We start from the raw sequence: 57,671 nt of genomic DNA, 5'->3' as shown, positions 1-57,671 counted from the left end.
CGGGCGGTCGGCGTGGACGTGCTGTCCGGCGGCACGGACGTGCACCTGGTCCTGGTCGACCTGCGTGACTCCGAGCTGGACGGTCAGCAGGCCGAGGACCGCCTCCACGAGATCGGGATCACCGTCAACCGCAACGCGATCCCGAACGACCCCCGCCCGCCGATGGTCACCTCGGGCCTCAGGATCGGCACGCCGGCCCTGGCCACCCGCGGTTTCACGACCGAGGACTTCACCGAGGTCGCGGACGTGATCGCCGAGGCGCTGAAGCCGTCCTACGACGCGGAGGCCCTCAAGGCCAGGGTGCGCACCCTGGCCGACAAGCACCCGCTGTACCCGGGTCTGAACAAGTAAGTCCCGTTCCGAGGAGTGCCGTGTGCGGGCCGGAGAACCCGGCCCGTGCGCGGCGCCCCGCCCCTGGCACCCCCAGCACCACCCCGTCTTGAGGAGTCACCGTGGCCATCTCGGTCTTCGACCTGTTCTCGATCGGCATAGGCCCGTCGAGCTCCCACACGGTCGGCCCGATGCGGGCGGCCCGCATGTTCGCCCGCCGGCTGCGCAACGAGGACCTGCTGGAGCGGGCCGCCTCGGTCCGCGCCGAGCTGTACGGGTCCCTCGGCGCGACGGGCCACGGCCACGGCACGCCGAAGGCGGTGCTGCTCGGCCTGGAGGGCGCCTCCCCGCGCACGGTGGACGTGGAGACGGCCGACGAGCGGGTCGAGACGATCAGGACCTCCGGCCGGCTGAGCCTGCTCGGCGAGCACGAGATCGCGTTCTCCTACGACGACGACATGGTCCTGCACCGCCGCAAGGCGCTCCCCTACCATGCCAACGGCATGACCCTGTGGGCGTACGACGCCTCCGGCGCCGAGCTGCTGGCCAAGACGTACTACTCGGTGGGCGGCGGCTTCGTCGTGGACGAGGAGGCGGTGGGCGCCGACCGCATCAAGCTCGACGACACGGTGCTGAAGTACCCCTTCCGCTCGGGCGACGAGCTGCTGCGCCTGACGAAGGAGACGGGCCTGTCGATCTCCTCCCTGATGCTGGAGAACGAGCGGGCCTGGCGCACCGAGGAGGAGATCCGCGAGGGCCTGCTGGAGATCTGGCGGGTGATGCAGGTGTGCGTGCGGCGCGGCCTGTCCCGCGAGGGCATCCTGCCGGGCGGTCTGAAGGTGCGCCGCCGCGCGGCCGTCACCGCCCGCCAGCTGCGCGCCGAGGGCGACGCGACGGCCCGCGCGATGGAGTGGATCACCCTCTACGCGATGGCGGTGAACGAGGAGAACGCGGCCGGCGGGCGGGTGGTCACCGCCCCGACCAACGGCGCGGCCGGCATCATCCCGGCCGTCCTGCACTACTACATCAACTTCATCCCCGGCGCGGACGAGGACGGCGTGGTCCGCTTCCTGCTCGCCGCCGGCGCGATCGGCATGCTCTTCAAGGAGAACGCCTCCATCTCCGGCGCCGAGGTCGGCTGCCAGGGCGAGGTCGGCTCCGCCTGCTCGATGGCGGCGGGCGCCCTCGCCGAGGTCCTGGGCGGCACGCCCGAGCAGGTCGAGAACGCCGCCGAGATCGGCATGGAGCACAACCTCGGCCTCACCTGCGACCCCGTGGGCGGCCTGGTCCAGATCCCCTGCATCGAACGCAACGGCATGGCCGCGGTCAAGGCCGTCACCGCCGCCCGTATGGCCATGCGGGGCGACGGCTCCCACAAGGTCTCCCTCGACAAGGTCATCAAGACCATGAAGGAGACCGGCGCGGACATGTCGGTGAAGTACAAGGAGACGGCCCGCGGCGGGCTCGCGGTGAACATCATCGAGTGCTGACGAGGTCCGGCCCGTGCCGCCGCGCGGGCCGCTACCTCCTGGCGATCAGCCAGACGGCCAGCGCGATCACCGCAAGCGCCACGAGCGAGGCGGCGACGATCTTGCCGGTGCTGTACGGGCGCTCGCCGACCACCTCGCCGGTGCGGGCGTTCACCGTGACCTGCCAGGTCCGCCCGGCGTGGAGGTAGGTGAGGAACCACACCGGGAGCAGCATCAGCTTGAAGGTGACGTCGGAGTAGCGGGTGTCGACCGATTCGACCCGCTGCTCGTCGCCCCCGATGTCCCTGCGGCAGTCGCCCTCGATGACCTCGGCCATCCGCTGCTTGGCCGTCTCCAGGCCGGCCTCGGGCTCGATGTCGTAGCGCACCGTCTGGAAGCCCGCCAGGTACTCCTCCTGGTAGGGCCTGGCCTCCTCCAGCGGCCAGGGCGTGAGCTTGTCCAGCTGCTTGGCGGTGACGTGGCCGGTGCCCGGCACCAGGACGTCGTCGAAGTCCCGGGAGACCGTTCCGGAGGCCGGGTACCAGCGGGTGTGCCGCACCTGCTCGGTCACGGTGCGGGTCTCGCCGTTCTCGGTGACGGTGCGCGTCACGGTCTCGTAGTAGTACTCACCGCGCCGGCCCCGGTAGCTGGAGTCGGTGGCCGCGTCGTACGTCCAGTGCGGCAGGTAGCTGCCCTTGAAGGACTCCGCCTCGGTGACCTTCTTCAGGTCCTTGGGGGCGAACCAGCGGGAGGACGTCCACGCGCGCAGCGCGTCCCGGGCCGCGTCCCGGTCCAGCCCGAAGGGGACGACGGCCTCGGGGACGACCCGCTCGGTGGCGTTGGCGTCGGCCACCAGGGGCGTGGCGCAGAACTGGCACCGCACGGAGAGCGTGTTGCTCTCCGTGCGGGCCCCGCAGCCCGGGCAGACGAAGGTGTTCACGGAGCCGGGCCCGGCCTGCGGTTTGGCGGGGAGGGCCGCCAGTTCCTGGATCGGATGCTCCCGCACCGCCCGCGGGACGGGCACGATGGCCTGCTGGTGCCGACAGTAGGGGCAGCGCAGCGCGTCGGTCCCCGGGGCGTACTCCACGGTGGCGCCGCAGGCCTCGCACGGGTACGAGCGGGCGGAGGCGGCGGTGGCCTGGTCCTCGGTCATGGTGGTCGTCCCCGCCCGCTCAGGCCTGGGGCGGCAGCGGCGGCGGGACGCTGCCGAAGAGCCGTTCGACCTCCGGGACCTGTTCGGCGGGGAGCCAGCCGGACATGCCGTTCTGCCAGACCAGGGTGGTCCGGGTGAGGGTGCCGGCGCCGATCAGGCCGGTCAGCGCGGCACTGTCGTACGGGCCCTGCTGGGCGCCGCCGACGCCGATGAACCACTGCTGCTGGGGCAGCGGCGGCGGGGTGGCGGCGGGCGCGGGGGCCGCGGCGGCGGGGGGCTGCTGCGGGGTGAGACCCTCCGCCATGCGCCGGCCGAGGGCCATGCCGACACCCAGTCCGACGCCCTCGCCCGCGGCGCCGGGGTTGCGCGCGGCGTCGCCGATCGCGTCGGCCGCCTGGAGCTGGGTGTACTGGTCGAGGTTGCCCACGATCCCCATCCGGGAGCGGGCGTCGACGGCGGCCTCGACCTCGGGCGGCAGCGAGATGTTCTCGATGATGAACTTGGGGACGGCGATGCCGACCGGGGCCAGCTCCTCGGTGAGGGCGCCCGCCAGCCTGGCGCCGAGCCCGTCCTGCCGGGTGGCCAGGTCCAGCATCGGCACCCCGGCCGTGGCCAGGGCGGTGGCCAGCCGGCCGACGATCAGCTGCCGCAGGTACTCCTGCACCTCCTCGGTGCGGAACTGCGGGTCGGTGCCGGCCAGTTCGCGCAGCAGCGCGGCCGCGTCCACGACACGGGCGGCGAAGGCGCCGAAGGCCCGCAGCCGGACCATGCCGAACTCGGGGTCGCGGACGATGACGGGGTTCTGGGTGCCCCACTTGAGGTCGGTGAACTGGCGGGTCGTGACGAAGTAGACCTCGGCCTTGAAGGGCGAGTGGAAGCCGTACTTCCAGCCCTTCAGGGTGGACAGCACCGGCAGGTTCTGCGTCTCCAGGGTGTAGGTGCCGGGCGTGAAGACGTCCGCGATCTGCCCCTCGTTGACGAAGACCGCCGTCTGCGACTCGCGGACGACGAGCTTGGCGCCCATCTTGATCTCGTTCTCGTAGCGCGGGAAGCGCCAGACGATGGTGTCGCGGCTGTCGTCGGTCCACTCGACGATGTCGATGAACTCACCACGTATACGGTCCATCAGCCCCATGGCCCGTCCCCCGTTTCCTCTGCGTACGGCTCACTCCGCGACCGCACGATAGCAATCGCCGCCGGTCCGGGGATCCGGCCCTCGTGCGAACCTGTTCCCCCGGGGGCTACCGCACGGTAACCGTCGTTCCCTACGCTTCCGCTCAACTCAACTACGAACAAAGGGAGTTGGCCATGCGTGGGACGAGAGGACTGGCAGCCTTACTGGGTGCCGTCGCGCTGCTGACGGCGGTTCCCGGCAACGCCCGTGCGGCGGAGCCGACGTTCTCGGGGACGACGGCGATCGGTACGCACAACGCGTACGAGAAGGCCAAGTACACCTACTTCGCGCAGGCGCTGGACTCCGGCGCCTCGCTGCTCGAAATCGACGTCTACACCGACCCGTTGACCCGGCGCTGGCGGGTCAGCCACAGCAATCCGCTGGGCAACGACAACAACTGCGAGGCCGCGAAGACCCCCGGCGAGCTGTACGGCAAGAGCCGCAACCAGGACCTCGGAAGCTGCCTGGACAACATCGCCGCCTGGCATCAGCTGCACCCCGACCACCGGCCGATCGTCTTCAAGATGGAGATGAAGAACGGCTTCAACAACACCCTCGGCCTCGGGCCCGCCGCGTTCGACACCCTGGTCCGGCAGAAGCTCGGCGACATGGTCTACAAGCCGTCCGACCTGCTGGGCGGGAAACACCCCTCGCTGGACGCGGCCGCGAAGGCCGACGCCTGGCCGTCCCGGGACGCCCTGACCGGCAAGGTCCTCTTCGAGCTGATCCCCGGCACGGTGGAGCAGGCCAACCCCTTCGACCACTACTGGACCGACCAGGAGTACGGCGACCACCTGCGCGACCTGTACGCGGCCGGGACCATCGCCTCCGCCCAGGCCTTCCCCGCCGTGCTCGGCGCCGCCGCCGGCGACCCGCGCGCGAGCCGTTACGACGCCTCGATCCGCCCCTGGTTCGTGTTCTTCGACGGCGACGCGGCGACCTACGTCGGCCAGGGCTACGACACGTCCTTCTACGCCCGGAACCACTACATCCTGATCACGACGGACGCGGCCGGCGTGGCCCCGGCGATCTCCTCGACCGCCCCCACGGACGCCGAGGTGGCCGCCCGCCTCTCCCTCCTGGCCGGGCACCACGCCAGCGTGATCACCTCGGACTGGTCGGCCAAGCCTGCCGCCGTACTGGGTTCGGTGGTCCCCCGGAGCTGATGTTCGAACGCCCTGAAGGGATCGTCCGTACCAGTTGCGGGGCAGAACCCAACCAATGACTCCTCCCCCCACGGCACCTTCAGGGAGTGTGCATGCTGCAGGGCATCGACGTGAGCGCCTACCAGTCCTCCGCCTACGGCACGAGCGGCCTCTCCTTCGTCTTCATCAAGGCGACGGAGGGCCGTTCGTACGTCAACTCCAAGCTCAGCGCCCAGACCAAGCACGGCCGCGACGCCGGTCTCGTGGTCGGCTTCTACCACTTCCTGTGGCCGGGCAACATCACCGCGCAGGCGGAGTACTTCGTCTCCCACGCACCCGAGAAGGCCGGCGACGTCCTCGCCGTCGACTGGGAGACGACGGGCGAGGGCACGCACGCGAGCAACGCGGAGAAGGACGCGTTCGTCCGCAAGGTCAAGGCCCTGCGCCCGCACAACCGGGTCGTGCTCTACACGAACAGGGACTTCTGGCTGAACATCGACACCACCTCCTACGCGGGCGACGGCCTGTGGATCGCCGACTACGTCGCCGCGGGGCAGCCCCGGATCAAGGCCAAGTGGCTCTTCCACCAGTACACCGACGACCCGGTGGACAAGGACGTGGCGAACTTCTCCGGCAAGGCGGCGCTCAACGAGTGGGCGCAGGGCGCTTGACCGGCTCTTCGCCACGGAGACGTCCTGACCGAGGCGATGAGCCGCCGATCGAGTGGCCTGCATCACTTGGCGATTTTCAGCGTGATCACACAACCGTTGACGGATCTTGCGGGTCTGCTGGGTGAGTCGTCCCGCCCTGGCGGTACGGCGTTTCCACCCCCCTCGCTCCTCACGAAGGACATCGCTGATCCGTTATGGGTAGACCTCGCTACATCTGGGGTACGGCTGCCGTGGCCACGGCAGGAATTGTCGGAGGGCTTTTACTGAGCACAGGCTCCGACCAGCCGGGCAAGGCCGCTGATGGTGACGGCAAGCCGGGTCCCGTCACAAGCCAGGCCCTCACCGCCGAGCTGCCGACGACCGAGCACGGCACCAAGGCCTCTCTGAAGCAGGAGCGGACCGAGCCGTTCAGCATGCTCGGCATCACCTGGAGCGACCCCTCGGCACGGGTCGAGGGCACGATCGAGGCCCGCACCCGTGCCGTGGGATCCGGTCAGTGGTCGGACTGGCTGCGGCTGGACGGTGGTGGCGGTCAGGGCGAGGCGGCCGCCCGGCGCGGCGGTACGGAACCGGCCTGGGTGGGGCCCTCCGACGGAGTGGAGGTGCGGGTCACCGCGGGCGGCCGTACGTCCGATCGTCTGCCTGCCGGGTTGCGTCTGGACATGGTCGATCCCGGCAAGGGCGCCACCGGCGCCGCGAACGGCACCGGAGCGATGGAGCCGGCGGCCTTCCAGGTCGACGCGCCCGACGATCCGTCCGAGTCGCCCGACCCCACGGAGGGGCAACCGGCCGACTCCCCGCCGGCCGAGACTCCGGCCGGCGACGATCCCACCACCGATCCGGCCGAGCCCGAGACCCCGGCCGAGTCCACCCCGCCGAGCCGGGCGCCGAGTTCTTCCGCACCGGCCTCCCAGCCCCCGTCCACACCCCCCAGCCCCAGTGCCACCGCGCCCGCGGGTCCCCCGTCGACCGCGCCGCGGCCGGCGATCGTGTCGCGGGCCGGGTGGGGCGCCGACGAGTCGATCAGCCCCGAGGCGCCCGACTACCTGCCCGGTGGCAAGATCAAGGCGGTGGTGGTCCACCACACCGCCGAGAGCAACACCTACACCTGCGCCGACGCCCCCGCGGTCGTCCGCGGCATCTACGCGTACCACGTCAAGCAGTTGGGCTGGAAAGACGTCGGCTACAACTTCCTGGTCGACAAGTGCGGCACGGTCTACGAGGGCCGCAAGGGCGGAGTGGACCGGCCGGTGATGGGCGCCCACGCCTACGGCTTCAACTCCGAGACCACCGGCATCTCCGTCCTGGGCACCTACACCGACGTCGCGCCGAGCGACGCCGCGCTGACCTCGGTCGCCCGAATAGCCGCCTGGAAGCTCGGGCAGTACGGCGTGGACCCGGCCGGCACCACCACCCTCACCGCGGGTGACAGCGGCCGCAGCTACGCCGGCAAGACCTGGGCCAAGGGCGGGAAGCTGAGCCTGCCGACCATTCACGGCCACCGCGACGGCTTCAACACCCAGTGCCCCGGCAACGCGTACTACGCCAAGCTGCCCACCGTCCGCGCCTGGGCGGCCGGTCCCGTCACCGGGCTGACGATCAAGTCCGTCACCGGAGCGGGGCTGTCCGGCACGACGTACTACACCAAGGCCGCGATCACCGTGAACTGGGCGGCCACCACACCGTCCGCGCTGATCGGCACGTACGAACTCCTGGTCGACGGACAGCCGGTGGCCACGGCCGCGGGGACCGCCACCTCGGCCAAGGCCACGCTGACGCCGGGCAGCCACCAGGTGCAGGTCCGCGCCACCCACCAGTCCGGCAGGACGGCCACCTCCACGGCGGCCACGGTCGTCGCGGAAACCACCGCCCCCACCTTCCCCACCAAGCCGGCCCTGGCGCTGCGCGCGGGAACGGTGAGCACCACCGCGGTCCCGGTCACCCTGAGCTGGAAGGCGGCCGACAACACCGCCCTCAAGGAGGTCAGGCTCACCGCCCCGGCCGCCGCCACGTACGGGCCGACCGCGACCGGTGCGAGCCTCACCGCCAAGCCGGGTGCGGCGACCACCTGGTCCCTGACCGCGTACGACCTGGCGGGCAACACCGGCACGGCCAGCGTGTCCGGCACCCCCGTCATCGTCCAGGAGACGGCCGCGACGAAGGCCGGCACCTGGACGAGCAAGTCCTCGACCAGCTACCTGGGCGGCGCCTCCTCCACCAGCTCGACCAAGAACGCCTCCCTGACCTGGACCTTCACCGGCCGCTCCGTGGCCTGGCTGGTCTCCCGGGCCGCCACCTCCGGGCAGGCGGACATCTACATCGACGGCACCAAGACCGCCACGGTCGACCTGAAGTCGGCGACGACCAAGTACCGTGACGCGATCTGGACCAAGACCTGGTCCAGCAGCGCGAAGCACACGATCAAGATCGTGGTCGTCGGCACCGCGGGCCGCCCCGCCGTCACCACGGACGGCATCGTCTACCTCAAGTAGCACCACCCCGTCGGGCCCGGCGACGCCCCACACCGTCGCCGGGCCCGCACGGCCCCCGCTGTCAGCCGTTCACGCGGGCGCGGAGTGCGGCGATCACCCAGGCGAACTCCGTCTCGTACGTCGGAACGGACGTGCCCTTCAGGGTCGCCAGCAGCTCGCGGTAGCGGGCGAGCCTGGTGTTGTGGGACGCCTCCATGCGTACGAGGACGGCCGCGTGGTCGGCGTTGCCGAGGAGGTCCTCCAGTACCTCGTCGGCTTCGGGTGCCTCCGGGGCCAGGCCGCGTTCCAGGGCCTGGCCGGCCAGCTGGACGAGCCGCTTGGCGAACCACATGGACGCCCCGGCGGGCGTCTCGTGGCCACGGTCGGCGGCGTTGAACTCGGCCGCGCTGCGCATCCGGGCCCGGAACTCCGGGTCCCGCACCAGCTCCGCCAGCTCCACCCAGGCGTCGACCTGCTCGGGTGTCGGGTCCTCGGGCAGGTCCATCGCGGTGCGCCGCATACGTTCCCGGATCTCGGGATCGGCGGTGTCGAGGCCGTGGAACATCTCCTCCACGAACTCCTCCATGATCCGCCTGCGTTCGGCCGCCGACAGCCGGGCCAGTTTGTTCATCAGGGTCATCTCCTCCGCACTCGAGCCGCGCCGGGCCACGGTCGACAGCACCGCCCGGGTCACCTTCAGGGAGCGGATCTGCGCGTCCAGCGCGGCCACGTGGGCTGCCGCGACCTCCGCGACCGTCCGCTCCCCCGCGAGCACCCTGCGCACGTCGGCCAGGCCGAGGCCCAGCTCGCGCAGGGTGCGGATCAGCTCCAGGCGGGCGACGGAGGCCGCGTCGTAGAGGCGGTAGCCGCCCGTGGAGCGGGCCACCGGGGGCAGGGCGCCCTCGTCCGACCAGTACCGGATGGTGCGTACGGTCAGTCCGGTGATCCGGGCCAGCTCGCCGATGGTGAGAAGGCCGGTGCCGTCTTCGGTCATGTCGGCGAGTGTGGACCCTCCAGCGGCTGGAGACTCAAGGCGAGTGGTGGGCGGTGGCGGGGATCAGTGCCACGGCCGGCAGTGCGGGTCGCTCTCGCAGCCGTTCGGGATCTCGGTCTTCGTCGTCCTGTCCACGGGCCACGCGCCGACGATGTACTGCCGGGCGACGTCGCGGTCGGCCGCGGCCTTGACCGGGTCGTCGGACCGGGGCAGGCGGGGGCCGCGGCCCGGGCCGGGTCCGCGCCCGTGGGGGCGGTCGCGGCCGTGGGGGCGAGGACGGCGGAGAGGGACAGCGGGGCGGCGGTGGTCCGCCGCCGCGGACGAGTGGTGATCATGCGCAGCACGATCCCGGTTCCGCGGCGGCGGACGGCGGATCGTCACCCGGTCCCGGCGTGTCCAGGCCAGGTCCGACCGGTGCCAACCCGCCGCGGGTCAGCGGAAGATGCCCGTGTGACCCAGGGAGTAGCGGCCCGGCTGGGGGTACACCGCGAGGCCGTGCGGACCGTTGCCGACCTTGATGCGGGCGAGCTGGGCGCCGGTCCGGGTGTCGATGGCGTACACCTCGGAGTTGTAACGGCCCGACAGCCACAGCACCTTGCCGTCGGTGGAGACGCCGCCCATGTCGGGGCTGCCGCCCTGCGGAAGGTGCCACTTCTTGGTCAACCTGCCCTGGGCGAAGTCGAAGACGGAGATGGTGCCCTCGCCGCGGTTGGAGATGTACATCTCGCGGGAGTCGCGGCTGACGTACAGGCCGTGGGCGCCCTTGCCGGTGGGCAGGAAGCCCGGCTTGCCGAAGGTGTCGCCGTTCAGGACCCACAGCCCGTTGGCCACCATGTCGGCGACGTAGAACTTCTTGCCGTCGGGCGACATCTTCACGTCCTGCGGCATGGCGCCGCGGAAGTCCAGCTTCTGCTGTCCGACGACCTCCATCTTCGCGGTGTCGACCTTGAGCAGTTCGGCGCTGAACTCGCAGGAGACGATGAAGTAGCGGCCGTCCAGGGAGAAGTCGGCGTGGTTGACGCCGGAGCAGGTGACCGGGACCGCCTTGACCGTCTTCATGGTGTGCGCGTCGCGGAAGACGAGCTGGTGGTCCTTGGAGGCCATGACGACGGCGTACTTTCCGTCGGGCGTGAAGTAGAGGTTGTACGGGTCGTGCACGTCGACCGGCTTGCCCGCCTTGCCGGTTCTCGGGTCGATGGGGGTCAGGGAGTTGCCGAGGTCGTTGTTGACCCACAGCGTCTTCAGGTCCCAGGACGGCACGACGTGCTGGGGCTGGCGGCCCACCGGGATGGTCTCGATGACCTCGTACGTCTCGGGGTCGATGACCGTGACGGTGTTGGAGTTGGTGTTGGGGACGTAGACGCGGGACGGGAAGTCCTTGACCACCGGGGAGAGTTTGCCCGGGCGGTCGGCGGAGTAGACGTCGGTCGGGTCGAGGACCGGCGGCATGCCGGGCAGCACGTCGGCGACCTGCTGCTGCGTGGGCCGGGCGGGCTCCTTGCTGCCGAGGGGTTCGTCGGCGTGGTTCTTCGAGCCCCCGCCGGTGCAGGCGGACAGCGCGGTGAGCGCGAGGCAGGCGGCGCCGGCGGTGAGGGCCCGGGCGATGGAAGTGGGTGGCATCAGCTCAGCAGCTCCGTGGTGGTGACCGCGTGGAGGCCGCGGCGGTCGAGTTCTGTGAGTACGTCGGGGAGGGCGGTGACCGTGTCCGGGTATCCGAAGTGCAGGCTCACCACGGATCCGTTGCGGACCTCCGCCAGGACCTTGCGGGTGACGGCCGGGGCGCCGGGCCGGGTGTAGTCGAGCGAGTCGACGTCGTAGGACAGCACGTGCGGGTACCCGGCTGCCCGGGCCAGCCGCTGGACCAGCGAGGAGGCGGTCGGGGCGCGCGAGGGGCGGAACCAGGTGCCGATCGAGCCGGTGAGCCGCTTCAGCCGGTCCGCGCAGCCGGTGATCTCCGCGCGGGCGCCGGCCTCCGCCATGGCGTTGACGGCCACATGGTGCTGGGTGTGGTTGCCGAGGTCGTGGCCGCCGTCGAGGATCCGGCGGGCCAGCTGCGGATACTGGTCGAGCCAGGTGCCGACGGCGAGCACGGTGAGGCGGGCGCCGTGTTTCTCGGCCTCGGTGAGCAGGCTGCGGGCGATCTCGGGGTCGCCCTGGCCGTGGAAGGTGAGGGCGACGCGGGGCCGGTCGCGCGGGCCGTGGGTGATCTGCGCGGGCTGCCGGGGAAAGGGGCGCGGCGCGGGCGCGGCCTGCGGGGTGCCGGCGGGCGGGGACTCGGCGGCGGAGGCCGAGGATGCGGTGGCGGACGGGGCGGCGCCGGTGGAGGAACAGCCGGCGGCGAGCGCGCCCCCGGCGACGAGCCCGGCACCGGCCCGCAGCACGCCGCGGCGATCGGTCGTGGTCACCCGCACCATTTAAGAGGGGAACGGTAAGAAAACGGGCGATTCACACGTATTGATACGAGATGAGCGTACGTCAGCCACGATGGTTCGGGCGGTCAGCGGTCGGCCACGCGCATCTCGAACCATGTCGTCTTGCCCCGCGGCAGCAGGTCGACCCCCCAGCGGTCGGACAGCTTGTCGACGAGGAACAGGCCGCGCCCGCTGATGTCCAGCTCCTGCACGGGCATCAGGCAGGGCAGCCCTCGGGAGGGATCGCGGACCTCGACGCGGAGCCAGCCGCGGCGGCGGCGCATCCGCAGGCCGAAGATGCGGGCGCCGGTGTGCCGCACGGCGTTCCCGACGAGTTCGGAGACGAGCAGAACGGTGTCCTCGGCCAGTTTCGGGGACAGTCCCCACTGACGCAGGACGACGACCTGGGCGAGCCTGCGGGCGGTTGCGGCGGATTCGGGGCGAGACGGGAGCGGAACCTCGGACTCCGTCGGATTGCCGTACAACTCCAGCGCCTTGAGCGCCCGTTCGTCCTCGACCGCGGGCGACCAGCGCGCCGCGGTCGCACGTGACTGTTCCCGCGGCTGTTCGATGCCTTCCAGCCCCGCCATGCCCCCATCATGGCCGTCCGCGTCATCCCGCGGGGGCGTTCCGGCGGAATACGCCCCTCGGGGGATCTCGGCGCTCGGGATGCGAACGGCATATGCCGGTGGCACGTCGGGTCCGTCGGCGGCCCCGTTGACCTGGGCGGACGGATCGGTTGGAGGCAATCGACCGGCTCCCTCGGCAAGGCAGGCTCAAGGCTGGCTCAAGGCTGCCACAAACCGCCCGCCGAGGGGCGCGAATCAGACGTCACGTCAATTGCAGGGCCACGGGCGAGGATTCACAGGAACTTCGCCTTGCCGGGGCCCTCCTCGACGAAGCTGCGCATGCCGCGCTCGCGGTCCTCCGTGGCGAACAGGCCGGCGAACCAGTTGCGCTCGATGGCGAGCCCGGTCTCGAGGTCCGTCTCCAGGCCGGCGTCGATCGACTCCTTGGCGGCGCGCAGCGCGATCGCGGGTCCCTGTGCGAGCCGGGCGGCCCAGGCGTGCGCGGCCTCGTACACCTCGGCGGCCGGGACCACGCGGTCCACCAGGCCGAGCGCGAGGGCTTCGTCGGCCTTGACCTGACGGCCCGTGAAGATGAGGTCCTTGGCCCGGGAGGGACCGATCAGCCGGGACAGCCGCTGGGTGCCGCCCGCGCCGGGGATGAGGCCGAGCAGGATCTCCGGCTGGCCGAACTTGGCGTTGTCGGCGGCGATGCGGTAGTCCGCGCAGAGCGCGAGCTCGCAGCCGCCGCCCAGCGCGTAGCCCGTGACCGCGGCGACCACCGGCTTGGGGATGCGGGCCACGGCGGTGAAGGAGTCCTGCAGGGCGCGGGCCCGCACGACCATCGCCGCGTGGTCCATCACCTGCATCTCCTTGATGTCCGCGCCGGCCGCGAACACCTTCTCGCCGCCGTAGATCACCACGGCGCGCACGTCCTCGCGGCGGGTGGCCTCCTCGGCGAGTTCTTTGATCCGGTCCTGCGTCGCGACGTCGAGCGCGTTCATGGGCGGGCGGTCCAGGCGCAGCGTGCCGACGCCCTCGGCGACTTCCAGAGATACGGTCATGAGTGCAGGTTAACCGGCGCTAACGGCAACCCGCCCGGTGCGGTCGATCACACCGGGCGGAGCCGTCTGCGGAGCCGTCGGGAAAGGGTCAGGCCTTCCAGTCCTCCCAGGACATGTTCCAGCCGTTCATCCCGTTGTCCGGGGCGACGGTCCGGTCCTGGGAGTTCTTCACGACGACCACGTCGCCGACCATCGAGCGGTTGAAGAACCAGGCGGCCGGCACCCCGCTGTCGTAGCCGCCGCGCACGTCGCGCAGGCCGATGCAGCCGTGGCTGGCGTTGTAGTTGCCGAAGGCGCCGCCGCCCCAGTAGTTGCCGTGGATGAAGGTGCCGGAGGTGGTCAGGCGCATGGCGTGCGGGACGTCCTTGATGTCGTACTCGCCGCCGAAGCCGACCGTCTCGCCGTTCATGCGGGTCACCGTGAGCTTCTCGGTGATGACCATCTGGCCGTTCCAGGTGGCGGTGCCCGGCGCTCCCGCGGTGATGGGGAGGGTCTTGACGACCTTGCCCTCCCGCATGACCTTCATCGTGTGCTTCTTGGCGTCGACCACGGAGACCTGGTTGCGGCCGATGGTGAAGGAGACGGTCTTGGTCTGCTTGCCGTAGACGCCGGAGCGGCCCTCGACGCCGTCGAAGTTGAGCTTGACGGTGACCTTGGTGCCGGCCTTCCAGTACTGCTCGGGCCGGAAGTCGAGGCGGTCGTTGCCGAACCAGTGGCCGGCGACCTCGACGGCCGGCTCGGTCTTGATCTCGATCGCCTTCTCGACGGCCTTCGGGGCCGTGATGCCCCGGGTGAAGCGGAGCGAGAACGGCATTCCGACGCCGACGGTGGAGCCGTCCTCGGGAGTGAAGTAGCCGACGAAGGTGTTCTGCGGCGTCAGTGTGGTGAAGCTGGAGTCCTCGGCCGCCTCACGGCCCTCGGAGTCCTTGGCGAGGGCGTGCACCGTGTACTTGGTCGAGGCGGCCAGGTGGATGTCCGGGGTCCACGCGGAGCCGTCGGCGGATATCCGCCCGGCTATCGCGGTGCCCTTGGTGTCCTTGACGACGACCTGGGTCAGCTTGCCCTTGGTCGCAGCGACCTTGAGGGCGCCGCTGGTGTCGACGGACTTGGCGCCGTTCTCGGGCGCGATGGTCACGACCGCCTGCGACTGCTCGCTGCGGGCCGTCTCGGACCCCTTGCCCTTCCCCTCACTGGACGCCGGCCCCTGGGCGCCCCCTCCGCCGCACGCGGTGACGGCGAGAAGCAGCACGCCGGAGGCCAGCGCCAGCAGCCCCTTGCTTCCCCGTCGTCCTCGCGCATCCACCGACGCCCCCGATATCGGCCGCACGTTCACTTGTATTCCCCTCCCCGGGCCGGCCCGACCCGTACCCCAGCGCGCCGTACGCGCCCTGGCGCATATTAACCACAAGGTCAGAGGCGAGTTGTCAGGCAATTGTCACTGTTCCGTCCCAAGTTCAACAGCTCCCGTCAACGCCGCTCGTGCCTCGACGCCGGCCCCCGCTTGCCTACTTGACCGCGCCGCCCGTCATTCATTCCCCCTCGACGTCCTTCAGGTGCGGTTCGGCGGTGACTTGGGGCATGGGTCCGGAACTGGCGTGGAGGGCAGTCGAGTCGGGCCTCGCCGAACCGGTGCCGCCCACGTCGGTACGGCGGTCGGCGCCGCCCCGTGCGCCGTGCGCGCCCGCTTACGTGCCTCATGGGCCGCCCGATGACCGGCCCGCCCCCGGGAAACGTGAGTGCGAGGCAAGCTCTGGGCAGAACAGTGGGGAGAACCGCGCGACGGGGAGCCGCGACCGGGGGTCAGCCGCAGGGGGCGGGCCGGAGGCGGACACGAGCCGGAAGAGCCGCACAGAGCCGCACAGCCGAAAAGAGGGGCCGCCCTGGTGTCCAGCGCAGCCGAGCAGGAGGCGGTGGCGGGCGGGCGCGCCACCGAGGAGGGGCGGCCGTCCGCCGCCGTGAACGGCGCGCACCGCGCGGCGCCGCCCCCCGTCGTGCCCGTGTGGCCGGGTGCGCCGACGCCGCTGGGCGCCCGTTTCCGGGCCGGCCCGGACGGGGCGGCGGGCACCGGCTTCGCGCTGTGGGCGGGCGGGGCGGAGGCGGTCGAACTGTGCCTGTTCGACGGGCCGGGCCCGGACGCGGAGGAGACGAGGGTCGCGCTGACCGAGCTGACGCACGAGACCTGGCACGGTTTCGTGCCCGGCGTCGTGCCGGGGCAGCGCTACGGCTACCGGGTGCACGGCCGCTGGGACCCGTGGACGGGCGCCCGCTGGAACCCGGCGAAGCTGCTGCTCGACCCGTACGCGCGCGCGGTGGACGGTGAGTTCCGGCTGCCGCCGGAGGTCTACGGGCACGTGCGCGACTGGCCGGACCAGCAGGTCGCGGACACCGTGCGCGACGAGCGGGACTCGGCGCCGTACGTGCCCAAGGGCGTCGTGGTCCACGATGACGACGACTGGTCCGACGACCGCCGCCCCAGGACGCCGTGGGCGGACTCGGTGATCTACGAACTGCATGTGCGCGGCTTCACCAAGCTGCACCCGGGGATCCCCGGGGAGCTGCGGGGGACGTACGCCGGTCTCGCCCACCCGGCGGCGATCGAGCACCTGGTGAAGCTGGGCGTGACGGCGGTGGAGCTGCTGCCGGTGCACCAGTTCGCGCACGAGGACCATCTGCTGCGCCGCGGCCTGCGCAACTACTGGGGCTACAACTCGATCGGCTACTTCGCCCCGCACGCCGGCTACGCCTCCTCCGGCACCGCGGGGGCCCAGGTGGGCGAGTTCAAGCGGATGGTGCGCGCGCTGCACGCGGCCGGGATCGAGGTGATCCTCGACGTGGTCTACAACCACACGGCGGAGGCCGGCGAGTACGGCCCGACACTGTCCCTGAAGGGCATCGACAACCAGCGTTACTACCGCCTCCAGCCGGACGCCCGCAGGTACGCCGACTACACCGGCTGCGGCAACACCCTGCACGTGGTCCAGCCGAACGTGCTGCGCCTGATCACCGACTCGCTGCGGTACTGGGTGACGGAGATGGGCGTGGACGGCTTCCGCTTCGACCTCGCCGCCGCGCTGGCCCGCGCCATGCACGACGTCGACATGCTCTCGCCGTTCCTCGCGGTCATCGCGCAGGACCCGGTGCTGCGCCGGGTCAAGCTGATCGCCGAGCCGTGGGACGTCGGCTCGGGCGGCTACCAGGTGGGCGCCTTCCCGCCGCTGTGGACGGAGTGGAACGACCGCTACCGCGACACGGTGCGGGACTTCTGGCGGCACGCGCTGCCGGACGTGCGGGAGATGGGCTACCGGCTGTCGGGTTCCAGCGACCTGTACGCCTGGGGCGGCCGCCGCCCCTACGCCTCCGTCAACTTCGTCACCTCGCACGACGGTTTCACCCTGCGCGACCTGGTGTCCTACGAGCGCAAGCACAACGAGGCCAACGGCGAGGGCAACCGGGACGGCACCGACGACAACCGCTCCTGGAACTGCGGGGCGGAGGGCGAGACGGACGACGAGCGGGTGCGGGCGCTGCGGCGCGGGCAGCTGCGCAACCTCATGACCACCCTGCTGCTGTCGACGGGTGTGCCGATGCTGGTCGCGGGCGACGAGCTGGGACACACCCAGGGCGGCAACAACAACGCCTACTGCCAGGACAACGAGACCGGCTGGCTGGACTGGAGCCTGCTGGAGGACCCCGGCTGGCGGGAACTGGCGGAGCTGACCGCCCGTCTGATCGCGCTGCGCCACCGGCATCCGGTACTGCGCCGCCGCGCGTTCTTCTCGGGGCGCGCGCACTCGGCGGACGGGCTGCGGGACCTGGCCTGGTTCACCCCGTGCGGCACGGAGATGACGGAAGGGGACTGGTACGCCCCCGCGGCCACCCTGGGGATGTACCTGTCCGGCCGGGACATCCCGGGCCGCGACGAGCGCGGTGACCCGATCGTCGACGACAGCTTCCTGGTGGTGCTGCACGCCGGGGACCGCCCGGTGGACTTCGTCCTGCCGGGACCGCCGTGGGCCCAGCGGTACGAGGTGATCGTGGACACCTCGTGCGAGGAGCAGGCTCGGGCGCCGGGCGTGGCGCACGCCTCGGGCGCCGCGATCACGGTGCCGGCGAGGTCCGTACTCCTGCTCAGGGTGGCGGAATAGAGAGGTCCCGGCCGAGGATGCCCCGGTCGTACGCGACCGCGACCGCCGCCGCGCGGTCCTTGACGCCGAGCTTGGCGTACAGGTGGGTGAGGTGGGTCTTCACGGTGGCCTCGCTGATGAACAGCTCGCGGGCGATCTCCCGGTTGGAGGTGCCCTTGGCGACCAGGGCCAGCACCTCGCGCTCGCGGGCGGACAGCGGCTCGTTGCCGGGGGCGGGCGCGCGGACCGCGGAGACCAGCCGGGAGGCGACGGCCGGGGAGAGGACCGTACGGCCCAGCGCGGCGGCGCGGACGGCGGTGAACAGCTCGTCGCGCGGGGCGTCCTTGAGCAGGTAGCCGGTCGCGCCCGCCTCGATCGCGGGCAGGGTGTCGGAGTCGGTGTCGTACGTCGTCAGGACCAGCACCTTGGCGCGGGCGGCGCGGCGGGTCAGCTCGCGGATGGCGTCCACGCCCGAGCCGCCCGGCATGCGCAGGTCCATCAGGATCACGTCCGGGTCGAGCGCCGCAGCCCGCTCCAGGGCCTCCACGCCGCCCGACGCCTCGCCGAGGACGGTGAATCCGGGCGCGGACTCGAACATGCCGCGCAGGCCGTCGCGCACGACGGGATGGTCGTCGACGATCAGCAGGGAGATCACGGCGTCATCGGTCATGGCGTACCAACGGTACGCGAGCGGAGACCGCGGTGCCGTGCCCCGGCTCCGACTCGACCGTGACGGAGCCCGCGATGCGCTCGGCGCGGGCGCGCATGCCGTCGAGGCCGAAGCCGCCGGCGCGGGTGCGTTCGGGCACGACGAGGGGGTCGAAGCCGTGGCCGTCGTCGCGGATGTCGAGCACGACCTCGTCGCCCATGAAGGACAGGGTGACGCCGACGCGGGAGGCGCCGGCGTGACGGGCGGCGTTGGACAGGGCCTCCTGGGTGATGCGCAGCAGGGTGGCCGCGACTTCGTCGTGCAGTTGCTCGGCGGTGCCGGTGACGGTGGAGTCGGCCCGCACGCCAACGCGTTCGCCCCAATCGGCGACGGTCCGCTTGAGCGCCTCGGGCAGGCCGTTGCCGTCGAGGGCCATGGGGGCGAGGTTGTGCACGGAGCGGCGGGCCTCGCCCAGGCTGTGCCGGGCGAGGCCGAGGGCGCGGTCGACGTGCTCGCGCGCCACGGCCTCGTCCGGTGTGCCGGCGACGACCTGGAGCTGGGCGATGATGCCGGTCAGGCCCTGGGCGAGGGTGTCGTGGATCTCGGCGGCCAGCCGCCGGCGCTCGTCGGCGACCCCGGCCTCGCGGGCCTGGACGAGGAGTTGGGCGTGCAGAGCGGCGTTCTCGTCGAGGACCTGCTGCAACGCCGTGTTGGTGCGCTCCAGTTCGGCGATGGTGTCAGCCTGGGCCCGGGCCCGGCCGTCCTCCAGCGCGGCAAGGTGGGCGAACAGCGTGAGCAGCATGATGTTCACCGCGAGGAGGACCCCGAAGAAGACCCAGCCCATCTGCCCGCGCGGGGGCAGTCCGCCCGACTGGGAGCCTGCGACGGTCACGGCCGTGGCGAACAGGCCTGCCTTGCACAGCCGTTGCGGCAGCAGCCGTTCGGCACCGAAGTAGCCCATGTAGGCGTAGAAGGCGAACAGCGGGTTCAGCCATGTGAGCGTGAAGGCGAGCGCCCAGCGCAGGACGTAGTAGGCGGCGCTCGCCTTCGACGGGCCGGGCCGGGCACGGGAGGCCCGCCCCCAGCACAGCTCCAGGGCGAAGGCCGCCACGACCACGCCGACGGCGGCGTACCGCTTCTCGCTCGTCATGCCGACCGCGTCGGCGGCCGCCGAGGCGACCAGGGTGCCGACGGTCAGCAACCCGGCCGGCCCCCAGCGGTGGAACATCGCCCACCGCTGTTCGACCGCCTCTTTGCCGTTCATCCGACAAGTGTCGGGCATGGCGGACACCATCCCGCTTACTTGCTCTCTTGCGAGGAGAGTCCGGCGTTCACGCCGAGTGGGAATCACATCCTGTGACAGCGGCGCGGAGCGCCCTGACGGCCTGCCCGGCGGAGCCGGGCGAACGCGAACACGTGTACTGGTGTTCGCCGATCGGGGTGATCGCATCGGGAGGGGGGTGCGGTTGTTCGGGTGTCGTGCGTACGGTCGCATGGTGGGTGCCGGGTGATCGGGACAAGGCCTGGGGGGAGGCATGGCGGCGGTGCGGGAGACCGACGGGGGCGGACACGCCCGGTACACGTACCTCGTTCGTCGTCCCCGCCCTGCTGGAGCCGCTCCCGTCGACCGGTGCGGTGATCGGAATCGACTGGGGCGTCAAGGAGACAGCCACCACCACCTCCTACGCCCACGACCTCCCCCACGCTCAGCTCGGCCCGAAGTCCCGGGCCGAGCTGGGCCGGTACGACCGGATGATGGCCCGCCGCAGGTCGAAGAAGGGGCAGGCCGCTTCGAAGGGCTACCGGGAGGCGAAGAGGGGGCGGGCCAAGACCTACGCGAAGATCGCCCGGCAGCGGCAGGACACCGCCCGTGAGTGGGCGAAGAAGGTCGTGCGCGACCACGACGCGATCGCGGTGGAGGACTTCCGGCCCAAGTTCCTCGCCCGGACGTCGATGGCCCGCAAGGCGGCCGACGCCGCGATCGGCGCCACCAAGCAGGCCCTGATCGAGATGGGCCGCAAACACGCGCGGGACGTACGCCTGGTGCATCCCGCGCACACCACCATGGACTGCGGAACGTGCGGAGCGAGAACCAAGCACGCACTGCCGCTGTCGGAACGCACCTACACCTGCACCGCGTGCGGAGCCGCCTGTCCCAGGGACAAGAACTCCGCCCGCGTGATGCTCGTCCGGGCAGGTCTGGACCCGGCTGGTGTCGAGGGCACAAGACCTCCTGGAGCGCTGCTCCAGGAGGCGGCCTGAGCCAGGAATCCCCTCCCTTCAGAGAGGGGAGCAGTCAATCCCAGCGGAACCAGCGGTTGGCCGCCGCGGTCAGCAGCGCCGCCCACGCTGCCGTCACCCCCAGGTGGGACCAGCCCGGCCAGTGGCCCTCCGCCGCCTGGTTCAGGGCCTGGGCGGCGGCGCCGAACGGGGTCCAGCCGACGATCCGGGCGAGCAGGTCCGGCATGGCCTGCACCGGCAGCCACACGCCCGCGCAGAACATCATCGGGAAGAGCGCCGCGGACCCGATCGCGCCCGCGATCCTCGTGGTGCGGGACAACGCCGAGATGACCGCGCCCAGGGCGAGCGCGGCGAACACCGCCAGCAGCAGGGCGACGACGTAGCCGAAGGGCTGCCTCGGCAGGGTCACGTCGAAGGCGAGCCGGCCGACGGTGAGCGAGAGCAGCGCCGAGGCCAGGGCCGCGCCCCCGAACACCACCATGTGCGCGGACAGCAGGGCGGCGGGCCGGACCGGGGTGGTGGACATCCGGCGCAGGATGCCGCGTTCACGGTAGCCGGTGAGGACCTGCGGCATGCCCTGGAGCCCGCCGAGGATCAGTCCGAGCAGCACCGCGACCGGCACGTAGGCGTCGATGGGGCGCAGGCCCGCGAAGGACGGGTCGGCCTCCCGGAAGGACGGGATGGAGCCGAGGATCACCAGGAGCAGGGTGGGGAACAGCAGGATCCAGAAGATCGCGCCGGGCTCGCGGCCGAACAGGCGGATCTCGGCGCGCAGTACGGCCGGGTTGACCAGGGTGTTGCTCATGCCTCGACCTCCGTCAGATCCAGGAAGGCGTCGTCGAGTGTGGCGTCGGTGACGCGGAGTTGATGGGCCGTGATGTGGTGGCGGGCGAGCAGCGTGATGACGGCGTTGACGGTCTCGTCGGTCCCGGAGAGGGTGATCCGGCCGTCCTTGCGGGCGATGGAGGCGAGTTCGGGCAGCGCGTTCAGATCACGGTCGTCCAGGGGCGCGGACGGGGTGAAGCTGATGACGGTGGCACCGGCCGAGCGCCGGATCAGGCCCTGCGGGGTGTCCAGGGCGGCGATCCGTCCCCGGTCGATCACGGCGATCCGGTCGCACAGCCGCTGCGCCTCCTCCATGAAGTGGGTGACCAGGAGGATGGTGACGCCGCGGGCCCGGACGTCCTCGATGAGCTGCCAGGTGTCGCGGCGGGCGCGCGGGTCGAGCCCGGTGGTCAGCTCGTCGAGCACGACGATCCGGGGGTTGCCGATGAGGGCGAGCGCGATGAACAGCCGCTGCTTCTGGCCGCCGGAGAGCTTGGCGAAGCGGGTGGTGAGCTTCTGCTCCAGGCCGAGGCGTTCGGCCAGCGGCCGCCAGTCGGCCGGATCGGGGTAGAAGGACGCGTACAGCTGAAGCGCCTCGCGGACGGTGAGCTTGGCCTGCAACTCGCTCTGCTGGAGCTGGGCCCCGAGCACACGGGCGACCTGTTCGTGGTCCGCGACGGGGTCGAGGCCGGTGACGCGGACGCGGCCCGCGTCGGGGACGCGCAGGCCCTCGACGCACTCGACGGTGGTGGTCTTGCCGGCGCCGTTCGGGCCGAGGACGCCGAAGATCTCGCCCTCCTCGACGGCGAAGGAGACGCCGTCGACGACGGTCCGGCCGCCGTAGGACTTGCGCAGTTCGCTGACTTCGATGACGGACATGGCTCGAGAATCCCGGCCGACGGGGCCCGCGCACATCGCCCGGCACGCTCGAAGCCGCATCAGCCGATCGGTTGATGCGGCGCTACGACCGGACCGGTCCCAGCGTGGGTCCCGCGGTCGAACACGCAGGTCGTAGGACCAGCGGCGGAGTCCGGTCCGGCCAAAACTCGCTGGGAGATGTCGGCGCCGGTCCGTAGGCTCGCCCGTGATGCCCACGACACCTGACACCCCCGAGGACCGCACCGGCTCCCCCGGTCCGACCGGCCGTTCGGCCGTCCGTGCGCTGCTGCGCCTGTGGCCGTATGTACGGCCGGTCCGCGTACGGCTGTTCACCGCCGCGTTCATCGCGGTCGTCGCCTCCTGCGTGGGGCTGGTGATCCCGCTCGTCCTGAAGTGGATGGTGGACGGGCCGATCGCCGACCGGGATCCGCGCGGCGTGTGGCTCGGGGCGCTGTACCTGCTGCTGCTCGGGGTGGGCGAGGCGCTGCTGTTCGGGCTGCGGCGGTGGCTGGTGGCGCGGCCGCTGTCGAACGTCGAGGCGGAGATGCGGGCGGACCTGTACCGGCATCTGCAACGGCTGCCGGTCGCCTTCCACGACCGGTGGGCGTCCGGGCAGTTGCTGTCCCGGGGTACGACGGACCTGATGCTGCTGCGCATGTTCCTCGCCTTCCCGTTGACGTTCCTGCTGGTCAACGGGGTGACGATCCTCGTGGGCGTGGTCATCATGCTGATGCAGGACTGGACGCTGGGGCTGGTGATGCTGGCGCCCGCCGTGCCGCTGATCGCGTTGAGCGCGGTCTTCGAGAAGCGGTACGCGCATGTGGCGCGGCTGGCGCAGGACCAGGTCGGGGACCTGACGACGGTGGTCGAGGAGAGCGTGCTCGGCATCCGCGTCATCAAGGGGTTCGGCAGGCACCGCAGTCAGGCGCGAGCCTTCCGCGACCTGTCGCGGACGCTGCGGGGCACGGAGCTGCACAAGGCCCGGCTGCTGGCGGCCATCTGGGCGGTCATCATGACCCTGCCGGAGGTGGCCATCGGGGCCACGCTGGTGGTGGGCGCGGTGCAGGTCGCCTCGGGCGGTCTCTCGGCGGGGACGCTGGTCGCCTTCCTGTCCACGGCGCTCGCCCTGCGCTGGCCGGTGGAGTCGATCGGCTTCCTGCTGGCGATGAGCCAGGAGGCGGCGACGGCGACCGAGCGGTACTTCGAAGTGATGGACGAGGAACCGGAGTCCGGGGAGCCGGCGGTGCGCGCGGCGCGTACGCCCGTGCCGGGCGGCGGCTCGCGCGGCCCGGCGTCGCCGGACCGGGCGCGCGAAGGGCTCCGCTTCGACAACGTCCGGTTCCGTTACCCCGACGCCCCGCCCGGCTCCCGGCCCCTCCTGGACCGTATCGACCTGCACATCCGCCCCGGTGAGTCGATGGCCCTGGTCGGGGCGACCGGAAGCGGCAAGACGACCCTGACGGCGCTCGTCCCCCGCCTCCACGAGGTGACCTCGGGCCGGATCACGCTGGACGGCGAGGACATCACCGCGATGTCCCGCGAGGAACTGCGCTCGATGGTCGCGGTGGCCTTCGAGGAGCCGACCCTGTTCTCGGCGAGCGTCGGCGACAACGTCCTGATGGGCACCGACGGCAGCGCCGGGGACGCCGAACTGGACCGCGCGCTGTCCGTCGCCCAGGCCGGCTTCGCGCACGCCCTCCCCCAGGGCACCGCGACCCAGGTGGGCGAGCAGGGCCTCAGCCTCTCCGGCGGCCAGCGGCAGCGCCTCGCGCTGGCCCGTGCCGTCGTCGGGCGGCCCCGGTTCCTGATCCTGGACGACCCGCTGTCCGCCCTGGACGTGCACACCGAGGCGGCCGTGGAGGCGGCCCTGCGCCAGGTCCTGTCCGACACCACCGCCCTGATCGTGGCGCACCGCCCCTCCACGGTCCTGCTCGCCGACCGGGTCGCCCTGCTCTCCGACGGCCGGATCACCGCCGTGGGCGCCCACCACGAACTGCTGCGCGCCAACGCCGAGTACGCCCACCTGATGTCGGGCGGACACGCGCCGGAAGAGCCACAAGGACCGGGAGAACCGGGAGAACCGCAAGAAGAAGAGGACGACGAGCGATGACGGCCGCCACGAAGCCCGTACCGGCCACCGGGGACGAGCAGGACCCGCCGCGCCCCGAGGACACCGGCGACCCCTTCGACCGCGACGTCCTGCCCACTCCCCCGGGCGCCACCTCCGCCCTGCTGCGCTCCCTGCTCGCGCCCATGAAGGCCCGGGTCGCCGGCACCACGCTCCTGCTGCTGCTCCAGCAGGCGGCCGTGCAGGCGGGCCCGCTGCTGGTGGCGTACGCGATCGACGCCGCCGTACCGGCGTTCCGCGACCACGACCGCGGCCCGCTGGTCGCGGTGGCGGTCGGCTATCTGCTGTGCGCGCTCGCCTCCGGCGCACTCCAGTGGGCGTTCGTCATCGCCTCGGCCCGGGTCAGCCAGGACGTGCTGCTGGATCTGCGGGGCCGGATCTTCCGCCATGGGCAAGCGCTCAGCGTGGACTTCCACGAGCGCTACACCTCGGGCCGGCTCATCTCCCGCTCCACCACGGACGTGGAGTCGCTGCGCGAACTGCTCGGCGAGGGGCTCGACGAACTCGTCTCGGTCGTGCTGTCCTTCGTCTGCATCTCGGCGATGCTGCTGTGGCTGGACCTGGGGCTCGGCGCGGTGGCGGTGGCGTCCTTCGTGCCGCTGTACCTGCTGATCCGGGCGTACCGGCGGCGGGCGGGGCGGGTGTTCCAGGAGCGGTCGACCGCGATCGCCGCGGTGATCGTGAAGTTCGTGGAGACGATGAACGGCATCCGGCCGGTGCGCGCGTTCCGCCGTGAGGCCGCCAACGACGTCGGTTTCCGCGTCCTGAACCGGCGCCATGAGCGCACCAACGGCGACGCCCTGCTGGAGATGGCCCGCTATGTCGTCGGCTCCCGGCTGGTGGCCAACACGACGGTCGCGGTGATCGTGCTGTGGGGCGCCTACCGGGTGGCGGACGGCTCGCTGGAGCTGGGGGTGCTGGCGGCGGCGGTGCTGTACCTGCGCCGGCTGTACGACCCGATCGACCGGCTCGGCATGTTCCTCAACTCCTACGAGTCGGCGGCCGCCTCGCTGGAGAAGATCGCGGGTTTGCTGGCGCAGACGCCGTCCGTGCCCGAGCCGCCGGCCCCCCGGCCGCTCCCGGCGCCGAGGTCGGAGCTGCCCGGCCGCGAGGTGGTCTTCGACGGGGTCGGCTTCGGCTACCGCACCGGCGGCGAGGTGCTGCCCCGCTTCGAGCTGGTCGTTCCGGCCGGGCAGACCGTCGCCGTGGTCGGCTCCACCGGCGCGGGCAAGTCCACCCTGGCCAAGCTGCTGGCCCGCTTCTACGACCCCTCAGCGGGGCGGGTGCTGCTCGACGGGGTGGACCTGCGTGAACTCGCCGTGTCCGAACTGCGGCGCGGGGTGGTCATGGTGACGCAGGAGGCCTTCCTGTTCTCCGGCACGGTCGCGGAGAACATCGCCATCGGCCGCCCGGAGGCCACCCGTGAGGAGATCGAGCAGGCGGCGAAGGCGATCGGCGCGCACGACTTCATCAGCGCCCTGCCCGACGGCTACGACACGGACGTACGCAAGCGGGGCGGCCGCATCTCCGCGGGCCAGCGTCAACTGGTCTCCTTCGCACGGGCGTTGCTCGCCGACCCGGCGGTGCTCATCCTCGACGAGGCGACCAGCTCCCTGGACATCCCGGGCGAGCGGGCGGTGCAGACGGCGATGACCACGGTGCTGCGGGGGCGTACGGCCGTGGTGATCGCCCACCGGCTGTCCACCGTGGAGATCGCCGACCGGGTGCTCGTGATGGAAAGCGGGCGCATCGTCGAGGACGGCAGCCCGGACCAACTGATCGCGGGCACCGGGCGGTTCTCGGATCTGCACCGAGCCTGGCGGGACAGCCTTGCGTGAGCGAACGGGGAATCGGGCAGGGATGATCGACTCATACGAGGACCCCGGCGAGCCCGACTGCCGCAGCGGCCCGCACTACCTCTGGTGGCTGGTGACCCGGCAGCCGGGGCGGTCCGTCGCCGGGGCGGTCCTTGGCAGCACATGGATGGTGCTGCTGGCGGCGACGCCCTATCTGATGGCCAAGGCGATCGACGAGGGTCTGGAGCCCGGCGACACAGGTGCGCTGGCCGGGTGGACGACGGTGCTGTTCCTGGTCGGCGCGTTCAACGCCTGGCTGAGCATCATGCGGCACCGCACGATGACCCGGGTGCGGATGGACGCCAACTTCCGCACGGTGAAGGTGGTCGTCCGGCAGGCGGTACGGCTGGGTGCCACGCTGCCCGCACAGGTCGGGGCCGGGGAGGTGGTCACGATCGGGGTGGGCGACGTGCAGACGATCAGCCAGTCCCTGACGGTCGTCGGGCCGGGCGTCGGCGCGGTCGTCGCCTATCTCGTGGTCGCCGGGCTGCTGCTCACGCTCTCGGTACCGCTGGCCGTGGTGGTGCTGCTCGGGGTGCCGCTGCTCGGCGTGATCGTCGGGCCGCTGCTCGGGCGGCTGCAGGGCACGGAGACGGACTACCGCGAGCAACAGGGCGTGCTGACCGCGCGGATCGGCGACCTGGCGGGCGGGCTGCGCGTCCTCAACGGCCTCGGCGGCAAGTCGCTGTTCGCCGACGCCTTCCGCCGGGACTCGCAGGGACTGCGCGCCCAGGGGTATCGGGTCGGGGCGGTGACCAGCTGGATCCAGGCGCTCGGGGTGGGGCTGCCGACGCTGTTCCTCGCCGTGGTGACCTGGCTGGCGGCCCGGATGGCGGCCCAAGGCACCATCAGCATCGGCGAGTTGGTGTCGGTGTACGGGTATGTCGCCGTGCTGGCCGGGTGGCCGGTGTCCTTCCTGATCGAGGGCAGCTACCAGCTCAGCCGGGGCGTGGTCGCCGCCCGCCGAGTCGTACGGCTGCTGCGGCTGGAGCCCGCGCCGGACCTCGGCACCGCGGACGCGCCGGCCGAGCCGTCGCTGTTGCACGATCCGGACTCGGGGGTGCGGGTGCTGCCCGGGCGGCTGACCGCGCTGGCCGCGGCGCGGCCCGCCGACGCCGCCGCCGTCGTCGACCGCCTGGGCCGGTACGCGCCCTCCGAGGCCACCTGGGGCGGCGTACGCCTGGACGGGATCGCCCTGCCGCAGGTCCGCGAGCGGATCCTGGTCGCCGACCACGAGGCGGACCTGTTCGCCGGGCCGCTGCGGCACCTGGTCGTCGGTGGCCGGGAGCCGGACGACATCGACGAGGCAGCGATCACGCGGGCCGTGCACACGGCGGCGGCCGAGGACATCGTGCAGGGCCTGCCGGAGGGGCTCGACTCGGCGATCGACGCGCAGGGACGCAACCTCTCCGGCGGCCAGCGCCAACGCGTACGGCTGGTGCGGGCGCTGCTGGCCGACCCGGAGGTGCTGCTCGCCGTGGAGCCCACCTCCGCGCTGGACGCGCACACCGAGGCGACGGTGGCGGACCGGCTGCGGGCGGCCCGCGAGGGCCGTACGACCGTGGTGACGACCACCTCCCCGCTCGTCCTGGACCGCGCGGACGTGGTGCACTTCCTGATCGACGGCAAGGTCACGGCCACCGGAAGCCACCGGCGGCTGCTGGAGGAGGAGGCCGGCTACCGGGCGCTGGTGGCACGGGACGCGGACGCGGCCGCGGCCGAGGAGGTCGTGCGATGACGAGCCGTCACCTTCCGGTCGCCGAATCCGCCGATGTGCGTCGCGCCGCCGTGCGGCTGGTGCGGGCCGACGCGCGGGCCTTCGCCGGTGTCCTGGCGCTGAACGCGGCGGCGGCCGCAGCGGGACTGGCCGGGCCGTGGCTGCTCGGGCGCATCGTGGACGCGGTGCGGGCCGGGGGTGGGGTCGGTGCCGTGGACCGGATGGCACTGGGCATCCTGCTGTGCTCGCTGGCGCAGCTTCTGCTGGTGCGCTGGGCGCGGTACGTGGGGCACCGGTTCGGGGAGCGGACGCTGGCCCGGGTGCGCGAGGAGTTCGTGGACCGGGCGCTGGCGCTGCCCGCGTCCGTGGTGGAGCGGGCCGGCATCGGCGACCTGACGGCGCGCGGCACGGCCGACGTGGCCACCGCCGGCACCACCCTGCGCGATGCCGGGCCCGAGTTGCTCATCAGCACCGTGCAGGCGCTGTTCGTGCTCGGCGCGGTCTTCGTGCTCGACCCGTTGCTCGGTGCTGTGGGCATCGTGGGCCTGGTGCCCATCTGGTTCGCCCTGCGCTGGTACCTGCGCAGGGCGCGGGCCGGCTACCTCGCCGAGGGCGCGGCCACCTCCGAGGTCGCCGAGATCCTCGCGGCGACGGCGGCGGGCTCGCGCACGGTCGAGGCGTTCCGGCTGGCAGGGGTGCGGACCGCCGCGAGCCGCGACGCGCTGGAGACGTCCCGGCGCACCCGGTTCTACACGCTGTACCTGCGCACGGTGTTCTTCCCTGTGGTGGAAGTGTTCTACGTGCTGCCCGTTGCGGGAGTGCTGCTGGTCGGCGGGGTGCTGCACGCGCACGGGACGGTGAGCCTGGGCGCGGTGGTGGCGGCCGCGCTGTATCTGCGCCAGTTCAGCCAGCCGCTCGACGAGATCCTGATGCGGGTCGAGCAACTGCAGAACAGCGGTGCCTCCTTCGCCCGGGTGGAGGGGCTCGCCCGGGCCCTGGGTTCCGTGCCGAAGGGCGACGGTCCGGCGCCGGCGGGCGACCGCATCGACGTGACCGGGGCGCGCTACGCCTACGAGCGCGGCGGCGAGGTGCTGCGCGGGGTCGACCTGACGGTGCGGCCCGGGGAGCGGCTCGCCGTGGTCGGCCCGTCCGGCGCCGGCAAGACCACGCTGAGCAGGCTGCTGGCCGGAGTCGACGCACCGACCGCGGGCTCGGTGACGGTGGGCGGGGTACCCGTGGCCGGCCTGGAACCGGAGCGGCTGCGCCGCCAGGTCGTCCTGGTCACCCAGGAGCACCACGTGTTCCTCGGCACGGTCCGGGACAACCTGCGCATCGCCGAACCGGCCGCCGGGGACGAGCAGTTGTGGTCGGCCCTCGCGGCCGTCGGCGCCGACACCTGGGTACGGGAACTGCCGGAGAGCCTGGACACCGAGCTGGGCACAGGCACGCACCGCACCGACGGCTCGCAGGCCCAGCAACTCGCCCTCGCCCGCGTGGTGCTGGCGGATCCGCACACCCTGATCCTGGACGAGGCCACGGCGTTGCTCGACCCGGCCACGGCCCGCCACACCGAACGGGCCCTCGCCGCAGTCCTCCGGGGCCGCACGGTCATCGCCATCGCCCACCGCCTCCACACCGCCCATGACGCCGACCGGGTCGCCGTCATGGAGGACGGCCGTCTGACCGAACTGGGCACCCACGACGCCCTGGTGGCGTCCGGCGGGGCGTACGCGGCCCTGTGGCACACCTGGCACGGGAACGGCGCGACACCGTCGGACGAGGGCGGCGACGCGGTCCCGTAGCGGCCACCGCGGGGTTGCCCGCGGTCGCGTGACGGGCCGTCGAACCCTCGGATTTCGGTCGACATCGCGCCCTCCTGCCGGGGTGACCTCTGTATCGATCCGGCCGCCCCGACGGCTGAAAATCGCCCCTCCCGCGGCCCACCCGGCGGCCGGGACCTCGGGCGCAGTCTCCGAGGTCCAAGGCGCATGCGGCGGCCCGTTCATGACGCTGCAACATTTACCGGACAGTCATTTTTCAGCCAACATCACTTCGGGGCGCTGACATGTACGCGTCCTTGGTGCCACTCTTCCTCCACCCGCCGCACGAGCACAGCACCCTCACCCCCCGATCCGGGCCGGCAGCCCCACGCCGTACTGGATCACCCCCACATAAGGAGCTTGTGTGACTCCCCGCTACGCGCGTCACAAGCGCATCACTCTGGCCGTCGCCACCGCCGTCGCCGCCGGAGCCCTCCTCAGCACCGGTCTGACCACCAGTGCCTCGGCCCAGACCACGGCCGAATCCACCGGTGCGGCCCACCTCGCCGCCGCCCCCACCTTCCTGACCAACGCCGCCCGCACCTCGCTGATCCAGCAGGCGCAGACCGACGCCTCCGGGACCGCCCAGGAGATAGGCCTCGGCGCCAAGGAGGAGCTGGTCGTCCGGGACGTCGTCCAGGACGCCGACGGCACGGTGCACACCCGGTACGAGCGCACCTACGCCGGTCTGCCCGTCCTCGGCGGCGACCTGATCGTCCACAGCTCCAAGGCCGGCAAGACCCAGGGCGTGACCAGAGCGAACAAGGCGGCCATCAAGGTCGCCACGCTCACCCCGAAGGTCGCCACCGCCAAGGCCGAGAAGCAGGCCGTGTCCCTGGCCCAGGCCGCCGGCTCGGAGAAGGCCACCGCCGACCAGGCCCCGCGCAAGGTCATCTGGGCGGGCGACGGCACGCCGGTCCTCGCCTACGAGACGGTCGTCGGCGGTCTCCAGGAGGACGGCACCCCGAACCAGCTCCACGTCATCACCGACGCGGCCACCGGCCAGAAGCTCTACGAGTACCAGGGCATCGAGACCGGCACCGGCAAGACCCTGTACTCGGGCACCGTCAGCCTGACCACCACCCTGTCGGGGTCGACGTACCAGCTCTACGACACCACCCGCGGCGGTCACAAGACGAACAACCTGGCCGGCGGCACCTCCGGCACCGGCACCCTGTTCACCAACACCACCGACGTGTGGGGCACCGGCACCGCGTCGAGCTCCGTCAACGACCAGACGGCGGCCGCGGACGCCGCCTACGGCGCCCAGACGACGTGGGACTTCTACAAGAACACCTTCGGCCGCAACGGCATCAAGAACAACGGCGTGGGCGCCTACTCCCGGGTCCACTACGGCAACAACTACGTCAACGCCTTCTGGGACGACAGCTGCTTCTGCATGACCTACGGCGACGGCTCGGGCAACACCCACCCGCTGACCTCGCTGGACGTCGCCGGCCACGAGATGAGCCACGGCGTCACCGCCGCCACCGCCAGGCTGAACTACTCCGGCGAGTCCGGCGGTCTGAACGAGGCCACCTCCGACATCTTCGGCACCGGTGTGGAGTTCTACGCCAACAACGCCTCGGACCCCGGTGACTACCTCATCGGCGAAAAGATCAACATCAACGGCAACGGCACCCCGCTGCGCTACATGGACAAGCCCAGCAAGGACGGCGGCTCCGCCGACTACTGGTCCTCCACCGTGGGCAGCAAGGACGTGCACTACTCGTCCGGCGTCGGGAACCACTTCTTCTACCTCCTCGCGGAGGGCAGCGGCGCGAAGACGATCAACGGCGTCAGCTACAACTCGCCGACGTACAACGGTGCCACGGTCACCGGCATCGGCCGCGCCAAGGCGCTGCAGATCTGGTACAAGGCGCTCACCACGTACATGACGTCGACCACCAACTACAAGGCCGCCCGCACGGCGACCCTGAACGCGGCGTCGGCGCTGTACGGCTCCGGCAGCACCGAGTACAACACGGTCGCGGCGGCCTGGACCGCGGTCAACGTGACCTGATCTCCGGCTCGTTGAACGACGGCGGCCCCCGGGAGGACAGCCCTCCCGGGGGCCGCCCTACGCTTGGGTCGCATGTCGACGGCACATTTCACCTACGAGGAGGTCGGCGCGACCCGCGAGCAGGGTCACTGCCCGCCCGGCTTCCAGCCTCTGCACGTGCGCACCCGCATAGGCGAGGGCGAGGAGGTGTTCCGCCGGGCCTCCGAGGCAGTGATGACGTGGGAGATGCACCGCGCCCTGGGCGTCGGCATCGAGGCGAGCGCCGACCGGGCCGCGCCCGGCGTCGACGTCACCGTCACCCTCGCCGGAGTCGTCAGGGCCCCCTGCCGCGTGGTCTGGACGGAGCAGGAGCCCCGCCGCGCCGGGTGGGCCTACGGCACCCTGCCCGGTCATCCGGAGTGCGGCGAGGAGGCCTTCCTGGTGGACCGCACGGGCGACGGCACCGTCTGGCTCACGGTCACCGCGTTCAGCCGCCCGGCCAAGTGGTACGCCCGAGTGGCCGGCCCGGCCACCCGCGGCCTCCAGCACGCCTACGCCCGCCGCTGCGGCACAACGCTGCGCAAACTGTGCGCCGACATCCCGGAGCCATGACCCGCCCCGCCCACCCCGCAGCGGCACACACCGCCCCATGCACCTCGCCGTGCGGCCCGGGCCGTCGGCTGCCGGGCCCGCCGGCCCCCGAAGGGGCCCCGGGAGCCGGGGCCCGGCGGTCCGGTCAGCGCAGGAGCACCCCCGCCTGCTCGCCGGCCTCCTGCGGCGGGGTGGTCACCAGGCCCAGCTCCGCGTTGGAGGCGAGGAAGCGGTGGGCGGGGAGGATGCGGACCGTGTAGCCGTAGGGGCCGGTGCGGTCCAGGGACAGGGGGCCCTCGTACACCCAGCGGCCGTCTGAGTCGGGGGCGCCGGCGGGTTTCAGCGGGACGGCGGTGGCGTCGGTGATGCGGTCCTCCTCGTCCACCCGGCCCGAGACGGCCTGCACCTCCACATCGTCCGGGCCGAGGCTGCCCAGCCCCACACGCACCCGCAGGCCGAGGGTGGCACCGAGTTCGGCGGTGGCCGTACTGGCCGAGGTCTCCACGTGGTCGACGGTCACCTCGTGCCACGCCGAACGCACCCGCGCCTTCCACACCGCGAGCTCACGCGCCGCATCCGGGCCGAGGGAGCGGTGGGCCTGGGCAGCGGGAGCGTACAGCCGCTCCACGTACTCGCGGACCATGCGGCCCGCCAGCACCTTCGGGCCGAGCAGGGACAGGGTCCGGCGGACCATCTCGATCCACCGCTCGGGCAGCCCGTCCCGGCCGTGCTCGTAGAAGCGGGGCGCGACCCGCTGCTCCAGCAGCTCGTACAGCGCGGCGGCCTCGACGTCGTCGCGGTGGTCCGGGTCGGTGCCCGCCCCGTCCGCCGTCGGGATGGCCCAGCCGAAGTCCGGCTGGAACCACTCGTCCCACCAGCCGTCCAGCACGGACAGGTTCAGACAGCCGTTGAGCGCGGCCTTCATCCCGGAGGTCCCGCACGCCTCCAGCGGCCGCAACGGGTTGTTCAGCCAGACGTCGCAGCCGTGGTAGAGCTTCTGCGCCATCGCCATGCCGTAGTCCGGCAGGAAGACGATCCGGTGACGCACCCGCGGGTCGTCGGCGAAGCGGACGAGCTCCTGGATGAGCCGTTTGCCGCCGTCGTCCGCGGGGTGCGCCTTGCCCGCGACCACGATCTGCACCGGCCGCTCGGGATGCAGCAGCAGGTCCATCAGCCGGTCCCGGTCACGCAGCATCAGCGTCAGCCGCTTGTACGACGGGACCCGGCGCGCGAAGCCGATCGTCAGCACCTCCGGGTCGAGGACGCCGTCGATCCAGCCCAGCTCGGCGGTCCCGGCGCCGCGCTGCCGCCAGGCGGCCCGCAGCCGGGCGCGCACCTCCGTCACCAGTTGCTCGCGCAGTTCGCGGCGCAGCTCCCAGACCTCCAGGTCGGAGATGTCGGCGACGGCGTCCCAGCGGTCGGAGCCGCCCACGGTCAGCGCGTCCTCGGTGCGCTGGGCACCGACCTGCCGGGCGCCGAGCCGGAACACCTCCGGGGCCACCCAGGTCGGGGCGTGCACTCCGTTGGTCACCGAGGTGATCGGCACCTCCTCGGGGTCGAATCCCGGCCACAGTCCGGCGAACATCTCCCGGCTGACCTTCCCGTGCAGCAGCGAGACGCCGTTGGCGCGCTGGGCCAGCCGGAGGCCCATCACCGCCATGTTGAACAGGTTCGGCTCGCCACCGGGGTACGTCTCCATGCCCAGCCGCAGGATCCGCTCGACGTCGATGCGGGGCAGCTCGGCGTCGGGTCCGAAGTGGCGGGCGACCAGCTCCCGGTCGAAGCGGTCGATCCCGGCCGGGACGGGCGTGTGGGTGGTGAAGACCGTCCCCGCGCGCACCGCCTCCAGGCCCGAGTCGAAGTCCAGCCCCCGGTCGCACAGCTCGGCGATGCGCTCCAGGCCGAGGAAGCCCGCGTGGCCCTCGTTGGTGTGGAACACCTCCGGCTCGGGATGGCCCGTGAGCCGGCAGTAGGTCCGCACCGCCCGCACCCCTCCTATGCCCAGCAGCATCTCCTGAAGGAGCCGGTGCTCGCTGCCGCCGCCGTAGAGCCGGTCGGTCACCCCACGCTCGCCGAGGTCGTTCTCCTCGACGTCGGAGTCCAGCATCAGCAGCGGAATCCGGCCGACCTGGGCGACCCAGATCCGGGCGTGCAGGGCCTTGCCGCCGGGCAGCGCCAGCGAGACCCGCGCCGGGGCGCCGTCGGACTCCTTCAGCAGGGTGACGGGCAGCTCGTGGGGATCCAGGACCGGGTAGTGCTCCTGCTGCCAGCCGTCCCGGGACAACGTCTGCCGGAAGTAGCCGTGCCGGTACAGCAGCCCCACCCCGATCAGCGGCACACCGAGGTCGCTGGCCGCCTTCAGATGGTCGCCGGCAAGGATGCCGAGGCCGCCGGAGTACTGCGGCAGCGCGGCCGTGATGCCGAACTCGGGCGAGAAGTAGGCGACCGCGGCGGGCAGGCCCTCGGACCGGTCCTGGTACCAGCGGTCACCGGTCACGTAGTCGCGCAGGTCGTCGGCGGCGGCGGCCAGCCGGCGCAGGAAACGGCGGTCGCCGGCCAGCTCGGTCAGCCGCGCGGCACGCACACTGCCGAGCAGGCGTACGGGGTCGCCGCCCGAGGAGGCCCAGCGCTCGGGGTCGACGGACTGGAAGAGGTCACGGGTCTCGGCGTGCCAGGACCAGCGCAGGTTGCGGGCCAGCTCGCTGAGCGGGCGCAGGGGCTCGGGGAGAACGGGACGGACGGTGAACCGACGGATCGCCTTCACATGCCACCTCGGCGCGTTCGCTGGATGGACGCACTGCGCTGTGCGCCCCGTCACACAAAACCGTACCGGTCCGAGTGCGGGCACCGCTGAGTTCGGACACTGTCCGACATCGACCTGAACAGACCGGTTCGGCCCCCGTGGCGTCCGTGTCCGGACTGGACCGGTCTTGTGTGCGGAGATACGCGCGAGTAGTTAACAAAGTGCCGGATTGCTCACCCGAATAGGGTGGGAAGGCTCCTCCGGTACACCGACAGCAGCACCACACGCAGGACCCCGCAGAACACCCGCAGGACCCACCTCCCCACACACATCCGCCCACACCCTCGTTGACGCGGACAGGAGCGGTCATGCCCGCCACGCACCACTCGGCAACACCACTGACAACCAGCAAGAGCAGCACCGGCGACGCCTCCGGCCGGCCCGGCGCCGACGCGCCGCCGGCCCGCCAGGACGCCGCCCACCGGGATGCCGCCCGGCAGAACCCGCCGGCCCCGGAGCCGTCCCCCGCGGGCGGCACCACGGCCGTCGGCCGGATACCCGTCCTCGACGTCCGCCCGGTCGTCCAGCACGGCCGCAGGCCCGCCAAGGCGGTGACCGGAGAATCGTTCGAGATCTCGGCCACCGTCTTCCGTGAGGGTCACGACGCCGTGGCCGCGAACGTCGTCCTGCGCGATCCACGGGGCCGCCCCGGCCCGTGGACGCCGATGCGCGAGCTGGCGCCCGGCACCGACCGCTGGGGCGCCACCGTGACCGCCGGCGAGCCCGGCCGCTGGACGTACCAGGTGGAGGCCTGGGCGGATCCGGTCACCACCTGGCGCCACCACGCGAAGATCAAGATCCCCGCCGGTCTGGACACGGACCTGGTCCTGGAGGAGGGCGCACGCCTGTACGAGCGCGCCGCCTCCGGAGTGCCCCGGGACGGGGGTGGCCGGGACACCGTCCTGGCCGCCGTGGCGGCGCTGCGGGACGAGAACCGGCCGGCCGCGGACCGGCTGGCGGCGGCGTTGACGCCGGAGGTGGACGCGGTCCTCGCCCGGCATCCGCTGCGGGACCTGGTCACCGCCTCCGCACCGCTCGACCTGCTCGTCGAGCGGGAACGCGCGCTGTACGGGGCCTGGTACGAGTTCTTCCCCCGCTCCGAGGGCACCCCCGAGCAGCCGCACGGCACCTTCCGCACCGCCGCCCGCCGCCTGCCCGCGATCGCCGCCATGGGCTTCGACGTCGTCTACCTGCCCCCCGTCCACCCCATCGGCACCACCTTCCGCAAGGGCCGCAACAACTCCCTGGACGCCGGCCCCGACGACGTCGGCGTGCCCTGGGCCATCGGCTCCCCCGAGGGCGGCCACGACAGCGTCCACCCCGCCCTGGGCACGATCGACGACTTCGACCACTTCGTGACCCGCGCCCGCGAACTGAACCTGGAGATCGCACTGGACTTCGCCCTCCAGTGCTCCCCGGACCACCCCTGGGTGCACAAACACCCCCAATGGTTCCACCACCGCCCCGACGGCACCATCGCCTACGCCGAGAACCCTCCCAAGAAGTACCAGGACATCTACCCCATCGCCTTCGACGCCGACATGGACGGCCTGATCGACGAGACCCTGCGCGTACTGCGGCACTGGATGGACCACGGAATACGGATCTTCCGCGTCGACAACCCGCACACCAAACCCGTCGTCTTCTGGGAACGCGTGATCGCCGGCATCAACGCCACCGACCCCGACGTGATCTTCCTGGCCGAGGCGTTCACCCGCCCCGCGATGATGCACACCCTGGCCCAGACCGGCTTCCAGCAGTCCTACACCTACTTCACCTGGCGCAACACCAAACAGGAACTCACCGAGTACCTGACCGAGCTGTCCGGCGAGGCGGCGGCCTGGATGCGGCCGAACCTCTTCACCAACACCCCCGACATCCTGCACGCCTACCTCCAGCACGGCGGCCGCCCCGCCTTCGAGGTCCGCGCCGTCCTGGCCGCCACCCTCGCCCCCTCCTGGGGCATCTACAGCGGCTACGAACTGTGCGAGAACACCCCGCTCAAACCGGGCAGCGAGGAATACCTCGACTCGGAGAAGTACCAGCTCAAACCCCGCGACTGGACAGCCGCCGCACGCGAGGGCCGCACCATCGCCCCCCTCATCACCAGGCTCAACGACATCCGCCGCCGCAGTCCGGCCCTGCGGCAGCTGCGGGACCTCCACTTCCACGCGACCGACAAGGACGCGGTGATCGCCTACTCGAAGCGGAGCGGATCGAACACGGTTCTGGTGGTCGCCAACCTCGACCCCCACCACACCCAGGAGGCCACGGTCTCGTTGGACATGCCGCAACTCGGCCTGGAATGGCACGAGTCGGTGCCGGTGCGCGACGAGCTGACCGGCGAGACCTACCACTGGGGCAGGGCCAACTATGTGCGTCTCGAGCCGGGCCACCGGCCCGCGCATGTCCTCACCGTCCTGCGACCGTCCACCCCGCAGATCGGAGGGTCACCGACAACATGATCGTCAATGAGCCCGTTCCGGACACCTTCGAAGACACTCCGGCCCAGGACCGGGACCCGGAGTGGTTCAAGCGTGCCGTGTTCTACGAGGTCCTCGTCCGCTCCTTCCAGGACAGCAACGGCGACGGCGTCGGCGACCTGAAGGGCCTGACCGCCAAGCTCGACTATCTCCAGTGGCTCGGCGTCGACTGCCTGTGGCTGCCGCCGTTCTTCAAGTCCCCGCTGAGGGACGGCGGCTACGACGTGTCCGACTACGCCGCCGTGCTCCCGGAGTTCGGCGACCTGGCCGACTTCGTGGAGTTCGTCGACGCCGCCCACCAGCGCGGCATGCGCGTGATCATCGACTTCGTCATGAACCACACCAGCGACCAGCACCCGTGGTTCCAGGAGTCCCGCAAGGATCCCGACGGCCCCTACGGCGACTACTACGTGTGGGCCGACGACGACAAGCAGTACCAGGACGCGCGGATCATCTTCGTCGACACGGAGGCGTCCAACTGGACCTACGATCCGGTCCGCAAGCAGTACTACTGGCACCGGTTCTTCTCCCACCAGCCGGATCTCAACTACGAGAACCCGGCCGTCCAGGAGGAGATGATCTCCGCGCTGAAGTTCTGGCTGGACCTGGGCATCGACGGCTTCCGGCTGGACGCGGTGCCGTACCTGTACCAGCGGGAGGGCACCAACTGCGAGAACCTCCCGGCCACGCACGAGTTCCTCAAGCGGGTGCGCAAGGAGATCGACGCCCAGTACCCGGACAAGGTGCTGCTGGCGGAGGCGAACCAGTGGCCGGAGGACGTCGTCGACTACTTCGGCGACTACACCGCCGGCGGCGACGAGTGCCACATGGCCTTCCACTTCCCCGTCATGCCCCGCATCTTCATGGCGGTCCGCAGGGAAAGCCGCTACCCCGTCTCCGAGATCCTCGCCAAGACCCCCGCCATCCCCGCCACCTGCCAGTGGGGCATCTTCCTGCGCAACCACGACGAGCTCACCCTCGAAATGGTCACCGACGAAGAACGCGACTACATGTGGGCCGAATACGCCAAGGACCCCCGCATGCGCGCCAACATCGGCATCCGCCGCCGCCTCGCCCCCCTCCTCGACAACGACCGCAACCAGATCGAACTCTTCACCGCCCTGCTGCTCTCCCTGCCCGGCAGCCCGATCCTCTACTACGGCGACGAGATCGGCATGGGCGACAACATCTGGCTCGGCGACCGCGACGCCGTACGGACCCCCATGCAGTGGACCCCCGACCGCAACGCCGGCTTCTCCTCCTGCGACCCCGGCCGCCTCTACCTGCCCACGATCATGGACCCCGTCTACGGCTACCAGGTCACCAACGTCGAAGCGTCGATGTCCTCCCCCTCGTCGCTGCTGCACTGGACCCGCCGCATGATCGAGATCCGCAAACAGAACCCCGCCTTCGGACTCGGCTCCTACACCGAACTCCAGTCCTCCAACCCCGCGGTCATCGCGTTCCTACGGGAGTACGAGGACGACCTGGTCCTGTGCGTCCACAACTTCTCCCGCTTCGCCCAGCCCACGGAGCTGGATCTGAGCGCGTTCCACGGACGGCATCCGGTGGAGCTGTTCGGCGGGGTGCGCTTTCCGGCCATCGGGGAGCTGCCGTACCTGCTGACCCTGGCGGGTCACGGCTTCTACTGGTTCCGGCTGCGCAAGGACGCCGCCGTCTAGTGCCCCGACAGGCAACGTTCGCCCCGGGGCGGGGCGGGCGTTTCCTTCGCCCCGCCCGTGGGCACGCGTCAGTCACACCCGACCAGCGATTGGACGCGACGCCATGTCGGAAGCCATGTCGCAAGCCGTCACACGCTCTGTCACCGCCGGCAGCCCCGGTCTCCTCGCGTCACTGGACCCGCTGCTGCGGGAGTGGCTGCCGCGGCAGCGCTGGTTCTCGGGAAAGGGCCGTCCCGTGACGGGCTTCTCGCTGGTCGCCGCCACCGAGATGCTGCCGGGCGACCGGAAGCTGGGCCTGTACCACCTGCTGGTCCGCGCCCACCAGCCGCTTGCACCCGTGCACGGCACGGTCCCGCACCCCGGTGACTGCTACCAGCTGCTCATAGGCGTGCGCGAGGCGCTGCCCCCACGGCTGGCGCCCGCGCTGATCGGCCATGTGCACGAGGGCCCGCTCGCCGGACGCACGGTGTACGACGCCCTGTACGACCCCCGGCCCGCCGAGGTGATCCTGGAGGCACTGCGCACCCGGGCCCGCATCGGCGGGCTGCGTTTCGAACGGCGGGACGAGATACGCCCCGACCTGGTTCCCCGCGTGGTCACCGCCGAGCAGTCCAACTCGTCGGTGGTCTACGGCGACACGTTCATCCTGAAACTGCTGCGAAGGGTGCTGCCCGGCGTCAACCCCGACCTGGAACTGCCGCTGGCCCTGGCCGAGGAGGGCTGCTCGCGGGTGCCGCCGCCGACGGCGTGGATGACGGCGGAGCTGGACGGCGAGTCGTACGTGCTCGGGGTGCTCCAGCCCTTCGTGCAGGGCGCCTCGGACGGCTGGGAGCTGGCACTGCGCGAACTGGCCAAGGGCGAGGACTTCGGCGCCGAGGCGCGGGCGCTGGGCCGCGCCACCGCCGAGGTGCACACCGCGCTGGCCCACGCACTGCCCACGGTCACACTCGGCCACATGCAGCTCGAGATCCTGGTGAACGGCATGACCGAGCGTCTGGAGTCGGCCGCGCAGGCGGTGCCCGCGCTCGGCCCGCACGTCCCCGGTCTGCGCTCCGCGTTCGAGGCGCTGGCCGATCTGGCGGCCGAGGGCCACACCTGGACCGCGCAGCGCATCCACGGCGACCTCCACCTCGGGCAGTGCCTGCGCTCCGCCTCCGGACAGTGGTGGCTGATCGACTTCGAGGGCGAGCCGGCGAAACCGCTGGCCGAGCGGCGGATGGCTCAGCCCGTGGTGCGGGATGTGGCCGGGATGCTGCGCTCCTTCGACTACGCGGCGCACTCGGCCGGCGGCCCGCCGGCACCGGAGTGGGCCGAGGCCTGCCGCGCCGCGTACTGCACCGGATACGCCGAGGTCAGCGGCAGCGACCCGCGCACCGACCCCGTCCTGCTGCGCGCCTACGAGACGGACAAGGCGATCTACGAGGTGCTCTACGAGGCCCGGCACCGCCCCGACTGGCTCCCGGTACCGATGTCCGCGGTACACCGCCTGGCCGCTCCGGACACGGCCTGACCCCCTTCCCCTGTCCCCCCGTCTCCCCCGTCCACCGCATCCGACCTGCGCCGAGGAGGCACCACCCGTGACCCCCCGCACCCCGTCCAGCGGTTCTGATCCGAAGAACACGGCCGAGGCCGCGGGCCACGACCGGCCGGCACCGGCGAAGAAGGCAGCCACGAAGAAGGCCACGGCCAAGAAGGCGGTGGCGAAGAAGGCAGTGGCGAAGAAGACCGCCGCGAAGACGACGGCCGCGAAGGCCACGGCCACCGGGGCCGCCGCCGGGAAGACCGCCAAGAAGGCGGCAACGGCGGTGAAGAAGAAACCGGCCACGAAGGCAGCCGCCCGACCTGCGGCGCCGCAGCCCGTGGCACAGGCACCCGTGGCACCGGAGCCGGCGGCCGCCCGGCGCCCGGAGGACCCCGCTCCGGTCGCCGTCGGGGCCGGCGACCGGGAGCGGTTGCTCGCGGGGACGCATCACGATCCGCATTCCGTGCTCGGCGCGCACCCGGTACCCGGTGGGGTCGCCTTCCGGGTGTTCCGGCCGTACGCGCTGGGCGTGACCGTGGTCGCCGGGGAGCAGCGGGCCGGGCTCCGCGACGACGGGGAGGGGTTCTTCTCGGGCCTGCTGCCGCTGCCGGAGGTGCCCGCGTACCGGCTGGAGGTGGAGTACGCGGGGACGGTGCAGCACACCGAGGACGCCTACGGCTTCCTGCCCACGCTGGGCGAGTTCGATCTGCACCTGATCGGCGAGGGCCGGCACGAGCAGCTGTGGCAGGCGCTCGGGGCGCATCCGACGACCCACGGGGGCGTGACCGGCACCCGGTTCGCGGTGTGGGCGCCCAATGCCCGGGGGGTGCGCGTCGCCGGTGGCTTCAACTTCTGGGACGGCACCGGGTATCCGATGCGCTCGCTCGGCGCCTCGGGTGTGTGGGAGCTGTTCGTGCCCGGGATCGGCGAGGGCGAGCTGTACAAGTTCGAGATCACCCGGCCGGACGGGTCCAGGACACTGCGCGCCGACCCGCTGGCCCGCCGTACCGAGGTGCCGCCTGCCACGTCGTCCATCGTCCACGCCTCGCACCACGAGTGGTCCGACGCGGAGTGGATGTCCCGCCGTCCCCAACGCCCGGCGCACGAGGCCCCGTTCTCGGTGTACGAGCTGCACCTGCCGTCCTGGAGGCCGGGTCTGACGTATCGCCAGCTCGCCGAGCAGCTACCGGCGTACGTCAAGGACCTCGGCTTCACCCATGTGGAGCTGATGCCGGTCGCCGAGCATCCCTTCGGCGGCTCCTGGGGCTACCAGGTCACCGGCTTCTACGCGCCCACCGCGCGTCTGGGCACCCCGGACGACTTCAAGTTCCTGGTCGACGCCCTGCACCAGGCGGGCATCGGTGTCCTGATGGACTGGGTGCCGGCGCACTTCCCGCGCGACGAGTGGGCCCTGGCCGAGTTCGACGGCCGGCCCCTGTACGAGCACGCGGACCCGCTGCGGGCCGCGCATCCGGACTGGGGCACCCTGGAGTTCGACTTCGGCCGCCGCGAGGTGCGCAACTTCCTCGTCGCCAACGCCCTTTACTGGTGCGAGGAGTTCCACATCGACGGCCTGCGGGTGGACGCGGTCGCCTCCATGCTGTATCTGGACTACTCGCGCGAGCCGGGCCAGTGGACGCCGAACGAGCACGGCGGCCGGGAGAACCTGGACGCCGTGGCGTTCCTCCAGGAGATGAACGCGACCGTGTACCGCAGGGTGCCGGGCGTGGTCACCGTCGCCGAGGAGTCCACGGCCTGGGACGGCGTGACCCGCGCGACCCACCACCGGGGCCCGAGCGGCTTCGGCGGCCTGGGGTTCGGGCTGAAGTGGAACATGGGCTGGATGCACGACTCGCTCCAGTACATGAGCCACGATCCCGTCCACCGCACGTTCCACCACGGTGAGATGACGTTCTCGATGGTGTACGCCTACAGCGAGAACTACGTGCTGCCGATCTCGCACGACGAGGTGGTGCACGGCAAGCGTTCGCTGGTGTCGAAGATGCCCGGCGACTGGTGGCAGCAGCGGGCGAACCTGCGCGCCTACCTGGGCTTCATGTGGTCCCACCCGGGCAAGCAACTGCTGTTCATGGGGCAGGAGTTCGCGCAGGGCGCCGAGTGGTCGGAGACCCGCGGCCCGGACTGGTGGCTGCTCGACCCGAACTACGGTGCCGCGGCCGACCACCGGGGGGTGCTGGACCTGGTCCGCGACCTCAACACCGTCTACCGGGCCACGCCCGCCCTGTGGGCGCGCGACGTCCACCCCGACGGCTTCCAGTGGATCACCGGGGACGAGGCGGACGACAACGTCTTCGCCTTCCTGCGCCATGACACCGACGGCACCCCGCTGCTGGCGGTGTCCCACTTCGCCCCGGTCGTCCGCCCCGACTACCGCGTCGGCGTCCCCGACGACGTGCCCGCCTGGCGGGAGGTCCTCAACACCGACGCGGCCCGCTACGGCGGCAGCGACGTCGTCCACCCCGACCCGCTCAAACCGGAACCCCAGGGGCGGCACGGCCGCCCGGCGAGCATCCGCCTGACGCTGCCGCCTCTGGCGACGGTGTGGCTGCGACCGGCATGAAGATTCCTCCGGCATCGGGAAGAGCCGGGCCGACTGCAACCAGCCCGTCCGCGTTCGAGGACGAGGCCGTCCGGGCCGAAGCGGGGGTCCGGGGGCGGCAGCCCCCGGGACAGTCACCCCTACTCCCCGAACGCCTCCACCAGGGCCGGAGGCAACATCTCCGTGTACAGCACGCCCAGCCGCTGTGTGGCGCGGGTCAGCGCCACGTACAGGTCGCTCGTGCCGTAGCGGGCGGGTTCGAGCACCAGGACGGAGTCGAACTCCAGGCCCTTGGCCTGGCGCGGGTCGAGCAGGACGACCGTCCGGGTCAGATCGGGCTCGGCGCCGGCCTCGACCCCCTCGAGGCGGGCCGCCAGCCGCCGGTGCAGGTCGCGCGGGGCGATCACGGCGAGCCGGCCCTCCTCCGGGCTGAGTTCCGCGACGGCCTTCTCCACGGCGCCGGGCAGGTCGTCGGTGGCGCGGGCCCAGGGCCGAACGCCCGTGGAGCGGACCGAGCTCGGGGGCTCGAAACCGGGGTGCTCGGCGCGGACCACGGCCGCCGCCACCTCCATGATCTCGGCCGGGGTGCGGTAGTTGACGCCGAGGCGGGTGTGCTCCCAGCGGTCCTCGACGTACGGCCGGAGGATGTCCGCCCAGGAGCCGACGCCGGCCGCCTCCGCCGTCTGCGCGGGGTCGCCGACCAGGGTCATGGAACGGGTCGGGCTGCGCCGCATCAGCAGCCGCCACGCCATCGGTGACAGCTCCTGCGCCTCGTCGACGATGATGTGCCCGAACGCCCAGGTGCGGTCGGCCGCCGCGCGCTCGGCGGCGCTGCGGTGGTCCTCCTCCTCCTGGCGTTCGGCGAACCGCTCGGCGTCGATGACGTCGTGCGCGGACAGCACCTCCGAGGCGTCCGGGTCACCGTCCTCCTTGTCCTCGAACTCGTACGTCCGGGACGCGTACGAGACGTCCAGTACGCCCTGGGCATAGGCGATCCGGGTCTCGCGCTCGCGCTCGGCCAGGGCACGGGCCAGGCGGTCGTCCTCGCCGAGCAGTTCGGCGGCCTCGTCGAGGAGGGGGACGTCCGCGACGGTCCACGCCCGGGTCACCGGGCGGCGGATCGCGGCCGCCTCCTCGTCGCCGACGTACCCCTCCGGGTCCGCCAGGAAGTCCGCCACCAGCCGCTGCGGGGTCAGCCGCGGCCACAGCCGGTCGATGGCCGACCAGACCTCCGGGTTCTCGGCGAGTTCGTCGCGGATCTGGGTGATGTCGCTGGGGTCGAGCAGGTTGGAGCCGTCGTACGGGTCGGTGCCGATGCGCTCGGCGACCAGGTCGGTGAGCGTGTTGAGGATGTGGCCCTCGAAGTGCTCGCGGGCCGCGTTGTGCGGCAGCTTCGCGGCGCGGGTGCGCTCAAGGGCGACGTTCACCAGGCCGTCGTCGAGCATCAGGATCTCGCGGTCGTGCTCGATGGCGATCACGGGATCGGGCAGCGCCTGCCGGTCCCGTACGACGGCGGCGAGCACGTCGGCCATGCCGGCGCGGCCCTTCACCGCGGCGGCCTCGGGAGTGTCCGCCGCGGTGGCCCTCACTCCGGGGAACAGCTCGCCGACGGTCGCCAGGAGCACCCCGGTCTCGCCGAGCGAGGGCAGCACCTCGCCGATGTAGCCGAGGAACGCGGGGTTCGGGCCAACGATCAGCACGGCGCGCCGGGCGAGCAGTTCCCTGTGCTCGTACAGCAGGTAGGCGGCCCGGTGCAGGGCGACGGCGGTCTTGCCGGTGCCCGGGCCGCCCTCGACCACGAGCACTCCGCGGTGCGGCGCGCGGATGATGCGGTCCTGGTCGGCCTGGATGGTCCGCACGATGTCGCCCATCCGGCCGGTGCGCGCGGAGTCGAGCGCGGCGAGCAGCACCGCGTCGCCGGTCGGGTCCTCGTGGCCGGTCCGGGTGGTGTCGCCGAGGTCGAGGATCTCGTCGTGCAGGGCGGAGACCCGGCGGCCCTCGGTGGAGATGTGCCGGCGGCGGCGCAGGCCCATCGGGGTGTGGCCGGTGGCCAGGTAGAAGGGGCGGGCGACGTCGGCCCGCCAGTCGACCAGGATCGGTGTGCGCTCGGTGTCGTCGGCGCGCAGGCCGATGCGGCCGATGTGGTGGCTGTCGCCGTCGGTGAGGTCGATCCGGCCGAAGCAGAGCGAGCCGTCCACGGCGTTCAGCGCGGCCAGCAGCCCGGACCGCTCGGCGACGAGGATGTCCCGCTCCAGCCGGGCCTGCATGGGCGTGTCGCCCTGCGCGAGCGCGTCCGCGACGGAGGTCTCGGTGTCACCGCGCAGCGCGTCCACGCGCGCGTACAGTCCGTCGATGAATTCCTGCTCCTGCCGCAATTCATCGTCTGGAAATTCGGTGTTTGACAATTCAGCTCCCGCCCGGATATACTGTGCTCACTGAACTTCTTCATGACCCGACGAATACCAAGTCACGAATCACCGAATATACGCAAAGAAATCCCCCGGGCGCAATTACCCGGGGGATTTCTCATTCTCCGGCCCGCCGTCCCAGCGGGTCCGGCAGGTCAGAGCACGTCCGACAGCTCCTCCAGCAGCCGCCGCTTGGGCCGTGCGCCCACCATGGACTTCACGGGCTCACCGGCGCGGAAGACCATGAAGGTCGGCATCGACAGCACCTTGTAGGCGTTCGTGGTGTCCGGGTTGGTGTCCACGTCGAGCTGCACCACCTTCAGCCGCTCGCCCTGCTCGGCGGCCAGTGCGCTGAGCACGGGCCCCATCTGCCGGCACGGCGGACACCAGTCGGCGGTGAACTCCACCAGCACCGGCCGGTCCGCGCCGAGCACCTCCGCCGCGAAGTCCGCGTCCGTCACTTCCGCCACTCCCGCTGCCCCGATCACCGCTGCCGCCCTCCCAGCTCGCACCTGGGCTCCGGACCTCCCGGAACCCGCGCGTCGGCGGCCAGCGCCTCCCGCGCCTGCTCGGCCCTGGCCAGCTGGGCGCCGACCTGCTCCCGCACGGCCCGCAGCTCGCCGATCAGCGCGTCCATCTGGTCCAGCTTGCGCCGGTAGACCGCGAGGGACGCCGGGCACGAGTCGCCCTCCGGATGCCCGGCCCGCAGACACTCCACGAACGGCCGGGTCTCCTCCAGCTCGAACCCGAAGTCCCGCAGCGTCCTGATCTGCCGGAGCAGCCGCAGATCGCGCTCGTCGTAGGAGCGGTGGCCCTGCGCGTCCCGCCGCGCGGGCAGCAGCCCCCGCGACTCGTAGTACCGCAGCGCCCGCGTCGTGGTCCCGGCCCGCTCGGCCAGCTCGCCGATTCGCATGCGTACGAACGTAAGCCCTGACGCCGACGTCAAGGCAACGGCGGTGGAATGCGGCCGCCGCTCAGGCCATCACGCCGGCCGATTCCTCCACCTCCAGCAGCGAGGCGCTGCGCCGCTCCTCGTCGAAGGCCCTGCGCCCGCCGCGCAGGCCGAACAGGCGCTTGGCCAGGGCGATGTAGAGGACGGCGACGATGTTGAGGACCAGTGTGGTGATCTTGACCGCGCTGACGTGCTCGGTGAGTTCGTAGATCTCCAGCGGCAGGAAGGCGGCGGTGGCGACCACCGTCAGGTACTCCGCCCACCGCCTGGCGTACCACAGGCCGACGGCCTCGATGAGTTCCACCAGCGCGTAGGCCACCAGCACGGAGGCCACCAGGAGCAGCGTGGAATGGCGGTAGCCGAAGGTCTTCTGGATCGTGCCGACGACCGGTGAGTGGTCGAGGTCGTAGTGGAAGTGCCGGAAGACGGGGCGGAAGACGTCCAGGTACTCGGTGAACAGGCGGCGCACCGCGTCCTGGCTGTTGCTGAACTTCCACACCGCCACCGCGACCAGCACGATGAACACCCCGCGCAGTGCCCGCTCGAACGCGAGGAACCGCAGGATGAACAGGTCCCGCAGCACCTTGCCCCGCGGCACCAGTGGGGCCTCGCCGGCCGGTCCCGCGCCGTGCGGCTCGCCGAGCGTGAAGTCGCCGCAGCGCAGGCAGCGCCACACGTCCCCCAGGGCGGTCTGCGCGCGCAGCCGGATCCGCAGCCTCGGGTCGTCCGGGGCGTAGGTCACATGCCCCTTGCGCGCACACGTGCGCCGGTCCCAGTCGATCGCCATCCCCCGTGCCTCCATACATACATACCTGGGGTTGTGCCGTGCCGGATTAATCCGGCACGGCACGGTAGTGCATCACAGTAAGAGACGGCCGCCGGGAGGTTTCCGTTCAGAGCGCCCCCACCAGCTCATTCGCCTCCTCGGCAGGCTGCTCGTCGCGGGCGGCGCCGCGTGGCAGCAGCAGGGCGACGGCGAGGGTGCCCACGCCCAGGATCACCGCGCCGACCAGGCTGGTGTGGGCCACCGCGTCGGAGAAGGACGAGCCGACCGCGTCCTTCATCCGCTGGGCGCCCTGGGCGAGTTGACCGGCCTGCGCCTTGAGCTGCGCGGCCTGCTGCGGGTCGGTCGCGTGGGCGGCCTGCGCCGCGAGCTGCCGGGCCTTCTCACCGATGCCCTGGGCGACGGCGTATCCGGCGCCGACCGAGTCCTGGGCGGTGGTCAGGGCGCCCGCCGGGAGTCCGCCGCCGGCCGTGGCGTCGGAGAGGTGCCGGGCGTACGAGGTGGACAGCAGGGAGCCGAGGATCGCGATGCCGAGCGAGCCTCCCAGTTCCAGGGAGGTGTCGTTCACGGCGCCGCCGACCCCCAGCTCGGACTCCGGGAAGGCGCCCATGATGGCGTCGGTGCAGGGCGAGAGGGCGAGTCCGATCGCCAGACCCAGGATCACCAGGGGTGCCACGAAGTCGCCGTAGCCGGACGAGCCGTCCACCCGGGTCAGCAGCGCCAGGGCCGCGGTGCCGCCGACCATGCCCGCGGTCACCGTCCACTTCATGCCGACCCGCGGGGTGAGGTAGCCGGTCAGCGCCGAGCCGGCGAAGACGGCGCCGGCCAGCGGCAGCATGCGCAGCCCGGTGGCCAGGGCGTCGTAGCCGAGGACGAACTGGAGGTGCTGGGTGAGGTAGTAGAAGGCGCCGAAGACGGCCAGGAAGAACAGGGCGACGGCCAGGTTGGAGCCGGCGAAGCGGCGCTGCCCGAAGCGCCGTACGTCGAGGACCGGGCGCGGGTGGCGCAGCTCCCACAGGACGAAGGCCACCAGGCACACGCCCGCGACCGCGGCCGCGGTGACCGCCTTGGCGTCCCATCCGAAGTGCGGACCTTCGATGATCATGTAGACCAGCGAGCCGATCCACACCACGGACAGCAGTCCGCCGACGTAGTCGATCCGGCCGTGGTGTGCCGCCCTGGAGGGCGGTACGAGGACGAAGGCGCCGACCAGGGCGACGGCGGCGACCGGCACGTTGATCAGGAAGGTCGAGGACCAGCCGTGGTCCTGAAGCAGCGCGCCGGCGACGAGGGGACCGGCGGCGATGGCGAGGCCGGCGGTTGCGGTCCACAGGGTGATCGCCTTGGCGCGCTCGGAGCGCGGGAAGGTCGCGGCCAGCAGGGAGAGGGTGGCCGGCATGATCAGCGCGGCACCCAGGCCCATCACGGCGCGGGCCGCGATGACGGTCGCCGCACTGTCGGCGAGGTAGCCGAAGACGGAGCCGCCGCCGAACACGACGAGTCCGAGGACGAGCGCGCCGCGCCGGCTGTACTTGTCGCCGATCGCGCCGAGCAGCAGCATCAGCGCCGCGTACGGAACGGTGTAGCCGTCGATGACCCACTGGAGGTCGGCGCTGGACAGGCCGAGATCCCGGGTCATGTCGGGCGCTGCGACCGTGAGCGCGGTGTTCGCCATCACGATGATCAGCAGGCTCAGGCAGAGCACGAGGAGCGCCCACCAGCGCCGGGCGTAGGGGCGGTCCATCCTCTCGGCCGGTTCGTTCATGACGAGTCGCATGGGCAGGGGTCGCCTTCCTCGGTCTACTTGCACAGCGGAGTGCAATTGCACAACGATGCGCAATGTACGACCCTTGCACAATGCTGTGCAAGTCGAAGGAGGGCAGAATGTCAGCCATGACCACGGGTAACACCAGTCGCGCCGACGCGAACCGGCGCCGCATCCTCGATGTCGCCCTCACGGAGCTGCTGCGCGACCCCGACGCGTCCATGGACCAGATCGCGCGTGCGGCCGGTGTCGTACGGCGCACCGTGTACGGCCACTTCCCCAGCCGGGAGGCGCTGATCAGCACGCTCGTCGACGAGGCGGTGCTCTCGCTCGCCACCGCGCACGCGGCGGGCCGCGAGGGCGTCGAGGACCCCGCGGAGGCGGTGGCACGCTCGGTGCTGGCGGTCTGGGAGATCGCCGACCGCTACCGGCTGCTGGTCGCCCTCGCCCAGCGCACGGTCACCGTGCAGGGCATCCGCGAGCGTCTGGCTCCGGTCCGCGACCGCTGCGCGGAAGTGCTCCAGCGCGGCCTCGACCAGGGCACCTTCATCTCCCCGCTGCCCGCGTCGGCGCTGGCGTACGTCCACGAGCAGATCCTGTTCGCGCTGATGGAGGCCGTGAACGAGGACCTGCTGGCTGCACACGCGGCGGGGCGCGCCGCCGCGGTGACGGTACTGACGGCGGCCGGGGTGCCCGCCTCCCTCGCCGCCGCCCTGGTGGCCAGGCTCAGCGACTGACCGCTCCCGAAAAGCGACTGACCGCCCCGGAAACACGACGAGACCCCGCGCCCCCTGAAAGGGGCACGGGGTCTCGGGTCCCGCCGAGCGCTACGCCTTGGCCAGCTCGCGCTGCTCGGGGACCCCGGCGGAATCGTCGGCGTCGTCCAGCAGCGTCTTCTCGTCGAAGGGCAGCTCGCCGGCGAGGACGCGCCGGACGCGGTCCTTGTCGACCTCGCCGGTCCAGGTGCCGATCAGCAGGGTGGCGACCGCGTTGCCCGCGAAGTTGGTCAGGGCGCGGGCCTCGCTCATGAAGCGGTCGATGCCGACGATCAGGCCGACGCCGTCGACCAGGGCGGGCTTGTGGGACTGAAGGGCACCGGCGAGGGTGGCCAGTCCGGCGCCGGTGACACCGGCCGCGCCCTTGGAGGCGATCATCATGAACAGCAGCAGCGTGATCTGCTGGCCGATGGACAGCGGCTGGTCCATCGCGTCGGCGATGAACAGCGAGGCCATGGTCAGGTAGATCATCGTGCCGTCGAGGTTGAAGGAGTAGCCGGTCGGCACGGTGATGCCGACGACCGGACGGCTCACGCCCAGGTGCTCCATCTTGGCGATGAGCCGGGGCAGCGCGGACTCCGACGACGACGTCGACAGGATCAGCAGGAACTCCCGGCCCAGGTACTTCAGCAGCTGGAAGATGTTGACGCCGGCCACCAGCCGGGTCAGCGCGCCCAGCACCACGAGCACGAACAGCAGACAGGTGACGTAGAAGCCGAGCATGATCGCGGCGAGTGCCTTCAGGGCGTCGATGCCCGTCTCGCCGACGACGGCGGCCATGGCGCCGAAGGCCCCGATCGGGGCTGCCCACATGATCATGGCGAGCACACGGAAGACCAGCCGCTGGATGTGCTCCACCCCGCGCAGGACCGGCTCGCCCCTGCGGCCCATGGCCTGGAGCGCGAACCCGACGAGCAGGGCGACCAGCAGGGTCTGGAGCACCTGGCCCTCGGTGAACGCCGACACGAGCGTGGTCGGGATGATGCCGAGCACGAAGTCGACCGGGCCCTCGCTCGCGGCCTGCGCCTGCGCCTGGCCGACGCCCTTGACCGCCTCCGTCAGGTGCATCCCGCTGCCCGGGTGGACGATGTTGCCGACCACGAGTCCGATGGCCAGGGCGACGAACGACATCGCGAGGAAGTAGCCGAGCGCGAGTCCGCCGACCTTGCCGACCTTCGCGGCCTTGCGCACCGAACCGACGCCGAGCACGATCGTGCAGAAGATGATCGGCGAGATCATCATCTTGATCAGGTTCACGAAGCCGGTACCGAGTGGCTTGAGTTCCTTGGCGAAGTCGGGCGCGGCGAACCCGACGGCGACGCCCAGGACCACCGCGGCGATCACCGCTATGTACAGATAGTGGGTACGGTCCCGCTTGGCTGCGGGTGCGGGTGCGGCAGGTGCCGTATCGGCTGCGCTGCTCAAGGCGGCCCTCCTTGACGACGTCATCGGCATCACCGGCGTGCGGCTCACGTCCGGGTGTAGGGGAATGCCGCGACTATCTCCCTTCCTGTGAGGGCGGTCACGCTTCCGTTCATTAAGTTCACGCCACATAGTTCACGCCAGAACGAAAGAGGCAGACTGGCGGCATGCGCATACCCGTCCTCCCCAGACCCCGCAGCCTGGCGGGCCAGCTGTTCGCCATGCAGGCCGTGCTGCTGGCGCTCGTCGTGGCCGGGTACGCGCTCTTCAGCTACGTCAGCGACCGGGGCCAGGCCGAGGAGTCGGCCCGGCGCCAGACCACGGCCGTGGCCCGCTCGATCGCCGACGCCCCCTCGGTCCTGGCGGCCGTCCGCACCTCCGACCCCTCGGCGGAGCTCCAGCCGTACGCGCTGAAGGTCCAGCAGGACACCGGCGTCGACTTCGTCACGATCATGACTCCGGGCGGCATCCGCTGGACGCACCCGGATCCGGACCAGATCGGGCGGCCCTTCCTCGGGAACATCTCCCGCGCCCAGCGCGGCGAGTCCTTCACCGAGACCTACACCGGCACCCTCGGCCCGTCCGTCCGCGCGGTCACGCCCGTCGAGGAGGACGGCCGCGTGGTCGGTCTGGTCAGCGCCGGCATCAAGGTGGAGGCGATCAGCGAGCGGGTCCGGGAACAGGTCATCGCCCTGTTCTCGGTCGCGGGCGGGATCCTCGCGCTCGGCGCCATCGCCACGTACGTCATCAACGCGCGTCTGCGTCGCCACACCCACGGCATGAACGCGTCCGAGCTCAGCCGTATGCACGACTACCACCAGGCCGCCCTGCACGCGGTGCGCGAGGGCCTGCTGATGCTGGACGCGCAGCACCGGGTGGCACTCATCAACGACGGCGGGCGGGAACTGCTGGGCGTGGGACGCGAGGAGGACGTGATGGGCCGGTCGGTGGCGGACCTCGGCCTGCCGGCCCCGCTGACGGGCGCACTGCTGGCGTCCGAACCGCGGGTGGACGAGGTGCACCTGACCGACTCGCGTGTGCTGGTGGTCAACACCTCACCGGTGTCGGGCGGGCAGCGCCGGGGCACGGTCGTGACCCTGCGGGACGTCACCGAACTCCAGTCGCTGATGGGGGAACTGGACTCGGAGCGCGGCTTCAGCCAGGCGCTGCGCTCCCAGGCGCACGAGGCGGCCAACCGGCTGCACACGGTGGTGTCGCTGATCGAGCTCGGGCGGGCGGAGGAGGCCGTGGAGTTCGCGACGGCGGAGCTGGAGCTGGCCCAGGCGCTGACCGACCAGGTGGTCAGCGCGGTGAGCGAGCCGGTGCTGGCCGCGCTGCTGCTCGGCAAGACGGCCCAGGCCAACGAGCGCGGCGTGGAGCTGGTGGTGTCCCCGGACAGCGGTCTGGACGACGGTCTGCTGCCGCGGAGCCTGCCGCCCCGGGACCTGGTGACGATCCTCGGCAACCTCGTCGACAACGCGGTGGACGCGGCGCAGGGGGGCATGCCGGCCCGGGTGACGGTCACGGCGTGCGCGGAGGACGGCGAGCTGGTGCTGCGGGTCGCGGACACCGGGCCGGGCGTGCACCCGGCCCACGCGGACCGGGTGTTCCAGCACGGCTTCTCCACCAAGCCGACGGGCCCCGGCGGGCGGGGACTGGGCCTGACGCTGGTACGGCAGGCGGTACGGCGGCACGAGGGGACGCTGACGGTTACGGAGGCCGAAGGGGGCGGCGCGGTGTTCGAGGCGCGGCTGCCCTTGACGCAGGGGACGGAGGACCACGTGACTCGCAAGGCCGTGTCCGGGGCCGAGCGCGGCCTGCCCGGAGGCGTGGCATGACGGACGGCGGGAGCGGAACGCAGCCGATCCGCGTCCTGGTGGTGGAGGACGACCCGGTCGCGGCGGACGCGCATGTGATGTACGTGGGCCGGGTGCCGGGATTCGTCGCGGTCGGCAAGGCTCACACCGGCGCCGAGGCCCGGCGGGCACTGGAGCGCACCCCGGTGGACCTGCTTCTGCTGGACCTCCACCTGCCGGACGTGCACGGACTGAAGCTGGCCCGGTCCCTGCGGGCGGGCGGCCATCACGCGGACGTGATCGCGGTGACCTCGGCACGGGACCTGGCGGTGGTGCGCGAAGGGGTCTCGCTGGGGGTGGTCCAGTACGTCCTGAAGCCGTTCACCTTCGCCACGCTCCGGGACCGGCTCGTGCGGTACGCCGAGTTCCGCGCGGCGGTCGGGGAGGTGGGCGGCCAGGACGAGGTGGACCGGGCGCTGGCGACCCTGCGCGCCCCGAGCCCGGCCGCCCTCCCCAAGGGCCTGAGCGCGCCGACGCTCCAGCGGGTGACGGACGCGCTGCGCGAGGCGGGGGAAGGACTCACGGCGGCGGGGGTCGCCGGGGCGGTCGGCATCTCCCGGATCACCGCCCGGCGCTACCTGGAGCACCTCGTGGACGCGGGCCGGGCCGTACGCAGCCCGTTGTACGGGCAGGTGGGCCGGCCGGAACTGGTGTACCGGTGGGTGCGGGAGAGCGGCGGGGACCGGTAGGGGGTGGCCGCACCCCTGCGGAGAGCTGCTGTGGCGAGCCGCGTGCCGGAGCGGCGCGGCCGACCGGCGGGGCCACCCGCAACATCGCAGACCGGAACCGCATGTCCGCGGGTGGCCTCGTAGGTCCTCGGGACCCGGCGGGGCGCCGGGGAACCCGTCCGGCGCGGGAGACGCGACCGCGGCAGCCGCACCGGACGCGTTCGCCGCCGCGGGCTCCGCGCGGGCCCCTTCGGGAGACCGGCCCGTCGCGTGCCCCATCGGAGAACGGCGCCGCCCGGACCACCGGCTCTAGAACACCGACTCCGTCTCGTCCATGCGGTCCTTGGGGACGGTCTTCAGCTCGGTCACCGCCTGGGCCAGCGGGACCATCACGATGTCCGTGCCGCGCAGCGCGGTCATGTGGCCGAACTCACCGCGGTGGGCGGCCTCCACCGCGTGCCAGCCGAAGCGGGTGGCGAGGACGCGGTCGTAGGCGGTCGGGACCCCACCGCGCTGGACGTGGCCGAGGATGACCGGCTTGGCCTCCTTGCCGAGCCGGCTCTCCAGCTCGTACGCCAGGGCCGTGCCGATGCCCTGGAAGCGCTCGTGGCCGAACTTGTCGATCTCGCCCTTGCCGTAGTCCATGCTGCCCTCGGCCGGGTGGGCGCCCTCGGCGACGCAGACCACCGCGAACTTCTTGCCGCGGGCGAAACGCTCCTCGACCATCTTCACCAGGTCGGCCGGGTCGAAGGGGCGCTCGGGCAGGCAGATGCCGTGGGCGCCGGCCGCCATGCCGGACTCCAGTGCGATCCAGCCCGCGTGCCGGCCCATGACCTCGACGACCATCACGCGCTGGTGCGACTCGGCCGTGGTCTTCAGCCGGTCCATGGCCTCGGTGGCCACGCCGACGGCCGTGTCGAAGCCGAAGGTGCGGTCGGTGGAGGAGATGTCGTTGTCGATCGTCTTCGGCACGCCCACCACCGGCAGCCCGGCGTCCGACAGCATGCGCGCCGCGGTCAGCGTGCCCTCGCCGCCGATCGGGATCAGCGCGTCGATGCCGAACCGGTGGATCATGTCCGAGGCGTTCTCGCAGGCCTCGCGGAGCCGGTCGCGCTCCAGCCGGGAGGAGCCGAGGATGGTGCCGCCGAGGGCGAGGATGCCGCCCACCGCGTTGAGGTCCAGCGCGCGGTAACGGCCGTCGAGCAGGCCCGCGTAGCCGTCCTCGAAGCCGATGACCTCGTCGCCGTACGTGGTGACCGCCCGGTGCACGACCGACCGGATCACCGCGTTGAGCCCCGGGCAGTCGCCGCCCGCCGTGAGAACTCCGATACGCATCCTGCTGTGTCTCCTGCTCGCTGTTGACACCGGTGATCCCGTCCGATTGTTTCATGTCCGGGAGGCGACCACGGCCTGACGGGCGCCATATCTACCGGCGGGGGTATTGTCAAGAGGATTCCGCTCACCCCGGTGGGCGTTTTTTGCAGGACGCCATCCCCGGCCGACGAGTGATCCCCCGAGGAAACGGAGAGCCCGCGTGACCCGCAGCGTGTACGTGACCGGCATCGACCGCGGTGACGGCCGACAGGTCGTCGAGCTGGGAGTCATGGAACTGCTGACCCGGCAGGTGGACCGGGTGGGGGTCTTCCGCCCCCTCGTCCACGACGGCCCCGACCGCCTCTTCGAACTGCTGCGCGCCCGCTACCGGCTCTCCCAGGACCCGGCGACCGTCTACGGCATGGACTACCACGAGGCGTCCGCCCTCCAGGCCGAGCAGGGCACGGACGAACTGGTGTCGGCCCTCGTCGACCGCTTCCACCTGGTCGCCCGCGACTACGACGTGGTCCTCGTCCTGGGCACCGACTACGCCGACACGCAGCTCCCGGACGAGCTGTCCCTCAACGCCCGGCTCGCCAACGAGTTCGGGGCCTCCGTCCTGCCGGTCGTGGGCGGCCGCAGGCAGAACGCCGAGTCGGTGCTCGCCGAGACCCGCAACGCCTACCGCGCCTACGACGGCCTGGGCTGCGACGTGCTGGCCATGGTCACCAACCGGGTCGCCCGCGAGGACCGCGACGAGATCGCCGAGCGGCTGGCCGGCCGGCTGCCGGTGCCCTGCTGGGTGGTGCCCGACGAACCGGCCCTGTCCGCGCCCACGGTCGCGCAGATCACCCAGGCCCTGGACGGCCGGGTCCTGCTGGGCGACGACTCCGGCCTGGCCCGCGACGCCCTCGACTTCGTCTTCGGCGGCGCCATGCTGCCCAACCTCCTCAAGGCGCTGACCCCCGGTTGCCTGGTGGTCACCCCCGGCGACCGCGCAGACCTGGTCATCGGCTCGCTCGCCGCGCACAGCGCCGGCACCCCGCCGATAGCCGGCGTGCTGCTCACCCTGAACGAGGCACCGCGGCAGGAGATCCTCACCCTGGCCGGCCGGCTCGCCCCGGGCACCCCGGTCGTCTCGGTGTCCGGCAACAGCTTCCCCACCGCCGAGCGGCTGTTCTCCCTGGAGGGCAAGCTGAACGCGGCCACGCCGCGCAAGGCGGAGACCGCGCTCGGCCTGTTCGAGCGGTACGTCGACACCGCCGACCTCAGCAAGCGCGTCTCCGCGCCCAGCAGCGACCGGGTCACCCCGATGATGTTCGAGCACCAGCTGCTCGAACAGGCCCGCAGCGACAGGCGCCGTGTGGTTCTGCCGGAGGGCACCGAGGAGCGCGTGCTGCACGCGGCGGAGGTGCTGCTGCGCCGGGGCGTGTGCGACCTGACGCTGCTCGGCCCGGTGGAGGGGATCCGCAAGAAGGCCGCCGACCTCGGCATCGACCTCGGGGACGCGCAGCTGATCGACCCGGCCACCTCCGACCTGCGGGACGCCTTCGCCGAGCAGTACGCGCTGCTGCGCGCCCACAAGGGCGTCACCGTCGAGCTGGCGTACGACGTCGTCTCGGACGTGAACTACTTCGGCACGCTCATGGTGCAGGAGGGTCTGGCCGACGGCATGGTGTCGGGCTCGGTGCACTCCACGGCCGCGACCATCCGGCCCGCGTTCGAGATCATCAAGACCCGCCGGGGCGCCTCGATCGTCTCGTCGGTGTTCTTCATGTGCCTGGCCGACAAGGTCCTCGTCTACGGCGACTGCGCGGTCAACCCCGTCCCGGACGCCGAGCAACTCGCCGACATCGCCATCCAGTCGGCGGCCACCGCCGCCCGGTTCGGCGTGGAGCCGCGGATCGCGATGCTGTCGTACTCCACCGGCGACTCCGGCTCGGGCGCCGACGTGGACAAGGTGCGCGAGGCGACCGAGCTGGTGCGGCTGCGCCGCCCGGACCTGATGATCGAGGGGCCGATCCAGTACGACGCGGCCGTGGAACCGTCGGTGGCCGCCACCAAGCTGCCCGGTTCGGAGGTGGCGGGGCAGGCCACCGTGCTGATCTTCCCGGACCTGAACACCGGCAACAACACGTACAAGGCCGTGCAGCGTTCGGCCGGCGCGATCGCGGTCGGCCCGGTCCTCCAGGGTCTGCGCAAGCCGATCAACGACCTGTCCCGCGGCGCCCTCGTGCAGGACATCGTCACCACCGTGGCCATCACGGCGATCCAGGCCCAGTCGTCCGGCAACTGACCTCCCGTCGGGCGGGGGGGGGGGGGGGGGCCCCCCCCCCCCCCCCCCCCCCCCCCCCCCCCCCCCCCCCCCCCCCCCCCCCCCCCCCCCCGGCCCCCGC

40 protein-coding genes and 1 pseudogene (1 of these 41 running past the window's edge) are annotated in these 57,671 nt (G+C 71.9%); 21 read left to right on the top strand and 20 right to left on the bottom strand.

All coding sequences use genetic code 11. The annotated features are described in order from the left end of the window. Both glyA and ACIQMV_RS07280 read left to right on the top strand, forming a co-directional pair. Positions 1-351, top strand: partial view of a serine hydroxymethyltransferase gene (gene glyA / locus ACIQMV_RS07285; protein WP_388479667.1) — the 3' end only. 912 nt of this gene lie to the left of the window's left edge; 351 of the gene's 1,263 nt are visible here — the last part of the coding sequence; its start codon lies beyond the left edge, outside the window; its stop codon occupies positions 349-351. Positions 352-452: 101 nt separating this feature from the next. Beyond that, on the top strand, positions 453-1,820 hold the full coding sequence (locus ACIQMV_RS07280; protein ID WP_402591800.1) for an L-serine ammonia-lyase: 1,368 nt from the start codon (positions 453-455) through the stop codon (positions 1,818-1,820). A 31-nt stretch (positions 1,821-1,851) separates the two neighbouring features. On the opposite strand, the gene ACIQMV_RS07275 is transcribed toward ACIQMV_RS07280, so the two are convergent. Both ACIQMV_RS07275 and ACIQMV_RS07270 read right to left on the bottom strand, forming a co-directional pair. Continuing rightward, positions 1,852-2,952, bottom strand: coding sequence for a hypothetical protein (locus ACIQMV_RS07275; protein WP_402591798.1), 1,101 nt, complete (start codon positions 2,950-2,952; stop codon positions 1,852-1,854). 19 nt (positions 2,953-2,971) lie between these two features. Continuing rightward, on the bottom strand, positions 2,972-4,078 hold the full coding sequence (locus ACIQMV_RS07270) for an SPFH domain-containing protein (protein ID WP_402591796.1): 1,107 nt from the start codon (positions 4,076-4,078) through the stop codon (positions 2,972-2,974). Positions 4,079-4,260: 182 nt separating this feature from the next. Here ACIQMV_RS07270 and ACIQMV_RS07265 point away from each other — a divergent pair, with 182 nt between their 5' ends. The 3 genes from ACIQMV_RS07265 to ACIQMV_RS07255 all read left to right on the top strand — a co-directional run bounded on the left by ACIQMV_RS07265 (position 4,261) and on the right by ACIQMV_RS07255 (position 8,434). Next, a complete protein-coding gene (locus ACIQMV_RS07265; RefSeq protein ID WP_402591794.1) occupies positions 4,261-5,292 on the top strand; it encodes a phosphatidylinositol-specific phospholipase C domain-containing protein in 1,032 nt (343 codons plus the stop codon). Between the two features lie 92 nt (positions 5,293-5,384). Beyond that, the gene (locus tag ACIQMV_RS07260; protein ID WP_402591793.1) at positions 5,385-5,942 is read left to right on the top strand and encodes a glycoside hydrolase family 25 protein; all 558 of its coding nucleotides are present in this window, start codon (positions 5,385-5,387) and stop codon (positions 5,940-5,942) included. Positions 5,943-6,136: 194 nt separating this feature from the next. Further along, the gene (locus ACIQMV_RS07255) at positions 6,137-8,434 is read left to right on the top strand and encodes an N-acetylmuramoyl-L-alanine amidase (protein WP_402591791.1); all 2,298 of its coding nucleotides are present in this window, start codon (positions 6,137-6,139) and stop codon (positions 8,432-8,434) included. 61 nt (positions 8,435-8,495) lie between these two features. Here ACIQMV_RS07255 and ACIQMV_RS07250 read toward each other — a convergent pair whose 3' ends face one another. The 6 genes from ACIQMV_RS07250 to ACIQMV_RS07225 all read right to left on the bottom strand — a co-directional run bounded on the left by ACIQMV_RS07250 (position 8,496) and on the right by ACIQMV_RS07225 (position 14,781). Next, on the bottom strand, positions 8,496-9,407 hold the full coding sequence (locus ACIQMV_RS07250) for a MerR family transcriptional regulator (protein ID WP_402591789.1): 912 nt from the start codon (positions 9,405-9,407) through the stop codon (positions 8,496-8,498). Positions 9,408-9,839: 432 nt separating this feature from the next. Further along, positions 9,840-11,027, bottom strand: coding sequence for a hypothetical protein (locus ACIQMV_RS07245; protein ID WP_402591787.1), 1,188 nt, complete (start codon positions 11,025-11,027; stop codon positions 9,840-9,842). Further along, on the bottom strand, positions 11,027-11,821 hold the full coding sequence (locus ACIQMV_RS07240) for a polysaccharide deacetylase family protein (RefSeq protein WP_402591785.1): 795 nt from the start codon (positions 11,819-11,821) through the stop codon (positions 11,027-11,029). Before ACIQMV_RS07240 ends, ACIQMV_RS07245 begins: the two co-directional genes overlap by 1 nt. Before the next feature lie 83 nt (positions 11,822-11,904). Further along, on the bottom strand, positions 11,905-12,408 hold the full coding sequence (locus tag ACIQMV_RS07235) for an ATP-binding protein (RefSeq protein ID WP_402591783.1): 504 nt from the start codon (positions 12,406-12,408) through the stop codon (positions 11,905-11,907). Between the two features lie 272 nt (positions 12,409-12,680). Then, positions 12,681-13,448 carry an enoyl-CoA hydratase/isomerase family protein gene (locus tag ACIQMV_RS07230; RefSeq protein WP_141358193.1) on the bottom strand — a complete coding sequence of 256 codons (768 nt, stop codon included), beginning with the start codon at positions 13,446-13,448 and terminating at the stop codon, positions 12,681-12,683. An 88-nt stretch (positions 13,449-13,536) separates the two neighbouring features. After that, positions 13,537-14,781, bottom strand: coding sequence for an Ig-like domain-containing protein (locus ACIQMV_RS07225; RefSeq protein WP_402591780.1), 1,245 nt, complete (start codon positions 14,779-14,781; stop codon positions 13,537-13,539). 550 nt (positions 14,782-15,331) lie between these two features. On the opposite strand from ACIQMV_RS07225, the gene glgX reads away from it, so the two are divergent. After that, entirely contained in the window at positions 15,332-17,593 is a 2,262-nt protein-coding gene (glgX, locus tag ACIQMV_RS07220) for a glycogen debranching protein GlgX (protein ID WP_402591778.1), read from the top strand. Here the strand turns inward: glgX and ACIQMV_RS07215 are convergent. Together ACIQMV_RS07215 and ACIQMV_RS07210 are read right to left on the bottom strand one after the other, a co-directional pair. Then, positions 17,577-18,242 (bottom strand): response regulator, encoded by a 666-nt coding sequence (locus ACIQMV_RS07215; RefSeq protein ID WP_402591776.1) that lies wholly within the window; start codon positions 18,240-18,242, stop codon positions 17,577-17,579. The genes glgX and ACIQMV_RS07215 overlap by 17 nt on opposite strands. Further along, positions 18,232-19,485, bottom strand: coding sequence for a sensor histidine kinase (locus tag ACIQMV_RS07210; RefSeq protein WP_402591774.1), 1,254 nt, complete (start codon positions 19,483-19,485; stop codon positions 18,232-18,234). The genes ACIQMV_RS07215 and ACIQMV_RS07210 overlap by 11 nt, the downstream gene beginning before the upstream one ends. Positions 19,486-19,808: 323 nt before the next feature. Between ACIQMV_RS07210 and ACIQMV_RS07205 the strand changes: the two are divergent. Beyond that, positions 19,809-20,483, top strand: a pseudogene (locus ACIQMV_RS07205) (RNA-guided endonuclease InsQ/TnpB family protein); the annotation flags it as partial. A gap of 34 nt (positions 20,484-20,517) precedes the next feature. Here ACIQMV_RS07205 and ACIQMV_RS07200 read toward each other — a convergent pair. Beyond that, the gene (locus tag ACIQMV_RS07200) at positions 20,518-21,267 is read right to left on the bottom strand and encodes an ABC transporter permease (protein WP_402591772.1); all 750 of its coding nucleotides are present in this window, start codon (positions 21,265-21,267) and stop codon (positions 20,518-20,520) included. Beyond that, complete coding sequence (locus ACIQMV_RS07195) at positions 21,264-22,166, bottom strand: ABC transporter ATP-binding protein (RefSeq protein ID WP_402591770.1); 903 nt, start codon at positions 22,164-22,166, stop codon at positions 21,264-21,266. Before ACIQMV_RS07195 ends, ACIQMV_RS07200 begins: the two co-directional genes overlap by 4 nt. 208 nt (positions 22,167-22,374) lie before the next feature. Between ACIQMV_RS07195 and ACIQMV_RS07190 the strand changes: the two genes are divergently transcribed. From ACIQMV_RS07190 to ACIQMV_RS07165, 6 genes are all read left to right on the top strand, one after another. Further along, on the top strand, positions 22,375-24,276 hold the full coding sequence (locus tag ACIQMV_RS07190) for an ABC transporter ATP-binding protein (protein ID WP_402591768.1): 1,902 nt from the start codon (positions 22,375-22,377) through the stop codon (positions 24,274-24,276). Further along, positions 24,273-26,132, top strand: coding sequence for an ABC transporter ATP-binding protein (locus ACIQMV_RS07185; protein WP_402591766.1), 1,860 nt, complete (start codon positions 24,273-24,275; stop codon positions 26,130-26,132). The genes ACIQMV_RS07190 and ACIQMV_RS07185 overlap by 4 nt, the downstream gene beginning before the upstream one ends. 22 nt (positions 26,133-26,154) lie before the next feature. Further along, complete coding sequence (locus ACIQMV_RS07180; RefSeq protein ID WP_402591764.1) at positions 26,155-27,888, top strand: ABC transporter transmembrane domain-containing protein; 1,734 nt, start codon at positions 26,155-26,157, stop codon at positions 27,886-27,888. Then, positions 27,885-29,669, top strand: coding sequence for an ABC transporter ATP-binding protein (locus ACIQMV_RS07175; RefSeq protein WP_402591762.1), 1,785 nt, complete (start codon positions 27,885-27,887; stop codon positions 29,667-29,669). The genes ACIQMV_RS07180 and ACIQMV_RS07175 overlap by 4 nt, the downstream gene beginning before the upstream one ends. Positions 29,670-30,051: 382 nt before the next feature. Continuing rightward, on the top strand, positions 30,052-31,710 hold the full coding sequence (locus ACIQMV_RS07170; RefSeq protein ID WP_402591760.1) for a M4 family metallopeptidase: 1,659 nt from the start codon (positions 30,052-30,054) through the stop codon (positions 31,708-31,710). Positions 31,711-31,782: 72 nt separating this feature from the next. Then, positions 31,783-32,301, top strand: a complete 519-nt coding sequence (locus ACIQMV_RS07165) for a DUF1990 domain-containing protein (protein WP_402591758.1) — start codon at positions 31,783-31,785, stop codon at positions 32,299-32,301. 124 nt (positions 32,302-32,425) lie between these two features. Here the strand turns inward: ACIQMV_RS07165 and ACIQMV_RS07160 are convergent, their stop codons facing one another. Further along, positions 32,426-35,044 (bottom strand): glycosyltransferase family 1 protein, encoded by a 2,619-nt coding sequence (locus ACIQMV_RS07160; RefSeq protein WP_402591756.1) that lies wholly within the window; start codon positions 35,042-35,044, stop codon positions 32,426-32,428. 347 nt (positions 35,045-35,391) lie between these two features. Between ACIQMV_RS07160 and ACIQMV_RS07155 the strand changes: the two genes are divergently transcribed. The 4 genes from ACIQMV_RS07155 to glgB all read left to right on the top strand — a co-directional run bounded on the left by ACIQMV_RS07155 (position 35,392) and on the right by glgB (position 43,351). Continuing rightward, positions 35,392-37,548, top strand: a complete 2,157-nt coding sequence (locus ACIQMV_RS07155; protein WP_402591754.1) for an alpha-1,4-glucan--maltose-1-phosphate maltosyltransferase — start codon at positions 35,392-35,394, stop codon at positions 37,546-37,548. After that, positions 37,545-39,248: a maltose alpha-D-glucosyltransferase gene (gene treS, locus ACIQMV_RS07150; protein ID WP_402591752.1), complete on the top strand. Its 1,704-nt coding sequence runs from the start codon at positions 37,545-37,547 to the stop codon at positions 39,246-39,248. The genes ACIQMV_RS07155 and treS overlap by 4 nt, the downstream gene beginning before the upstream one ends. Before the next feature lie 115 nt (positions 39,249-39,363). Next, positions 39,364-40,758 (top strand): maltokinase, encoded by a 1,395-nt coding sequence (locus tag ACIQMV_RS07145; RefSeq protein ID WP_402591750.1) that lies wholly within the window; start codon positions 39,364-39,366, stop codon positions 40,756-40,758. A 67-nt stretch (positions 40,759-40,825) separates the two neighbouring features. Further along, complete coding sequence (gene glgB / locus ACIQMV_RS07140; protein WP_402591748.1) at positions 40,826-43,351, top strand: 1,4-alpha-glucan branching enzyme; 2,526 nt, start codon at positions 40,826-40,828, stop codon at positions 43,349-43,351. Between the two features lie 119 nt (positions 43,352-43,470). Here glgB and ACIQMV_RS07135 read toward each other — a convergent pair whose 3' ends face one another. From ACIQMV_RS07135 to ACIQMV_RS07115, 5 genes are all read right to left on the bottom strand, one after another. Next, the gene (locus ACIQMV_RS07135) at positions 43,471-45,705 is read right to left on the bottom strand and encodes a HelD family protein (RefSeq protein ID WP_402591746.1); all 2,235 of its coding nucleotides are present in this window, start codon (positions 45,703-45,705) and stop codon (positions 43,471-43,473) included. A 188-nt stretch (positions 45,706-45,893) separates the two neighbouring features. Continuing rightward, positions 45,894-46,208, bottom strand: a complete 315-nt coding sequence (gene trxA / locus ACIQMV_RS07130) for a thioredoxin (protein ID WP_141366240.1) — start codon at positions 46,206-46,208, stop codon at positions 45,894-45,896. Between the two features lie 14 nt (positions 46,209-46,222). Then, entirely contained in the window at positions 46,223-46,651 is a 429-nt protein-coding gene (locus ACIQMV_RS07125) for a MerR family transcriptional regulator (protein ID WP_402591744.1), read from the bottom strand. 61 nt (positions 46,652-46,712) lie between these two features. After that, positions 46,713-47,477, bottom strand: coding sequence for a DUF2127 domain-containing protein (locus ACIQMV_RS07120; protein WP_402591742.1), 765 nt, complete (start codon positions 47,475-47,477; stop codon positions 46,713-46,715). A gap of 106 nt (positions 47,478-47,583) precedes the next feature. Continuing rightward, positions 47,584-49,251, bottom strand: coding sequence for an MFS transporter (locus tag ACIQMV_RS07115; protein ID WP_402591740.1), 1,668 nt, complete (start codon positions 49,249-49,251; stop codon positions 47,584-47,586). Between the two features lie 107 nt (positions 49,252-49,358). Here ACIQMV_RS07115 and ACIQMV_RS07110 point away from each other — a divergent pair, with 107 nt between their 5' ends. Further along, positions 49,359-49,976, top strand: coding sequence for a TetR/AcrR family transcriptional regulator (locus ACIQMV_RS07110; protein ID WP_402591738.1), 618 nt, complete (start codon positions 49,359-49,361; stop codon positions 49,974-49,976). Positions 49,977-50,066: 90 nt separating this feature from the next. Here ACIQMV_RS07110 and ACIQMV_RS07105 read toward each other — a convergent pair whose 3' ends face one another. Further along, complete coding sequence (locus ACIQMV_RS07105; protein ID WP_172632837.1) at positions 50,067-51,464, bottom strand: cation:dicarboxylate symporter family transporter; 1,398 nt, start codon at positions 51,462-51,464, stop codon at positions 50,067-50,069. A 140-nt stretch (positions 51,465-51,604) separates the two neighbouring features. On the opposite strand from ACIQMV_RS07105, the gene ACIQMV_RS07100 reads away from it, so the two are divergent. Both ACIQMV_RS07100 and ACIQMV_RS07095 read left to right on the top strand, forming a co-directional pair. Continuing rightward, on the top strand, positions 51,605-53,275 hold the full coding sequence (locus ACIQMV_RS07100) for an ATP-binding protein (protein WP_402591736.1): 1,671 nt from the start codon (positions 51,605-51,607) through the stop codon (positions 53,273-53,275). After that, entirely contained in the window at positions 53,272-53,982 is a 711-nt protein-coding gene (locus tag ACIQMV_RS07095; protein WP_141358241.1) for a response regulator, read from the top strand. Before ACIQMV_RS07100 ends, ACIQMV_RS07095 begins: the two co-directional genes overlap by 4 nt. Positions 53,983-54,270: 288 nt before the next feature. On the opposite strand, the gene ACIQMV_RS07090 is transcribed toward ACIQMV_RS07095, so the two are convergent. Next, on the bottom strand, positions 54,271-55,296 hold the full coding sequence (locus tag ACIQMV_RS07090) for an ATP-dependent 6-phosphofructokinase (RefSeq protein ID WP_141358243.1): 1,026 nt from the start codon (positions 55,294-55,296) through the stop codon (positions 54,271-54,273). Positions 55,297-55,495: 199 nt separating this feature from the next. Between ACIQMV_RS07090 and pta the strand changes: the two genes are divergently transcribed. After that, a complete protein-coding gene (gene pta / locus ACIQMV_RS07085) occupies positions 55,496-57,571 on the top strand; it encodes a phosphate acetyltransferase (RefSeq protein ID WP_402591733.1) in 2,076 nt (691 codons plus the stop codon). Positions 57,572-57,671 lie beyond the last annotated feature (100 nt).

Origin of the sequence: Streptomyces sp. NPDC091412 (genome assembly GCF_044756885.1) — a bacterium.
GTDB lineage: Bacteria > Actinomycetota > Actinomycetes > Streptomycetales > Streptomycetaceae > Streptomyces.
The sequence above is the reverse complement of the archived record's forward strand: the minus strand, read 5'-3'. Positions and strand labels throughout refer to the sequence as shown.

Bases quoted from the DNA above. Each gene is read 5' to 3' on its own strand.
- ACIQMV_RS07275 (WP_402591798.1), bottom strand. From the start codon at position 2,952: ATGACCGAGGACCAGGCCACCGCCGCCTCCGCCCGCTCGTACCCGTGC.
- ACIQMV_RS07270 (WP_402591796.1), bottom strand. From the start codon at position 4,078: ATGGACCGTATACGTGGTGAGTTCATCGACATCGTCGAGTGGACCGAC.
- ACIQMV_RS07265 (WP_402591794.1), top strand. From the start codon at position 4,261: ATGCGTGGGACGAGAGGACTGGCAGCCTTACTGGGTGCCGTCGCGCTG.
- ACIQMV_RS07260 (WP_402591793.1), top strand. From the start codon at position 5,385: ATGCTGCAGGGCATCGACGTGAGCGCCTACCAGTCCTCCGCCTACGGC.
- ACIQMV_RS07255 (WP_402591791.1), top strand. From the start codon at position 6,137: ATGGGTAGACCTCGCTACATCTGGGGTACGGCTGCCGTGGCCACGGCA.
- ACIQMV_RS07250 (WP_402591789.1), bottom strand. From the start codon at position 9,407: ATGACCGAAGACGGCACCGGCCTTCTCACCATCGGCGAGCTGGCCCGG.
- ACIQMV_RS07245 (WP_402591787.1), bottom strand. From the start codon at position 11,027: ATGCCACCCACTTCCATCGCCCGGGCCCTCACCGCCGGCGCCGCCTGC.
- ACIQMV_RS07240 (WP_402591785.1), bottom strand. From the start codon at position 11,821: ATGGTGCGGGTGACCACGACCGATCGCCGCGGCGTGCTGCGGGCCGGT.
- ACIQMV_RS07235 (WP_402591783.1), bottom strand. From the start codon at position 12,408: ATGGCGGGGCTGGAAGGCATCGAACAGCCGCGGGAACAGTCACGTGCG.
- ACIQMV_RS07230 (WP_141358193.1), bottom strand. From the start codon at position 13,448: ATGACCGTATCTCTGGAAGTCGCCGAGGGCGTCGGCACGCTGCGCCTG.
- ACIQMV_RS07215 (WP_402591776.1), bottom strand. From the start codon at position 18,242: ATGACCGATGACGCCGTGATCTCCCTGCTGATCGTCGACGACCATCCC.
- ACIQMV_RS07210 (WP_402591774.1), bottom strand. From the start codon at position 19,485: ATGAACGGCAAAGAGGCGGTCGAACAGCGGTGGGCGATGTTCCACCGC.
- ACIQMV_RS07200 (WP_402591772.1), bottom strand. From the start codon at position 21,267: ATGAGCAACACCCTGGTCAACCCGGCCGTACTGCGCGCCGAGATCCGC.
- ACIQMV_RS07195 (WP_402591770.1), bottom strand. From the start codon at position 22,166: ATGTCCGTCATCGAAGTCAGCGAACTGCGCAAGTCCTACGGCGGCCGG.
- ACIQMV_RS07190 (WP_402591768.1), top strand. From the start codon at position 22,375: ATGCCCACGACACCTGACACCCCCGAGGACCGCACCGGCTCCCCCGGT.
- ACIQMV_RS07185 (WP_402591766.1), top strand. From the start codon at position 24,273: ATGACGGCCGCCACGAAGCCCGTACCGGCCACCGGGGACGAGCAGGAC.
- ACIQMV_RS07180 (WP_402591764.1), top strand. From the start codon at position 26,155: ATGATCGACTCATACGAGGACCCCGGCGAGCCCGACTGCCGCAGCGGC.
- ACIQMV_RS07175 (WP_402591762.1), top strand. From the start codon at position 27,885: ATGACGAGCCGTCACCTTCCGGTCGCCGAATCCGCCGATGTGCGTCGC.
- ACIQMV_RS07165 (WP_402591758.1), top strand. From the start codon at position 31,783: ATGTCGACGGCACATTTCACCTACGAGGAGGTCGGCGCGACCCGCGAG.
- ACIQMV_RS07155 (WP_402591754.1), top strand. From the start codon at position 35,392: ATGCCCGCCACGCACCACTCGGCAACACCACTGACAACCAGCAAGAGC.
- treS (WP_402591752.1), top strand. From the start codon at position 37,545: ATGATCGTCAATGAGCCCGTTCCGGACACCTTCGAAGACACTCCGGCC.
- ACIQMV_RS07145 (WP_402591750.1), top strand. From the start codon at position 39,364: ATGTCGCAAGCCGTCACACGCTCTGTCACCGCCGGCAGCCCCGGTCTC.
- ACIQMV_RS07125 (WP_402591744.1), bottom strand. From the start codon at position 46,651: ATGCGAATCGGCGAGCTGGCCGAGCGGGCCGGGACCACGACGCGGGCG.
- ACIQMV_RS07120 (WP_402591742.1), bottom strand. From the start codon at position 47,477: ATGGCGATCGACTGGGACCGGCGCACGTGTGCGCGCAAGGGGCATGTG.
- ACIQMV_RS07115 (WP_402591740.1), bottom strand. From the start codon at position 49,251: ATGCGACTCGTCATGAACGAACCGGCCGAGAGGATGGACCGCCCCTAC.
- ACIQMV_RS07110 (WP_402591738.1), top strand. From the start codon at position 49,359: ATGTCAGCCATGACCACGGGTAACACCAGTCGCGCCGACGCGAACCGG.
- ACIQMV_RS07105 (WP_172632837.1), bottom strand. From the start codon at position 51,464: ATGACGTCGTCAAGGAGGGCCGCCTTGAGCAGCGCAGCCGATACGGCA.
- ACIQMV_RS07100 (WP_402591736.1), top strand. From the start codon at position 51,605: ATGCGCATACCCGTCCTCCCCAGACCCCGCAGCCTGGCGGGCCAGCTG.
- ACIQMV_RS07095 (WP_141358241.1), top strand. From the start codon at position 53,272: ATGACGGACGGCGGGAGCGGAACGCAGCCGATCCGCGTCCTGGTGGTG.
- ACIQMV_RS07090 (WP_141358243.1), bottom strand. From the start codon at position 55,296: ATGCGTATCGGAGTTCTCACGGCGGGCGGCGACTGCCCGGGGCTCAAC.